The organism is Roseateles sp. P5_E8, from assembly GCF_054177665.1.
Genome location: NZ_JBGCUM010000044.1, coordinates 1 through 48,350 on the forward strand (window position 1 = coordinate 1; position 48,350 = coordinate 48,350).

General features: G+C 69.1%; 46 protein-coding genes. 24 read left to right on the forward strand and 22 right to left on the reverse strand.

The window, feature by feature from the left end; all coding sequences use genetic code 11:
• Positions 1-526 (forward strand): TonB family protein (locus ACXRVZ_RS20775; protein WP_458232781.1); only part of this gene is annotated, 526 nt, incomplete at its 5' end.
• Between the two features lie 78 nt (positions 527-604).
• Positions 605-922: a plasmid stabilization protein gene (locus ACXRVZ_RS20780; RefSeq protein WP_457424389.1), complete on the forward strand. Its 318-nt coding sequence runs from the start codon at positions 605-607 to the stop codon at positions 920-922.
• A 5-nt stretch (positions 923-927) separates the two neighbouring features.
• Here the strand turns inward: ACXRVZ_RS20780 and ACXRVZ_RS20785 are convergent, their stop codons facing one another.
• Complete coding sequence (locus ACXRVZ_RS20785; protein ID WP_457424391.1) at positions 928-1,839, reverse strand: LysR family transcriptional regulator; 912 nt, start codon at positions 1,837-1,839, stop codon at positions 928-930.
• Between the two features lie 63 nt (positions 1,840-1,902).
• Here ACXRVZ_RS20785 and ACXRVZ_RS20790 point away from each other — a divergent pair, with 63 nt between their 5' ends.
• The 3 genes from ACXRVZ_RS20790 to ACXRVZ_RS20800 are packed head-to-tail and all read left to right on the forward strand — an operon-like array spanning position 1,903 to position 4,828.
• The gene (locus tag ACXRVZ_RS20790) at positions 1,903-2,769 is read left to right on the forward strand and encodes a class I SAM-dependent methyltransferase (RefSeq protein ID WP_458232782.1); all 867 of its coding nucleotides are present in this window, start codon (positions 1,903-1,905) and stop codon (positions 2,767-2,769) included.
• Positions 2,766-3,740, forward strand: coding sequence for a tripartite tricarboxylate transporter substrate-binding protein (locus ACXRVZ_RS20795; RefSeq protein ID WP_457424395.1), 975 nt, complete (start codon positions 2,766-2,768; stop codon positions 3,738-3,740). Before ACXRVZ_RS20790 ends, ACXRVZ_RS20795 begins: the two co-directional genes overlap by 4 nt.
• Before the next feature lie 32 nt (positions 3,741-3,772).
• Positions 3,773-4,828 (forward strand): PEP-CTERM sorting domain-containing protein, encoded by a 1,056-nt coding sequence (locus tag ACXRVZ_RS20800; RefSeq protein WP_457424397.1) that lies wholly within the window; start codon positions 3,773-3,775, stop codon positions 4,826-4,828.
• Here ACXRVZ_RS20800 and tkt read toward each other — a convergent pair.
• The 7 genes from tkt to ACXRVZ_RS20835 all read right to left on the reverse strand — a co-directional run bounded on the left by tkt (position 4,825) and on the right by ACXRVZ_RS20835 (position 14,269).
• On the reverse strand, positions 4,825-6,831 hold the full coding sequence (gene tkt / locus ACXRVZ_RS20805) for a transketolase (protein ID WP_457424399.1): 2,007 nt from the start codon (positions 6,829-6,831) through the stop codon (positions 4,825-4,827). The two genes, ACXRVZ_RS20800 and tkt, sit on opposite strands and share 4 nt — an antisense overlap.
• Positions 6,832-6,834: 3 nt before the next feature.
• Positions 6,835-7,788, reverse strand: coding sequence for a transaldolase (gene tal / locus ACXRVZ_RS20810; RefSeq protein WP_458232783.1), 954 nt, complete (start codon positions 7,786-7,788; stop codon positions 6,835-6,837).
• A gap of 61 nt (positions 7,789-7,849) precedes the next feature.
• Positions 7,850-9,316 (reverse strand): xylulokinase, encoded by a 1,467-nt coding sequence (gene xylB / locus ACXRVZ_RS20815; protein ID WP_458232784.1) that lies wholly within the window; start codon positions 9,314-9,316, stop codon positions 7,850-7,852.
• A 172-nt stretch (positions 9,317-9,488) separates the two neighbouring features.
• Entirely contained in the window at positions 9,489-10,805 is a 1,317-nt protein-coding gene (gene xylA, locus ACXRVZ_RS20820; protein WP_457424405.1) for a xylose isomerase, read from the reverse strand.
• Positions 10,806-10,848: 43 nt separating this feature from the next.
• Positions 10,849-12,369 carry an MFS transporter gene (locus ACXRVZ_RS20825; RefSeq protein WP_457424407.1) on the reverse strand — a complete coding sequence of 507 codons (1,521 nt, stop codon included), beginning with the start codon at positions 12,367-12,369 and terminating at the stop codon, positions 10,849-10,851.
• Between the two features lie 56 nt (positions 12,370-12,425).
• A complete protein-coding gene (locus ACXRVZ_RS20830) occupies positions 12,426-14,081 on the reverse strand; it encodes a glycoside hydrolase family 43 protein (protein ID WP_457424409.1) in 1,656 nt (551 codons plus the stop codon).
• Between the two features lie 2 nt (positions 14,082-14,083).
• Positions 14,084-14,269, reverse strand: a complete 186-nt coding sequence (locus ACXRVZ_RS20835; RefSeq protein WP_457424411.1) for a hypothetical protein — start codon at positions 14,267-14,269, stop codon at positions 14,084-14,086.
• Between the two features lie 238 nt (positions 14,270-14,507).
• Between ACXRVZ_RS20835 and ACXRVZ_RS20840 the strand changes: the two genes are divergently transcribed.
• From ACXRVZ_RS20840 to ACXRVZ_RS20865, 6 genes are all read left to right on the forward strand, one after another.
• Complete coding sequence (locus ACXRVZ_RS20840) at positions 14,508-16,610, forward strand: alpha-glucuronidase family glycosyl hydrolase (protein ID WP_458232785.1); 2,103 nt, start codon at positions 14,508-14,510, stop codon at positions 16,608-16,610.
• Positions 16,611-16,715: 105 nt separating this feature from the next.
• Positions 16,716-17,792 carry a LacI family DNA-binding transcriptional regulator gene (locus ACXRVZ_RS20845; RefSeq protein WP_457424415.1) on the forward strand — a complete coding sequence of 359 codons (1,077 nt, stop codon included), beginning with the start codon at positions 16,716-16,718 and terminating at the stop codon, positions 17,790-17,792.
• A gap of 48 nt (positions 17,793-17,840) precedes the next feature.
• Positions 17,841-18,677 (forward strand): NAD-dependent epimerase/dehydratase family protein, encoded by an 837-nt coding sequence (locus ACXRVZ_RS20850; protein ID WP_457424417.1) that lies wholly within the window; start codon positions 17,841-17,843, stop codon positions 18,675-18,677.
• Positions 18,674-19,645: an SMP-30/gluconolactonase/LRE family protein gene (locus ACXRVZ_RS20855; protein ID WP_457424419.1), complete on the forward strand. Its 972-nt coding sequence runs from the start codon at positions 18,674-18,676 to the stop codon at positions 19,643-19,645. Before ACXRVZ_RS20850 ends, ACXRVZ_RS20855 begins: the two co-directional genes overlap by 4 nt.
• Positions 19,642-20,709, forward strand: coding sequence for an aldose epimerase family protein (locus ACXRVZ_RS20860; RefSeq protein ID WP_457424421.1), 1,068 nt, complete (start codon positions 19,642-19,644; stop codon positions 20,707-20,709). Before ACXRVZ_RS20855 ends, ACXRVZ_RS20860 begins: the two co-directional genes overlap by 4 nt.
• Positions 20,710-20,880: 171 nt before the next feature.
• The gene (locus ACXRVZ_RS20865; RefSeq protein WP_458232786.1) at positions 20,881-22,359 is read left to right on the forward strand and encodes an NCS1 family nucleobase:cation symporter-1; all 1,479 of its coding nucleotides are present in this window, start codon (positions 20,881-20,883) and stop codon (positions 22,357-22,359) included.
• A 17-nt stretch (positions 22,360-22,376) separates the two neighbouring features.
• Here the strand turns inward: ACXRVZ_RS20865 and ACXRVZ_RS20870 are convergent, their stop codons facing one another.
• A complete protein-coding gene (locus tag ACXRVZ_RS20870; RefSeq protein ID WP_457424425.1) occupies positions 22,377-23,057 on the reverse strand; it encodes a GntR family transcriptional regulator in 681 nt (226 codons plus the stop codon).
• 195 nt (positions 23,058-23,252) lie between these two features.
• A complete protein-coding gene (locus ACXRVZ_RS20875; protein WP_457424427.1) occupies positions 23,253-23,477 on the reverse strand; it encodes a hypothetical protein in 225 nt (74 codons plus the stop codon).
• A gap of 232 nt (positions 23,478-23,709) precedes the next feature.
• Here ACXRVZ_RS20875 and ACXRVZ_RS20880 point away from each other — a divergent pair, with 232 nt between their 5' ends.
• Positions 23,710-26,841, forward strand: coding sequence for a TonB-dependent receptor (locus ACXRVZ_RS20880; RefSeq protein ID WP_457424429.1), 3,132 nt, complete (start codon positions 23,710-23,712; stop codon positions 26,839-26,841).
• Between the two features lie 154 nt (positions 26,842-26,995).
• Here ACXRVZ_RS20880 and ACXRVZ_RS20885 read toward each other — a convergent pair whose 3' ends face one another.
• From ACXRVZ_RS20885 to ACXRVZ_RS20905, 5 genes are all read right to left on the reverse strand, one after another.
• Entirely contained in the window at positions 26,996-28,258 is a 1,263-nt protein-coding gene (locus tag ACXRVZ_RS20885; protein ID WP_458232787.1) for an SGNH/GDSL hydrolase family protein, read from the reverse strand.
• A gap of 304 nt (positions 28,259-28,562) precedes the next feature.
• The gene (locus ACXRVZ_RS20890) at positions 28,563-29,033 is read right to left on the reverse strand and encodes a hypothetical protein (RefSeq protein ID WP_457424433.1); all 471 of its coding nucleotides are present in this window, start codon (positions 29,031-29,033) and stop codon (positions 28,563-28,565) included.
• 72 nt (positions 29,034-29,105) lie between these two features.
• Positions 29,106-30,551: a phospholipase D-like domain-containing protein gene (locus tag ACXRVZ_RS20895; protein WP_458232788.1), complete on the reverse strand. Its 1,446-nt coding sequence runs from the start codon at positions 30,549-30,551 to the stop codon at positions 29,106-29,108.
• Between the two features lie 66 nt (positions 30,552-30,617).
• Entirely contained in the window at positions 30,618-30,743 is a 126-nt protein-coding gene (locus tag ACXRVZ_RS20900) for a hypothetical protein (protein WP_457424437.1), read from the reverse strand.
• 77 nt (positions 30,744-30,820) lie between these two features.
• Positions 30,821-31,063 carry a hypothetical protein gene (locus ACXRVZ_RS20905; protein ID WP_457424439.1) on the reverse strand — a complete coding sequence of 81 codons (243 nt, stop codon included), beginning with the start codon at positions 31,061-31,063 and terminating at the stop codon, positions 30,821-30,823.
• Positions 31,064-31,220: 157 nt separating this feature from the next.
• On the opposite strand from ACXRVZ_RS20905, the gene ACXRVZ_RS20910 reads away from it, so the two are divergent.
• Together ACXRVZ_RS20910 and ACXRVZ_RS20915 are read left to right on the forward strand one after the other, a co-directional pair.
• Positions 31,221-32,681, forward strand: a complete 1,461-nt coding sequence (locus ACXRVZ_RS20910; protein ID WP_457424441.1) for a sigma-54-dependent transcriptional regulator — start codon at positions 31,221-31,223, stop codon at positions 32,679-32,681.
• An 82-nt stretch (positions 32,682-32,763) separates the two neighbouring features.
• Entirely contained in the window at positions 32,764-33,015 is a 252-nt protein-coding gene (locus tag ACXRVZ_RS20915) for a hypothetical protein (protein WP_457424443.1), read from the forward strand.
• Positions 33,016-33,051: 36 nt separating this feature from the next.
• On the opposite strand, the gene ACXRVZ_RS20920 is transcribed toward ACXRVZ_RS20915, so the two are convergent.
• Positions 33,052-34,248, reverse strand: coding sequence for a glycosyltransferase (locus ACXRVZ_RS20920; RefSeq protein WP_457424445.1), 1,197 nt, complete (start codon positions 34,246-34,248; stop codon positions 33,052-33,054).
• Between the two features lie 68 nt (positions 34,249-34,316).
• Between ACXRVZ_RS20920 and ACXRVZ_RS20925 the strand changes: the two genes are divergently transcribed.
• On the forward strand, positions 34,317-35,375 hold the full coding sequence (locus tag ACXRVZ_RS20925; protein ID WP_457424447.1) for a DNA topoisomerase IB: 1,059 nt from the start codon (positions 34,317-34,319) through the stop codon (positions 35,373-35,375).
• Here the strand turns inward: ACXRVZ_RS20925 and ACXRVZ_RS20930 are convergent.
• Positions 35,362-35,997: a D-glycero-alpha-D-manno-heptose-1,7-bisphosphate 7-phosphatase gene (locus ACXRVZ_RS20930; RefSeq protein WP_457424449.1), complete on the reverse strand. Its 636-nt coding sequence runs from the start codon at positions 35,995-35,997 to the stop codon at positions 35,362-35,364. The genes ACXRVZ_RS20925 and ACXRVZ_RS20930 overlap by 14 nt on opposite strands.
• Before the next feature lie 119 nt (positions 35,998-36,116).
• Here ACXRVZ_RS20930 and ACXRVZ_RS20935 point away from each other — a divergent pair, with 119 nt between their 5' ends.
• Complete coding sequence (locus ACXRVZ_RS20935) at positions 36,117-37,286, forward strand: glycosyltransferase family 4 protein (RefSeq protein ID WP_457424451.1); 1,170 nt, start codon at positions 36,117-36,119, stop codon at positions 37,284-37,286.
• Positions 37,286-38,458 carry a zinc-binding metallopeptidase family protein gene (locus ACXRVZ_RS20940; RefSeq protein ID WP_458232789.1) on the forward strand — a complete coding sequence of 391 codons (1,173 nt, stop codon included), beginning with the start codon at positions 37,286-37,288 and terminating at the stop codon, positions 38,456-38,458. Before ACXRVZ_RS20935 ends, ACXRVZ_RS20940 begins: the two co-directional genes overlap by 1 nt.
• A 61-nt stretch (positions 38,459-38,519) precedes the next feature.
• On the opposite strand, the gene ACXRVZ_RS20945 is transcribed toward ACXRVZ_RS20940, so the two are convergent.
• Positions 38,520-38,987, reverse strand: a complete 468-nt coding sequence (locus tag ACXRVZ_RS20945; protein ID WP_457424455.1) for a hypothetical protein — start codon at positions 38,985-38,987, stop codon at positions 38,520-38,522.
• 165 nt (positions 38,988-39,152) lie between these two features.
• On the reverse strand, positions 39,153-39,590 hold the full coding sequence (locus tag ACXRVZ_RS20950) for a response regulator (RefSeq protein ID WP_457424457.1): 438 nt from the start codon (positions 39,588-39,590) through the stop codon (positions 39,153-39,155).
• A gap of 116 nt (positions 39,591-39,706) precedes the next feature.
• Here ACXRVZ_RS20950 and ACXRVZ_RS20955 point away from each other — a divergent pair, with 116 nt between their 5' ends.
• The 6 genes from ACXRVZ_RS20955 to ACXRVZ_RS20980 all read left to right on the forward strand — a co-directional run bounded on the left by ACXRVZ_RS20955 (position 39,707) and on the right by ACXRVZ_RS20980 (position 43,106).
• Positions 39,707-40,204 carry a hypothetical protein gene (locus ACXRVZ_RS20955; protein WP_457424459.1) on the forward strand — a complete coding sequence of 166 codons (498 nt, stop codon included), beginning with the start codon at positions 39,707-39,709 and terminating at the stop codon, positions 40,202-40,204.
• 44 nt (positions 40,205-40,248) lie between these two features.
• Complete coding sequence (locus ACXRVZ_RS20960) at positions 40,249-41,220, forward strand: SDR family oxidoreductase (protein WP_457424461.1); 972 nt, start codon at positions 40,249-40,251, stop codon at positions 41,218-41,220.
• A gap of 66 nt (positions 41,221-41,286) precedes the next feature.
• A complete protein-coding gene (locus ACXRVZ_RS20965) occupies positions 41,287-41,664 on the forward strand; it encodes a DUF883 family protein (protein WP_457424463.1) in 378 nt (125 codons plus the stop codon).
• Positions 41,665-41,673: 9 nt separating this feature from the next.
• Positions 41,674-42,150: a phage holin family protein gene (locus ACXRVZ_RS20970; RefSeq protein WP_457424465.1), complete on the forward strand. Its 477-nt coding sequence runs from the start codon at positions 41,674-41,676 to the stop codon at positions 42,148-42,150.
• Positions 42,125-42,595, forward strand: coding sequence for a hypothetical protein (locus ACXRVZ_RS20975; protein WP_457424467.1), 471 nt, complete (start codon positions 42,125-42,127; stop codon positions 42,593-42,595). The genes ACXRVZ_RS20970 and ACXRVZ_RS20975 overlap by 26 nt, the downstream gene beginning before the upstream one ends.
• On the forward strand, positions 42,573-43,106 hold the full coding sequence (locus tag ACXRVZ_RS20980; protein ID WP_458232790.1) for a DUF421 domain-containing protein: 534 nt from the start codon (positions 42,573-42,575) through the stop codon (positions 43,104-43,106). The genes ACXRVZ_RS20975 and ACXRVZ_RS20980 overlap by 23 nt, the downstream gene beginning before the upstream one ends.
• A 143-nt stretch (positions 43,107-43,249) precedes the next feature.
• Here the strand turns inward: ACXRVZ_RS20980 and ACXRVZ_RS20985 are convergent, their stop codons facing one another.
• The 3 genes from ACXRVZ_RS20985 to ACXRVZ_RS20995 all read right to left on the reverse strand — a co-directional run bounded on the left by ACXRVZ_RS20985 (position 43,250) and on the right by ACXRVZ_RS20995 (position 46,521).
• A complete protein-coding gene (locus ACXRVZ_RS20985) occupies positions 43,250-43,702 on the reverse strand; it encodes a PA2169 family four-helix-bundle protein (protein ID WP_457424471.1) in 453 nt (150 codons plus the stop codon).
• A 105-nt stretch (positions 43,703-43,807) separates the two neighbouring features.
• Positions 43,808-46,051 carry a response regulator gene (locus tag ACXRVZ_RS20990; protein ID WP_457424473.1) on the reverse strand — a complete coding sequence of 748 codons (2,244 nt, stop codon included), beginning with the start codon at positions 46,049-46,051 and terminating at the stop codon, positions 43,808-43,810.
• A 152-nt stretch (positions 46,052-46,203) separates the two neighbouring features.
• Complete coding sequence (locus ACXRVZ_RS20995) at positions 46,204-46,521, reverse strand: BON domain-containing protein (RefSeq protein ID WP_457424475.1); 318 nt, start codon at positions 46,519-46,521, stop codon at positions 46,204-46,206.
• A gap of 362 nt (positions 46,522-46,883) precedes the next feature.
• On the opposite strand from ACXRVZ_RS20995, the gene rpoN reads away from it, so the two are divergent.
• A partial coding sequence (gene rpoN, locus ACXRVZ_RS21000; RefSeq protein ID WP_458232791.1) for an RNA polymerase factor sigma-54 occupies positions 46,884-48,350 on the forward strand: 1,467 nt, incomplete at its 3' end.

Consider the following 48,350-nt stretch of genomic DNA (forward strand, 5'->3'; position numbering starts at 1 on the left):
GCTGGAGGCCGGCCGCATCGACGCGGCCCGGCTGGCGGCGGCACAGGCGCAGGCCAGGGCCGAGGAGGAGCAGCGCGAAGCCCGCAAGCGCGCCATCGGCCGCCAACTGGACGCCGAGGCGGCCCAACGTGATGCCCAACGTGAGGCAGACCGCAAGCGCCCCGACTGGGCGCCCGCCCGCCGCGGCCGGCTGTTCGGCCGCACGGATGCCAACGCCGACCTGGCGGCCTATGGCGAGACCTGGGCGCGCAAGATCGAGTCCAACCTCACGGTCGAGACGGTGCGCGAGGTGGCCAGGCAGCCGCACACCGATGCCATCGTCACGGTGGCGGTGCGCAGCAACGGTTCGGTGGAGACCATCACCTTCGTGCGCTCCAGCGGCGTGCCGGCCGTCGATGAGGCCATCGCGCGCATCGTGCGCAGCCAGGAGAACTACCCGGCCTTTCCGGCGGCGTTGCTGAAGGACTTCGACGTCGTCGAGATCCGCCGCAGCTGGCACTTCGACATGGCGGTGCGTCTGTACTGAACGTAAGCAAGGCGAAGTCCTACGCAGCTGCCAACGCGAGGGTTGCAAGGTTGCGCTTTTCAACTCCCGGAGAGCGCCATGCCTCGCGGTGACAAGTCGTCCTACACGGACAAGCAGAAACGCCAGGCCGAGCACATCGAAAAGGGCTACGAGGCCCGTGGCGTGCCCGAGAACGAGGCCGAGGCCCGCGCCTGGGCCACGGTGAACAAGGAGACCGGCGGCGGCAAGAAGTCGGGCTCAGGTCGTGGCCAGCCCGAGAACCACGAGCCGTCGCGCAAGGGCGGCCGGCTGGGCGGCCAGGCCGCAGCCAGCCGCACTGCGGCCGAGCGCTCGGCATCGGCCAGAAAGGGTGCTGAGACGCGCAAGCGCAACGCCGCCGCCCGCGCGCACCACTAGGCGCGTCAGCCGGTAAGGATCGGCCGCAACGCGTCGATCTCGTCGACGATGAAATCGAAGAACGCGGCGACGCGCGGTGTCTGCCGCAGCTCTGCCGTCGTCAGCAGCCGCCAGATGCGCGTCAGCTCGGGCACGGGCGCGATCACCTGCACGAGGTCGGGCTCGGCGTCGCCCAAAGCGGTGGGCAAGGGTGCCACGCCGACACCCGCCTTGGCCGAATAGACCAGGCCCAGCACGCTGTTGCTGCGCGCGACGAGCACCGCATCGGGCGCCACCTTGCGCAGCCAGCCGGCAATGCGGTGCTTGGCCATGGTCTCGTCGAAGCCGACGAGGGCATGCGCCTGCAGATCCTCCACGCGCTCGGGGCGGCCGTGGCGCTCGATGTAGGTGGTGCTGGCGTAGACGGCCCAGATGGAATCGGCGATCTTGCGGCCGACCAGATCGCCATCATCCGTGTCGCCCGAGCGCAGCGCCACATCGGCCTCGCCGGCCGCGAGATCCACGTATTTGTCGCTCATGACGAAGTGCACCTGCAGCGCGGGGTAGCGCTCGTTGAAGCGCTTGAGCAGCGTCGACTGCGTGATGCGGAAGACGATGGGCTCGGGGCAGGTCACGCGGACGACACCCGACACCTCAGTGGTGGAGGCGACGAGCTGCTGCTTGAACTGCGCCACCGCGTCCTCGACGCGCTCGGCATGGGGCAGCAGCGACTGGCCGAACTCGGTGAGCCGGTAGCCGCTCGGCAGGCGTTGCACCAGCGGCAGTCCGAAGCGCTTCTCCAACTGGGTCAGGCGCCGCTGCACGGTGGACTGGTCCAGGCCGAGCGCGCGCCCCGCCGCCAGCGTGCTGCCGTGGCGGGCCACGGCCAGCAGGTGCTTCAAGTCGTCCCAGTCGAAGTCCGGCGGGGTATGCGCCATTGCGGCTCCTGTTCTGCAGATTTGCGGCTGTCGGCAGCGCGGGCCGGGCTTTAGGCTGAAGGCATGAATCCCACCGGAACCGACTTCAAGGCCGCCGTGCGCCGCCACTGGGACGCTGCTGCGGCGGGCTGGGACCAGCATACGCCGGCCCTCCACGCATGGCTGCGTCAGACCACCGACGCGATGATTGCCATGGCCGGCGTGCAGCCAGGCGCGCGCGTGCTGGACGTGGCGGCCGGGGCGGGCGGGCAGACGCTGGCTATCGCCGAACGTGTCGGGCCATCCGGCGAGGTCATGGCGGTCGACTTGTCGCCGGCCCTCGTTGCGCTGGGCGAGCAACGGGCGCAGCGCGCCGGTCTTGCTCAGGTCCGCTGGCAGGTGGGCGACGGCGAGGACCTTGGCGTCGAACCAGCGTCCTTCGACGCGGTGGTCTGCCGGCTCGGGCTGATGCTCTTCCCCGACCCGCTGCAGGGCCTGCGCGAGATGCACCGTGCGCTGCGGCCGGGTGGGCGCGCCTGCACCGTCGTGTTCTCCGCGCCGCCGCGCAACCCCTGCGTCACGGCGCTGACGGCGACGGCGCTGCGCCACGCCGGGCTGCCAGCGCGTGACCCGGGCGTGCCTGGCGGCCTGTTCAGCCTGTCCCGCCCCGGCCAGTTGGACGCCCTGTTCCATGAAGCCGGCTTTCGCGACGTCGCGACGACGGCGATGGACGCTGTCTTCCACATGCCGACCGTCGATGACTACATCGCCTTCGTGCGCAGCTCCGCCAGCCCCGTGCTGCAGATCCTCGATGGGCTCGGTGAGGCGGCGGCGCAGGCTGCGTGGGACGACATCCGCCAACAGTTGCAGGTCTTCATGACGCCAACCGGCTGGGCCAGCCCGAGCGAGCTGCTGCTGACGGCGGCTCGCAAGCCCGAGGGCACCGCATGACCAGCGCCACGACACGGCGCGACGTGCTGGCTGCGCTCGCTTCGCTGGGCTGCGGGCGTGCACGGGCGGCGCCGGATGGCGTCATGCGCCTGCTGTGCAGCGGGCCCGCCGGCAGCATTCCCGACCTGGTGGCCCGCGCGCTGGGCGAGTCGCTGGCGCTGACGCTTGGGCGGCACGTCATCGTCGACAACCGCCCAGGCGCGGCCGGCCAGTTGAGCGTGAGCGCGCTGAAGGCGGCGCCGGCGGATGGCTCGACGCTGCTGGTCGCCCAGGGCGCCATCGCGACGGTCTACCCGGCGCTGTACGCCAGGCTGGCCTACGACGCCGACGTCGATCTGCTGTCGGTCAGCCTGGCCAGCGAGATGAGCCTCGCCCTGGCCATCGGCCCGGCGGTGCCTGCCAGCGTGGTGACATTGGCTGACTTCATCGTCTGGCTGCGCGCGCATCCCGCTGCCGCCAACATCGGCTCGCCCGGCACCGGCACGCTGCCGCATCTGCTCGAAGCCATGCTGCTGGGCGAGGCCGGCGTCGCCTGGCAGCACGTCGCCTATTCCGGCGGGCCGCCGGCGGTGAACGACCTGATCGGCGGGCAGATTGCAGCGCTGGTGCTGCCCGAGGGCTTGCTGCGCCAGCACCACGCCGTTGGCCGCGTGCGCGTGCTGGCCACATCGGGGCCCACGCGCAGCGCCTACCTGCCCGACGTGCCGACGCTCGCGGAGCAGGGGCATCCGGCCCTGGTCGTGAAGGAATGGTTCGCCGTCTTTGCGCCGGGCGGCATGCCTGCCAGCGCGGTCGCAGGCTTGTCCGCCGCGATTCAGACCGCTCTCGGCCGCGCCGGATTGGGCGCGGTGTTTGCCCAGGCCGGCATGGTGCCGGTGGGGTCGTCGCCTGGCGCGCTGGCCGCGCGCATCGCGGCGGAGCAGCGCTACTGGAAGCCCGTGCTCAAGGCCCACGGCATCCAGGCGGAGTAGCAGGTCCGATCAAGCTTTCACCAGGAGATTCCATGCAACACCTCAGGTCACTGGCCCGGTCGGCACTGTCGGCGCTCTGTGCTGCCACCTTGCTGCCTTCGGCGGCGTTCGCCGCGTCTCAGCTCGATGTCTATGCGCTCACGGTCGGTGGCAACTCGCAGTTCGGCGCCAACGGCAACCCCTTCGGCTGTTCCACCTTTGCGCCTGACAGCGGCGCGGCCCTCTTTGGCCGGACCTTCCAGCTGGCGCTGCCGACCGACGGCGCCATCTGTGGCGTCGGCGGCGTTCTGCGCAGCGCGACCGCGGCCGGCGGGTCGGTGCAGGTGGCCGCACCACTGGCGGTGAGCTGGGGCCTGCCGACCGACCCTCGCACCCTCACCGGCAACGCGCAGGCGCGCGCCGGCTATGGCAATCTGGGCGTGCAGGCGGTGGCCAACTACGGGGGCACGTCCGACAACGGCACCGTCGCCGGCGCCCAAGCCGGCGCCCGGCAGATCGAGTCCCTGACCGTCGGCGGCGGCAGCGGCAATGGCATCTACCGGCAGACCTTCACCATCGACGGGTCGCTGTTCAATGTCGGCCGTAGCGACAGCGAGATCGAGTTCGGCTACTCGTACGGCACCATCCCCATGCGGATGGCCTTTCGCATCACCAGTCAACGGGGCGGCGTCGTGGGGATGTATGCCGACGGCAGCTTCCAGCCCTCGCTGCCGGGCATGACCGTCACCGGTGACCTGGGGACCGGCTTCACGGTGGCGGGCAGCACCACGTTTTCCTTCGACATCCCCATCGTCTTCGGCGTCGCGCAGGACGTTGGCCTGAGCCTGTGGGCGGCGATCCTGCCGAGCTCCAGCGCCGGGCAACTGACGGCCAGCGCGGGCGATGCGAGCTTTTTCAGTACCGCCAAGCTGACCGGCATCCAGGTGTTCGACAGCGGCGGTCAGGCAGTGAACAACTTCACCGTCATATCAGGCTCGGGCACGCTGTACGGCCCGGGCGGCGTGGTGGCCGTGCCCGAGCCGAGCGTGGCGCTGCTGTTTTGCGCCGGGCTGCTTTGCCTCGGCGGCCTGCGCCGCCGTTGGCGTTAGTTCGACAGGCAGCGCAGGCCGGCATCCACAACGGCCTGCACGGTGATGCCGAAGTGCGCATACAGCGCGGCGGCCGGGGCGGATTCGCCGAAGGTGTCGATGCCGACGACGGCGCCCTCCAGGCCGACGTACTGGCGCCACGGCGCCGTGACACCCGCCTCGACGGCCACGCGCGGCACGCCGGCGGGCAGCACGGCGCGGCGCCAGGCGGCGTCCTGCTGCTCGAAGGTGAAGCAGGACGGCATGGACACGACACGGGCGTTGACGCCTTGGCCTGCGAGTTGGCGCTGCGCCTGCACGGCCAGGTCCAGCTCCGAGCCGGTGGCGATGAGCACGAGCTGCAGCGGCTTGTCGGCCGCCTCGCGCACCAGCACATAGCCCCCGCGACGGATGGCGTCCAGCGTGTCCGCATCGCGCGCCTGGTGGGTCAGGTTCTGGCGCGACAGCACCAGCGCGGTGGGCGTGTGCCGGTGGCGCACGGCCGTCTGCCAGGCCACCAGCGTCTCGACGGCATCGCCCGGCCGCCACAGGTCCAGGTTGGGCACCAGGCGCAGTGTCGCGATCTGCTCGACGGGCTGGTGCGTGGGGCCGTCCTCGCCCAGGCCGATGGAATCGTGCGTGAAGACGTAGATGGGGTTGGTGCGCATCAGCGCGGCCATGCGGATGCCGTTGCGCGCGTACTCCGAGAACATCAGGAAGGTGCCGCAAAACGGGCGATAACCGCCGTGCAGCGCGATGCCGGTCTGGATGGCGACCATGGCGAACTCGCGCACGCCGTAGTGCAGGTAGTTGCCACCGGCGGCGGCCTTCTCGACCGAGCGGCAGCCCTTCCACTGCGTCAGGTTGGACGGCGCCAGGTCGGCCGAGCCGCCCAGCAGTTCGGGCAGCAGCGGGGCCAGCGCGGTGATGCTGTTCTGCGAGGCCTTGCGCGAGGCGACGGTCTCGGCCTTGGCGACGGCGGCGGCGAGCAGGGCAGAGGCCTGCGCGTCGAAGTTGGCGGGCAGATCACCACGCACGCGGCGTTCGAACTCGGCGGCGCGGGCCGGGTCGGCGGCGCGGTAGTTGGCCAGCACGGCTTCCCATTCGCGCTGGCGCGAGGCGCCACTGTCGCGGGCATCCAGCGGTGCGCGGGCTTCCTCGGGTACGACGAATGGGGCGTGCGGCCAGTTCAGCGCCTCGCGCACGGCCGCCACCTCGGCGGCGCCCAGCGGCGCGCCGTGCACGTCGTGGCCGCCGGCCTTGTTGGGCGAGCCGTGGCCGATCTGCGTCTTCGCGCAGATCAGCGTGGGCTTGCCGACGTCTTCTGTCGCAGCGTTCAGCGCCGCGTCGATGGCAGCGAAGTCGTGGCCGTCGACGTTGCGGATGACACGCCAGCCGTAGGCCTCGAAGCGGGCCGGCGTGTCGTCGCCGAACCAGCCCTTGACGTCGCCGTCGATGGAGATGCCGTTGTCGTCGTAGATGACGACGAGCTTGCCCAAGCCCCAGGTGGCGGCCAGCGAGCAAGCCTCGTGCGAGATGCCTTCCATCAGGCAGCCGTCGCCGACGAAGACGAAGCTGCGGTGGTCCACCAGCGCGTGGTCGGCGGTGTTGAACTCGGCGGCCAGCAGCTGCTCGGCCAGCGCCATGCCGACGGCGTTGGCCAGGCCCTGGCCCAGCGGGCCGGTGGTCGTCTCGACGCCCGGCGTCAGGCCCACCTCGGGGTGTCCGGGCGTCTTGCTGTGCATCTGGCGGAAGGCCTTCAGCTCTTCGATGGGCAGGTCGTAGCCGCTCAGGTGCAGCAGGCCGTAGAGCAGCATGGAGCCGTGGCCGTTGGACAGCACGAAGCGGTCGCGGCCGGGCCAGGTCGGGTCGGCCGGGTTGTGGCGCAGGTGGCGGCTCCACAGCACGGCGGCGATGTCGGCCATGCCCATGGGCATGCCGGGGTGGCCGGAGTTGGCCTGCTGCACCGCGTCGACGGCGAGCATGCGCAGCGCGTTGGCGGCGAGGGTGAGGTTCTGTGTCATGACTTAACCCTGCTGGCGCGAGCGGATCAATTGCTCAAGCGTCTCGGTGTCGGCAATGAATTGCGCAATGCCTTCGGTGAGCTTGTCGCGGGCCATCGCGTCGGCGGCCAGCGCGGCGTGGAACTGGCTTTCAGTCAGCGCGGCGGGCGCTGCTTCGAGCTGGCCTTCGTGCGGCTTCAGCCGGCGCTCGACCGGCGTCGTGGCCTGGCTCAGTTCGGCCAGCAGCGCGGGGCTGATGGTCATCAGGTCGCAGCCTGCCAGCGCAATGATCTGGCCGCTGTTGCGAAAGCTCGCCGCCATCACCTCGGTGGCGATGCCGTGGCGCTTGTAGTGGCGGTAGATCTCCTCGACGGAGCGCACGCCGGGGTCGTTGGGGCCGGCCATCGCGGCCTCGTTCCAGCTGTGGCCGGCGGTCTTCTTGAACCAGTCGTAGATGCGGCCCACGAAGGGCGAGATCAGCTGCACGCCGGCGTCCGCGCAAGCCTTGGCCTGGGCGAGGCAGAACAGCAGCGTCAGGTTGGTGTGGATGCCTTGCTGCTCCAGCTCGCGTGCGGCCTGGATGCCTTCCCACGTCGAGGCCAGCTTGATGAGCACACGGGCGCGCGGCACGCCGGCGGCGGCATACAGCTCGATGAGGCGMTTGGCGGTCGTGACCGAGGCGGCCGTGTCATGCGACAGGCGCGGGTCGATCTCGGTGGACACGCGGCCGGGCACGAGCTTGAGGATCTCGACGCCGAAGGCGACGAGCAGATGCTCGGTCACCGTTGTTGCCGATGCGCCAGGATTGGCGGCGACGGCCTGCTCCAGCAGCGCGCGGTAGCGCGGCTGCTGCACGGCCTTCAGCACCAGGGACGGATTGGTCGTCGCGTCCTGCGGCTTGAATTGCGCGAGCTGGTCGAAGTCGCCGGTATCGGCGACGACGGTGGTGTGTTGGCGGAGTAGGTCGAGGCTGTTCATTGGGCAAAGCGCGGCCCTGCCATCCGAAGACGGCATGAGCCTGTGGTGGTGAAGAAAGGAGTTAGACGAACTCGCTGCGCAGCGCGTCGTAGAGGCGCTTGAAGCGGGCGTGGCGGGGCTGCAATGCGGCAGCCAGCGCGGGATCGGGTTCGGCGACACGAGCGATGTCGGGCGTGCGGCAGACGTCGTCGACCTTGCCGCCCGTGGCCAGCCAGGCCAGGCGCGCGGCGCCGAGGGCGCCACCGGCTTCGGCACCGACGCCGTTGACGAGGCGCACGTTCAGCAGCGATGCGAGCAGCTTGGCCCACCATTCGCTGCGGGCACCGCCGCCGACCAGCCAGAGCTGCTCGGCGCTGCCGCCGCCGGCCTGCAGCGCCTGCCAGCCGTCCAGCAGCGCGAAGCCGACGCCTTCGAGCACGGCGTAGCCCATCTCGGCGGCGCCGTGTTCATGCGTGAGGCCGAAGAAAACGCCTTGCGCGTTGGCGTTGTTGTGCGGCGTGCGTTCACCGCTGAGGTAGGGCAGGAAGATGGGCGCCTGCTGGCGCTGCGTGTCGGTCAGCGCGGCGGCCTTGGCGATGAGGTCGGCCTCGCCGCCGGGCATGCCCAGCATCAGCGTGACCCAGCGCAGCGAGCTGGCGGCGCTGAGCACGACGCTCATCTGGTGCCAGGTGTCGGGCAGCGCATGGCAGAAGGCATGCACCGCGCGGGACGGGTTGGGGCTGAAGGCGGGGTTGCACAGGAAGATGACGCCCGACGTGCCCAGCGACAGGAAGCCGTCGCCGGGCTTGACGACGCCCATGCCGACGGCGCTGGACGCGTTGTCGCCGCCACCGCCCGCAATAGGGATGCCTGCGGGCAAGCCCCAGCGCGCGGCCAGCTCGGGCTTGAGCGTCGCGCTGGCTTCGCTGCCTTCGACGAGGCGGGGCATGTGAGCTTCTGTGAGGCCCGTCAGCGCGAGCGCCTCGGGCGACCAGCGGCGCTTGGCCACGTCCAGCCACAGCGTGCCGGCGGCGTCGCTCATCTCGCTGACGTACTCACCGCTGAGTTGCAGACGCAGCCAGTCCTTGGGCAGCAGCACCTTGGCGACCTGGGCGAACAGCGCGGCTTCGTGCTGGCGCATCCACGCCAGCTTGGGCGCGGTGAAGCCGGGCATGGCGAGGTTGCCGGTGATGTTGGGCAGCTCGGGGCAGGCGGTCATCATCTCGGCGCACTGCGGGCCGCTGCGGCCGTCGTTCCACAAGATGGCCGGGCGCAGCACCTTGCCGGCGGCGTCCAGCGTGACGGCGCCGTGCATCTGGCCCGACAGGCCGATGGCGCGCACCTGCGCGAGAGCAGCGCTGTGCTCAGTCTTCAGCTTGGCCATGCCGGCATCGAGCGCGGCCCACCAGGCGGCAGGGTCTTGCTCGCTCCACAGCGGTTGCGGGCGCTGCACGGTGAGCGCCACGCCCGTGGTGGTCACGATGTGGTGCTGCTCGTCAAGGAGCAGCAGCTTCAGCTCGGAGGTGCCGAGGTCGATGCCGAGGAACATGTTTGGTTGTCAGTGGTGTATTGCATTCGGGCCGAGCGCCGGGCCGCTCCCAAGCCGGCCCACCTGGCGATGTGCTTGCGGCTCAATGCCGCAAGCATCGCCGTCCCCTCGGGGGACCGACCGGACTCGCCCCGCGTTCAGCGAGGCGAGCTGGGCGAGGGGTCAACAGTCTCTAGACGAAGTTGTTGACGATGTTTTCCAGGCGCTCCTGGCGGCCCGAGAGCGGCAGCGGGGAGATGCCTTGCTCGTGCACGATCTTGGCCAGGTCATCCAGGCTGGCGCCGCCCGAGATCTTCTTGCCCAGGTCGCCTTCCCAACCGGCATAACGGTCCTTCAGCGCGGTTTCCAGCTGGCCGCTCTCGTACAGCGCGGCTGCACTCAGGAAGGCGCGAGCCATCGTGTCCATGCCGCCGATGTGGCCTTCGAGCTGGTCGGTCGGGTCGATGGACTGGCGGCGCACCTTGGCGTCGAAGTTGGTGCCGCCGGTCGTGAAGCCACCCGAGCGAATGATCTCCAGCATGGCGGGCACCAGGGCCGCGTGGTTGTTGGGGAACTGGTCGGTGTCCCAGCCCAGCTGCTCGTCGCCGCGGTTGGCGTCGATCGAGCCGAGGATGCCCAGCGCCGCAGCGGTGGCGACTTCGTGCTCGAAGCTGTGGCCGGCCAGAGTGGCGTGGTTCACTTCCAGGTTGACCTTGACTTCGTTCTCCAGGCCGTAGGTCTTCAGGAAACCGTAGACGGTGGCGCTGTCGTAGTCGTACTGGTGCTTGGTGGGCTCCTGCGGCTTGGGCTCGATGAGGATGGTGCCCTTGAAGCCGATCTTGTGCTTGTGCTCGACGACGGCGCTCAGGAAGCGGCCGTGGTTCGCCAGCTCGCGCTTCATGTCGGTGTTCAGCAGGGTCTCGTAGCCTTCACGGCCGCCCCACAGCACGTAGTTGGCGCCGCCCAGGCGGTGCGTCCACTCCAGCACGTGCTTCACCTGCGCCGCGGCGAAGGCGAAGACCTCCGGATCGGGGTTGGTGCCTGCGCCGCTCATGAAGCGCGGGTTGGAGAACAGGTTCGCCGTGCCCCACAGCAGGTCCACGCCGGTGTCCTGCATCTTCTTGCCGGCGGCTTCGAGCAGGCCGTCGAGGATGCGGTTCGATTCAGCCAGCGTCGCGCCTTCGGGGGCCACGTCGCGGTCATGGAAGCACCAGTAGGGCAGGCCCAGCTTGCCGAAGAAGTCGAAGGCGGCGTCGAGCTTGCCGTAGGCGGCCTTGACCGAGTCGGCTTCAGCGAACCAGTTGCGCTGGTGGGCGGTGGCGCCCAGGCCGAAGATGTCCTCACCCTTCCAGCAGAAGTTGTGCCAGTAGCAGACGGCCGGGCGCAGGTGCTCGGCCAGGGTCTTGCCGAGGACGACGCGCTTGGCGTCATACCAGCGGTAGGCGAAAGGGTTGGTGGACTGGGGGCCTTCGTACTTGACGACGGGAAGATCGGAATATGCGGTGCTCATGGCAAGGTCCTTACTGCGGGAAAGTGGATGGTGATGGATAAGGTTAGGCGGCCGTCGGCGCAACGCCAGCCTGCTGGCGGCGCTGGGCGAGTTCGTCGGACATCGTCAAGGTCGTCTGCTTGTTGAGCTTGTTGGCGATCAGGCTCAGCGTGCAGCCGGCGAACAGCCCGGCGACGACGAAGCTGGACATGATGCGATAGCCTTCGATGGCCTCGGGCGTGCTCGGTTGCATCGTGTCGTAGCCGAAGAGGCCGGCCATCAGCCAGAGGAAGCAGGCGGAGCCGAGGGCCAGGCCGGCCTTCAGCGAGAAGCCGATGGTGGCGAACACCATGCCGGTGAAGCGGCGGCCGGTCTGCCACTCGGAGTAGTCGGCCGCGTCGGCGTACATGGCCCACATGATGGCGCAGGTGGGCGCATAGACGATGGCGCCCAGCACCTGCAGGCCAACCATGGCCCAGGTGGCGGTTGGCGGCAGCAGATACATCGCGGCAGCCGTCAAGGTCGACAGGCCGAAGCAGGTGATGGCCACGGTGCGTTTGCCGAAGCGCGCCGACAGACCCACCGACAGCATGATGACGATGATGGTCGTCAGGAAGCCGGCCATGTTGACGATGCTGTTGAACACGTCAGCGACGTTGGAATTCGCCAGACCGTCGCGGGTGCCGTGCACGATGTAGCCCAGCGTGTCGGCCAGGCTGCCGGTGCCGGCTGGGTCCGGCGTCGTCAGGCCCAGCGAGGCAACGAAGTCGAACATCGCGGCCTTGTCGGCGTAGTGGTGATAGAAGTTGTAGTGGGCACCGCCGCGCAGGGCCAGCATCGCGAAGTGGAAGACCGTGTAGGCCACGAGGGCGATCCACGGGCCGTTCTTCAGCAGGTCGACGAAGTCCTGCTTGGGCGAGGAGTGTGTCTCGACGATGGGCTTGATGCGCTCCTTGGTCGTGAAGAAGGTGACCATGAAGAGCACCAGGCAGGCCACGGCCCAGATCGTCATGGTCATCTGCCAGCCGTAGGCGCGGTCATGCCCCTGCGCGAACTTGGCCACCAGCGGCAGCGTAAAGCCGCCGACGATGAACTGCGCCGCGTTGACCGACACGAAGCGGTAGGAGTTGAGCTTGGTGCGCTCGTTCAGGTCCGCCGTCATGACGCCGCCCAGGGCGGAATACGGCATGTTGTTCATCGAGTAGAGCGTCATCAGCAGCGTGTTGGTGATGCCTGCGTAGGCGACCACCATGGCGGTGCTCCAGCCCCAGCTCTTGTCGGGCGTGGTGTAGGCCAGGATCATGACGACGCACCAGGGCACCGAGGTCCAGAGCACCCAGGGGCGGAACTTGCCCCAACGGGTGGTGGTGCGGTCGGCCAGCACGCCCATGATGGGGTCGAACACGGCGTCCCACAGGCGCGGCCACAGCAGGATGGCTGCGGCCGTGCTGGCGGACAGGCCGAACACGTCCGTGTAGAAGTTCAGCTGGAACAGGATCATGGACATGAAGACAAGGTTCGCAGCCGCGTCGCCGCAGCTGTAACCCGCCTTTTCCATGAAGGAAAGGGGCTGGTGGGTGGTCATGTGTCTCCTCTTGTGGTTTTTGAGGTCGTCGTCGCCCGTTGAGGGTCTCGTTGGGATCAGGGCTTGGCTTCGTACGAGAGGTAGTCGAAGTCAGCCACAGTGCGGGTGCCGGCCATGTCCTGGCAGGCGATGCCGATGAAGTTGCCGGTGAAGCCGAAGCTGTTGGCGAAGCCGTTGATGAAGCGGGTCGCGAACTCGTCGCTCAGCATGGCCGCGTCCAGCGCCGGGCCGATGGCCTGCCAGCCCTGGCCATCCTGCCTGAAGGAGAACTGGTAGGTGTCGTGGCTGAACTCGACGGCCAGGTCCACCGGGCCGGCGGCCAGCGCCACCGGCGTGGCCGGGCCGCTGATGGCGCCGTCGCGGTTGACGGTCAGGTAGACGACGCGCGCGTTGCTGTCCGGGTCACGCGTGACGTGCAGGTAGGCGTGGTTGCGGGTGTTGTAGTAGGCGGTGAGGCCGGCCATCTGGTGGAAGCTGTCGGGCTCGAACTCCACACGGGTCTCGACGCGGCAGTTGAAGTGCTGCTGGCGGCGTGCGACCAGGCTCTGGTCGAACAGGCTCATCAGCGACTCGCGGCCCGTCAGGCGCAGGTGGCCGGGGCGGGCGGTCAGCGACGCCCAGCTCTCGTCGAAGGGCTTGCGCAGCGAGTTCAGGTGGCCGTTGAAGACGGTCGAGTCGAAGTCGTCACGCGCGGCTTCGGCGGGGAAGGGGTGCGGGGGCAGGTCGGGCAGCGCGATGTTGGCGCTGGGCTGCTGGCCATTGCCACCGACCACTTCGGGCCAGTCGTCGTCGCGCCAGTGCAGGCGCTGCAGCGCGGTCTCGCGGCCCAGCGGGCAATGCAGGCCGGCGTAGCCGCCACTCGGGTTGTTCTGGTGCGCGTTGGGGCCGGTCCACTCCAGCGGGCGACCGCAGAGGTGGGCCATGAACCATTCGCCCTTGCCTGTCTCGACCCAGCTGGCATGGCCGCTGCGCTGCAGGCCATCGGTGGGCTTTTGCCAGGCCGTCAGCAGCGGGTTGCCGGGCAGGGTCTCGTAGGGGCCGTCGAGCTTGCGCGAGCGGGCCAACGTCACGGCGTGTTCGTAGAAGGTGCCGCCTTCGGCCGTCAGCAGGTAGTACCAGCCGTTGCGCATGTACAGATGCGGGCCTTCGACGACACCCAGCTCGGTGCCGGCGTAGATGTTCTTGATCGGGCCGACGAGCTTCTTGGCTTCGTGGTCGTATTCCTGCAGCAGGATGCCGTTGAAGTGGTGCTTGCCCGGCCAGTGGATCCACTGCTGGTTGATGAGCCAATGCTTGCCATCGACGTCGTGGAACAGGCTGGGGTCGAAGCCCGAGCTGTTCAGGTAGATGGGCTCGCTCCACGGGCCATCGATGCTGGGCGCCGTGATGAGGTAGTTGTGCGTGTCCTTGAACGCGCCGATGGTGCTGCGCACATCGGTGTAGATCATCCAGAACTGGCCGTGCGAATAGGTCAGGCAGGGCGCCCAGACGCCGGCCGAGTCCGGGTGGCCGTTCAGGTCCAGCTGGCTGGTGCGCGTGACGGCGTAGCTGTGGTGGCGCCAGTTCACCAGGTCTTTGGAATGGTGGATGCGCACGCCGGGCCACCACTCGAAGGTGGAGGTGGCGATGTAGTAGTCGTCACCGCCTTCACCAGGAACGCGGCAGATGGACGGGTCGGCGTGGAAGCCCGGCAGGATGGGATTGGCAATCATCGTCAGAGGAGGCGTTCAGGCGAGGGTTGAAGCAGCAGGCCCGGCCCGGCATGGGGCCGGCCGGCGTGGAGGAGCAGGGCGCCGACGACACCCAGGCCGCTGGCAGCGGTCAGGGCCTGGGCGGCGCCGGAGAACTTGGCGGCCAGCGGCGGGAAGCGGCCCACGGCCGCGCCCACTCCACCGGCCATCACTCGTTCCGCCCGAGGGGGTTGGTAGCGCTAGCGAGCAGGCTCCGGGTATACCCCTGCCGCCGCAGCGACATCTGGGTGATTCCGGATGCTGTTTGTTTCAAGACGTTGTCTCCGAAGGAATAGCTGGCTTGATGCGTGATTGTGCCGGCTTGCGGGAATGAAATGTAGCGCTACCATTTGCATTCGCGCAAGCCGGGATTGCGTGGAAGAAGCACGCTGAATGGCGGGAGACAAGATGACGACGAGTTTCAAAGGGCTGGCCATGGCCTTGTTGCTGGCGCTGCTGCCCGCCTGGGCGCTGGCCGAGGACGGCCATGAGCTGTGGCTGCGCTACCGGCCGCTGGCTGGCCAGGCCAAGGCACAGGCCGGTGCGAGCGCCATCGTGCTGGCGGCGCACGCCTCGTCAACGACCCAGGCCGCCATCGCCGAGCTGCAGCGCGGCGTGGTCGGGATGACGGGACGTGAGCCCCCGCTCACGCCGAACGTCAAGCCCGGCGCGCTGGTGCTGGTGACGCGCTCCCAGGCGCCGGCCGGCCTCAACCTGGCCTGGGATGAACTCGGCCGCGAGGGCTATGCGCTGCGCCGCCTCAAGCTGCAAGGCCGGGACGTGACGGTCATTGCCGCCAACAGCGACGTTGGCCTGCTCTACGGCAGCTTTGCCTGGCTGCGCGCCGCCCAGACCGGCGCCGATCTGGCGCGGCTCGATCATCGCTCCGCGCCCAAGGTGGGCCTGCGCCTGCTCAACCACTGGGACAACCTGGACGGCCACGTCGAGCGCGGCTATTCGGGCGCGTCGCTGTGGGACTGGTGGAAGCTGCCCGACATCCTCGATGCGCGCTATGTCGACTACGCGCGCGCCAATGCCTCGCTGGGCATCAACGGCACGGTGCTGAACAACGTCAACTCCAAGGCCGACTCGCTGACCGCGCCGTATCTCGCCAAGGCGGCAGCGCTGGCCGGGGTGTTCCGGCCCTATGGCATCAAGGTCTATTTGTCGGCCCGTTTCTCGGCGCCGGTGGACCTTGGCGGCCTGAAGACGGCCGACCCGCTGGACCCGGCCGTGCGCGCCTGGTGGAAGGCCAAGGCGGACGAGATCTACAAGACCATCCCCGATTTCGGCGGCTTCCTCGTCAAGGCCAATTCCGAAGGTCAGCCCGGCCCGCAGGACTACGGCCGCAACCATGCCGACGGCGCCAACATGCTGGCCGAGGCGCTGGCGCCGCATGGCGGTGTCGTCATGTGGCGGGCGTTTGTCTACGCCGCCGATGCCAGCGACCGCGCCAAGCAGGCGTATGCCGAGTTCCAGCCGTTGGACGGCAAGTTCGCCGCCAACGTCATCGTGCAGGTCAAGAACGGCGCCATCGACTTTCAGCCGCGAGAGCCCTTCCATCCGTTGTTCGGCGCCATGCCCAAGACGCAGCTGGCGCTGGAGCTGCAGATCACCAAGGAATACCTCGGCTTCGCGACGCATCTGGTCCACCTCGGTCCGCTGTTCCAGGAGGTGCTGCAGACGGATGCCGGCCATGGTGCCAAGGTGGCCTCCGTCGTGAAGGCCATCGCCGGCGTGGCCAACGTCGGCCGGGACCGCAACTGGAGCGGCTCGCAGTTCGACCAGGCCAACTGGTACGCCTTCGGCCGCATGGCCTGGGACCCGGATCTGGCCTCTGCTGACGTTGCCCGCGACTGGGTGGCCCAGACCTTCACGACCCGCCCCGCCGCACGCGACGCCATCGTCGAGCTGATGCTGGCCTCGCGCGAAGCCGTCGTCGACTACATGACGCCGCTGGGCCTGCACCACCTGATGGACACCGGCCACCACTACGGGCCCGGCCCCTGGGTCAACAACCTGGAGCGCGCCGACTGGAACCCGACCTACTTCCACAAGGCCGGCCGCGACGGCATCGGTTTCGACCGCTCGCCCAGTGGCAGCAACGCCGTGGCCCAGTACGCGCCTTCGGTCGCCCGCCGCTTTGCCGACCCGCGCACGACGCCCCCCGAACTGTTGCTGTGGTTCCACCATCTACCGTGGGACTACGCCATGCCGTCCGGCCGCAGCCTGTGGGCCGAACTGATCGCCCGCTACGACCGCGGTGTGGCGACCGTGGACGACATGGGCCGCCGCTGGGCCGCGCTGAAGCCCGACATCGACCCCGAGCGCCATGCCGAGGTCACCGCCTATCTCGCCGTGCAGGCCCGCGAGGCGCGCTGGTGGCGCGATGCTTGCATTGCTTATTTCCAGTCGGTCTCGGCCCTGCCCTTGCCGGCGGGCACGCGGCCGCCGGAGAAGGACCTGGCGGCCTACAAGGCCTTGCGCTTCGGTTTCGCGCCGGGCCGTTGAAAAGGGTACCCCCATGGGCATGGTAGAGAATCACGACTTCGGCCGCACAGCGCTCGCCGGCCGCCAAAGAACAATGAAGACTCGAGGTGCAGATTGAAGCCAAACATGCGTCATGGGCGCAGCACCAAGGTGGCGACCATCGCCGACGTGGCGAGCCTTGCCGAGGTGTCGCCGATGACGGTGTCACGGGTCGTCAACGGGGAGCTGAACGTGCGCCCGGCCACCCGCGAGAAGGTGCAGGCGGCCATCGCCGCGCTGAACTACGTGCCCAACCAGGCGGCGCGCCGCCTGGCCGGCTCGGAGCCCATCCGCATCGGCATGCTCTACATCGACCCGACGGCGGGTTACCTCAATGAGTTCCTGATCGGCCTGTTGAACAAGGCCAGCCTGCGCCATGTGCAGCTGATCGTGCAGCGCTGCGATGCGGCGCGTGACGGCGAAGAGGCACCGGTGGCCGAGATGATCGCCAACGGCATCGACGGCCTGATCCTGCCCCCGCCCTTCTGCGACTCGCAGCCGCTGCTCAAGCTGGTCGCCGAGACCGACACGCCCGCCGTCGTCGTCTCCAGTGGCGTGCCGCCTGAAGCTGTCTGCGCGGTCGGCATCGACGACTACCAGGCCGCCTACGAGATGACGCGCCACCTGCTGAACCTGGGCCATCACCGCCTGGGCTTCATCATCGGCGACCCTTACCAGAGCAGCAGCTCGCGGCGCCTGGCGGGCTTCCATGGTGCGATGGCCGATGCCGGCCTCAACATCGCCGAGGAGGAGGTCGTCGCCCAGGGCATGTTCACCTACCGGTCGGGCCTGGACGCGGCTGAGTTCCTGCTGTCGCAGGAGCAGCGGCCCACGGCCATCTTCGCCAGCAACGACGACATGGCCGCGGCCACCGTCGCCATCGCCCATCGCATGGGCCTGGACGTGCCCAGCGACCTGACCGTCGTCGGCTTCGACGATGCGCCGCTGGCCACGACGATCTGGCCCGAACTCACCACCGTGCGCCAGCCCATCATGGAGATGGCCGGCGCGGCGGTGGACCTGCTGGTGCGCCACATCCGCGCGCGCCGCAATGGCGAGCCTCTGCCCTGCGAGCATGAGCTCCAAGATTTCGAGCTGGTCCGACGCCAGTCCGACGCCGCTCCCCGCCTGCGCCCGCCGATACGCCTGGGCGCCGGCAGCTGACCCGCGACGACACCTCCTTCGAGGCCCAATGCCGGGCCTGAAAAACCCATGCAAGAACTGACTGGACTGCGCTTCAAGCGCCTGCTGTTGACCGGTGCCGCCGGTGCCCTGGGGCGCATGCTGCGCCCGCGCATGAAGCGCTATTGCGAGACGCTGCGCGTGTCGGACCTGGCCACCATGGACCCGGCCGGCGAGGGCGAGGAAGTCGTCATCGCGCCGCTGGAAGACGAGGCGGCGATGTACGACCTGCTGGACGGTGTGGACGCCGTGCTGCATTTCGGCGGCGTCTCCATCGAGAAGCCCTTTGGCACCGTGCTGCCGGCCAACATCGTCGGCGCCTACAACCTCTACGAGGCCGCGCGCCGGCGGGGCACCAAGCGCATCGTCTTCGCCAGCTCCAACCACGTCACCGGCTTCTACGGTCAGGGCGAGACCATCCCGGCCCATGTCGTGCCGCGGCCGGACAGCTTCTACGGCCTGTCCAAGGCCTTCGGCGAGAACCTGGCGCAGTTCTACTTCGACCGCCATGGGCTGGAGACGGTTAGCATCCGCATCGGCTCCTGCCTGCCCGAGCCGCTGGACCGCCGCCATCTGTCGAGCTGGCTCAGCCACGACGACATGGAGCGCCTGCTCGTCGCCGCGCTGAGTGCGCCGGTCGTCGGCCACAGCATCGTCTACGGCGCCAGCGACAACCGCACGACCTGGTGGGACAACTCGCAGGGCAAACACGTGGGCTACCGCCCGCAGGACAGTTCCGAACCCTGGCGCGCAGCGGTTGAAGCCAAGCAGCCGCACATCGACCCGAGCCGCCCTGAGGCGCGCTACCAGGGCGGCGCCTTCGTCGTTCTTGGCCCCTTCGCGTTTGCCGGGCAAGACGGCGCATGAGCGGTCCGCGCATCCCCTTCCAGCCGGCGTCGCGCCTGCCCGACGCGGCGGTCGAGATCCTCGCCCCCGAGGGCCGTGAGCTGCGCCTGTTCTCGGCCTGCGTCGAGCAGCTCGCCACCGGTCTGCAGTGGGCCGAAGGCCCGGTGTGGTTCGGCGACGGCCGCTATCTGCTGATGTCGGACATCCCCAACGACCGCATCCTGCGCTGGGACGATTGCAGCGGCGCGGTCAGCGTGTTCCGCCAGCCCAGCGGCAATGCCAATGGCCATGCGCGCGACCTGCAAGGCCGGTTGATCTCGTGTGAGCACCTGGGCCGACGCATCACGCGCACGGAGCTTGACGGCCGCATCACCGTGCTGGCCGACCGCTTCGACGGCAAGCCGCTGAACTCGCCCAACGACATCGCCTGCGCGCCGGACGGCGCCGTCTGGTTCACCGACCCCGACTTCGGCATCCATGGCGACTGGGAAGGCGCGCCCGCCACGCCCGAGCAGCCGCATGGCGTCTACCGGATCGCCCCTGACACCGGTGACTTGCAGCGCGTGCTGGACGACCTGGCCGGTCCCAACGGCCTGGCATTCACGCCCGACGGCAGCCGCCTGCTGGTGGTCGAGAGTCGCGCCCAGCCCAACCGGCTGATCTGGAGCTACGCCGTCAATGGCGCGATCCTGAGCGACAAGCACCTGCTCATCGACGCCGACGGTTTTGGCGCCTTCGACGGCATCGCCGTCGACACCAAAGGCCGCGTCTGGTGCGGCTTTGGCAGCGGTGGCCAGCCGGGTGCGGACGCAGCGGCGCTGGACGGCGTGCGTGTCTACAGCGCAGAAGGCAAGCCGCTGGCCCACATCCACCTGCCCGAGCGCTGCGCCAACCTGTGCTTCGGCGGCGCCAAGGGCAACCGCCTCTTCATGGCCAGCAGCCATTCGCTGTATGCCCTTTACGTCAACGCACGCGGGGTGATCCGTTGAGCAACAGTGAACCCCGCGTCTCCGTGCGCGACTACGGCCGCCTGCCCGACGGCCGCGCCGTCCACGAATACCGCCTCGACAACGGCCGCGGCCTGGTGCTGACGGCGCTGGACTTGGGCGGCATCGTCACCGGCCTGTGGGTGCCGGATTTTTCGGGTCGGGCTGACAACGTTGTCTTGAGCCTGGCCAGCCTGGAGGCCTACCTGGCCGGCGCCGGCTCGCACCTGGGCGTCATCGCCGGGCGCTATGCCAACCGCATCGCCGGGGCGAGTTTTGAGCTCGACGGCCAGCGTCATCGGCTGGTCGCCAACGATGGCCCCAACTGCCTGCACGGAGGCCCGGCCGGCTTCGGCGCATCGTTGTGGCGCGGCCTGCCGCAGAAGCCCGGCGCGGACGGCAGCGTCAGTCTGCGGTTGGAACGCGCCAGCCCGGACGGCGAGATGGGCTTCCCCGGCACGCTGCAGGTCGCCGTGACCTACACGCTGCGTGCCGACATGAGCTGGCGTGTCGACTACGAGGCCACGAGCGACCGGGCCACCGTCGTCAACCTGACTTCGCATGCCTACTTCAACCTCGGCGGCGCCGAATCGGGGTCCGCGCTGGGCCACCGCCTCGCGCTGAACGCCAGCCGCTACACCGTGCCCGATGCGACCGGCGTCCCGCTGCGCCATGTGCCCGTCGAGGGCACGCCCTTCGACTTCCGCCGCGAGCGCACCATCGGCGCGGACGTGGGCTATGACCACAACTGGTTGCTCGACCACCCGCTGGACGGCGCGCTGCACGCCGCCGCCGGCCTGCGCGATCCGGCTTCGGGCCGCAGCATGCAGATCCTGACGACCGAGCCGGCCATCCAGTTCTACGCCGGCACCTGGCTGGGCGGCTCGCTCGCCGGCCCCGGTGGCACCCGCTACACGCGCGGCGCGGGCGTCTGCCTGGAGACCCAACACAACCCCGACTCGCCCAACCGCCCCGTCGGCCCCGACTGGCCCAGCACGGTGCTGCGGCCGGGCGAGGTGTTCCGCTCGACGACGCTTCATCGGTTTGGCAGCCTGCCCCCTGGCTGACGGGCGTCCTCGCTGCACGGTGGTGCATCTTTGCGATTGGGCCGCGCACTGATCGCGAGCAATCTCGCTGACTAGCCGGGCCTCAAGCCGTCTGGTCTCATGCGAGCGACGCGGCCTGCTTCTTGCGTAGCCCTGCGCGTCGGGCCACCGGCCCTCGCATTGGGAGCAGTCATGGCAGCCAGCAGCGATCAAGTGCCCGTTGTCGTCATCACGGGTGCGCACCCGCAGCTCTACAACCACGACCTGGCGCCCGTCGCTCCCGAAGGCCGAACCTGGGGCACGTTCAGCCTGTTCGCGATGTGGATGTCCGACGTCCACTCGGTCGGCGGCTACACCTTCGCCGCAAGCCTGTTCTTTMTCGGCTTGGCCGGGTGGCAGGTGTTGCTGTCGATGGTGGTCGGCATCACCATCGTCTATTTCCTGATGAATCTGGTGGGGCGGCCGTCGCAGAAGTACGGCATCCCGTTCCCGGTGTTCGCGCGCGTGTCCTTCGGCGTGATGGGCGCCAATCTCGCGGCTATCGTGCGGGGCATCGTTGGCATCGTCTGGTACGGCGTGCAGACCTATTTCGCCTCCAAGGCGGTGGAGGTGCTGGTCATCACGCTGGTGCCCGCAGCCGCTGACTTCACCCACAACAACGTCTTCGGCCTGTCGACGCTCGGGTGGGCGAGCTTCCTCTTCATGTGGTTCTTCCAGCTCGTGATCTTCTTGTCGGGCATGGAGACCATCCGCAAGTTCATCGACTTCTGCGGCCCCATCGTCTACCTGGTGATGTTCGTGCTGGCCGGCTGGATGATCTCCCAGACCGGCATGGACAGCTTCTCGATGAAGCTGTCGGACAAGACATACACCGGTCTCGAATCCATCGGCCTGATGGCCAATGCAGCGATGTTGATCGTGGCCTACTTCGCCGCGCTGCTGCTCAACTTCGGCGACTTCTCTCGCTTCGCCAAGAGCGAGTCGGCCATGAAGCGAGGCAACTTCTGGGGCCTGCCGGTGAACTTCATCCTGTTCGCCATCATCACCGTCATCGTCACCGGCGGATCGATGAAGGTGTTCGGCTCGGCCATCATGGACCCGGTGCTCATCGTCGAGAAGATCAACAACCCGATTGCGACCATCGTCGGCTCCATCACCTTCATCGTCGCGACGATGGGCATCAACATCGTCGCCAACTTCGTCTCACCGGCCTACGACATCGCCAACCTCGCACCGCAGAAGATCAACTTCAAGATGGGCGGCCTGATCACGTCCATCCTGTCGGTGCTGGTGTGCCCCTGGCTGTTCGTGTCGAGCCCGCATGCGATCACGGTCTTCGTCAGCATCTTCGGGGCGGTTCTGGGGCCGATGTTCGGCATCATGGTGGCTGACTACTACCTCGTGAAGCGCGAGACCATCGTCCTCAAGGACCTCTACACGATGGCGCCGGAAGGCTCGCTGCACTTCGATGGCGGCTGGAACCGCAAGGCGCTCTTCGCCCTGGCGGTGTCGGGCGCCCTGTCCATCGGCCTGTCGCTTGCCGGGGCGTTCGGGCTGATGTTCAACGTGGGTGACTGGGGTTGGCTGATCGGCTCGACCTCGGGTGCCGTCGTCTATTTCCTGATCAGCCGGATGGTGGCTCCGACGGTTCGGGTGCCCGCCCGCGCATAGCCAGAAACGCAGCCCGGTCAGGAAAGGATGAGGTACTCGGGATAGCGTTGCTGGATCTCGTCCACCGAAGCCAGCGTGCCGGACAGGTGCTCCCGCACGGCCTGTGTTGCTGCTTCGGCATCGCCCGAGTCGATGGCGTTCAGGATGGCCTCGTGCTCGTCCAGGATGGACTCCGTCTTGCCTGTAAATGGGGAGTGCAACAGCCGCAGGCGGTCCACATGGCCCGACATGCGCACGACCACCGACCACAGCCGCGGCAGGCCCGCGGCGACGTACATGAGTCGGTGGAACTCCTTGTCGGCGGCGATGAAGCCGAGGAAGTCCTTCTTTTCAGCGAGATCGGCCTGGCGTGACAACTGTGTGCGCAGCTCGGTGATGACCGCCGCGTCGTGCGCGACGGCCAGTTGGCGCGCAATCTCGATCTCGATGGAGCGGCGCAGGAAATGCGCCTCGCGGGCCGCCGGCACGTCGATCCGGCTGACCTGGGTCGTGTACTGGGCGCGGATGATGACCAGGCCTTCTTCACTGAGCCGGATGAGCGCGTCGCGCACGGGCGTCTGGCTGACGCCGAAGCGCTGCGCCAGCTCGCCGCGGTCGAGGGCGATGCCGGGCGCCAACTCCATTGAAATGATGGCGGCTCTGAGCGCTTCGACGACCTGGGGTGCTGCGTGGCGGGTGGGGTCTAGGGTGAAATTCATCTCGGGCATGAAGTCGATTTTTGTCACTGATGCGCTAATGCACTAGAGCGTTAATGCCTACGCGCGCAGCTTGCTCCCTGCTTTCCTGCCTGGGATTCGCGGCGGGCGAGCCCTGTCAAAAAAACGGCGGCTCCGCACAGGGCGGGCCGCCGTAAGAGACAGGACGCCCACCAGCCCGGGCGTCCGACCAGAGATTCAGATCTGTAGGCGCTGCAGGCGCAAGTGCTTGAGCAGAGCCTGCACGGGCCCGAGCGTCAGGCCCGGCGCGTTGCGCGTGACCTCCAGGTCAACGAGTTCGCCGCCACGCACCGCCGCCAGGGCGGGGCCGGCGACGTCCTGGCGCCATACGCGGCCCAACAGAACAACGCTGGCGGTGTCGGCCGGCAGGCCCGTCGGCGGGAAGGCGTTGCTGTTCTGCATCTTTGGAAGCCACGGCTGATGCGCATCATTGTGAGCGCTACCGAGTGTTCTGCCAAGGCGTGATAACCACTTGTGAGACCGTCGGATGTTGCACTAATACATTAGTACACACCCTGGTTGACTGCGTGGGTGCGTGGCCGTAAATTGGAAATGAGCGCGCTACCATTTTGGCGCGCCTATAGATCATCTGGCTCGCATCCGCAGGCTCAGAACAACAGAGGAGACAACAGACATGAACACGACTTTTTCGTCGCCGAACCGTCGCACTCGCGCCGGCCAGCTGGTCCTGGGGACCACGCTGCTGGCCGGCCTGATCGCGCAGGCCTATGCGCAGACGGCGCCGGCAGCACCGGCAGCACCGGCAGCATCGGCACAGCAACTGGATACGGTCGTTGTGACCGGCATCCGCAGCTCCTTGGCTGCCTCGGCGCTGTCGAAGCGCGAGAACATCGGCCTGTCGGATTCGATCCATGCCGAAGACATCGGCAAGTTCCCGGACAACAACCTCGCCGAGTCGATCTCGCGCATTCCAGGCGTCCAGGTGAACCGCGACGTGACCGGTGAGGGCCTGAACATCCAGGTCCGTGGCCTCGGTTCCAACTTCACGCGCATCCTGATGAACGGTAACCCCGTCGCATCGGCCTCCACGAGCTTCAGCAGTGCCGGTAGCGCCAACCGCGAAGTCGACCTGGACTTCATGCCGGGCGACCTGTTCTCGCGCATCACCGTGTCCAAGAGTCCCACGGCAGCGATGCTGGAAGGCGGTGTGGCAGGCGTCGTGAACATGCGCAACGCCCGCCCGTTCGATAAGGCCGGCACGCGCGGCACCGTCAAGCTGCAACTGGCCAAGAACGATCCCGCGCCCGATCCCAGCACGCGCGGCACGGCGCTCTACAGCACGACCTTCGGCGGCACCTTTGGCGTGCTGGCCGGCGTGTCCTTCGCCCGCAACAAGATCACCACGCGCGGCTTCGAAGACGGTACCGACTGGGTCACACCCCGTCTGACCAACCCTTTGCAGACCGGCGCCGGTACATCAACCACCAACGGTGCCTGGGGCATCCCGACGACTGTGCCCGCCGCGGCCGCCGGCACCTATGGTTCGACGACATTGGCAGCCGGCCAGTCCGTCGATATGGCGCTGCTGAAACAGCTGAACCCCAACGCCACGATCCAGCAACTGGACAACGGCTACATGCCGCGCCTGCCGCGCCCGGTGAACTTCTCGGGTGAGCGCAACCGTAACAACGGCTTGCTGAGCTTCGAGTTCCGCCCGACCGACGATTTCGATGCCTACCTTGACTTGCTGACTGGCAGCAAGACCAGCAAGCAGGAGCGGGTCGACTTCGACATCAACGTCCGCAACAGCGCCGTCATCCCTTCGGCGATGACCTACAACCGCAGCGACTGCGCGGTCTACTGCTTCGTGACGGGTGGCACCCTCCTCAACGGCACCGGCTTCCTCGAATACCGCAGGATGGACGAGAAGAGCAGCTTCACGTCGGTGAACCCGGGCTTCGAATGGCGTATCTCGGACAAGTGGACGTTGGACGCTCAGGCCAATCAGGCCAGCAGCCGTTTCAGCCGCCTCGCACCCACGCTCCTGGTCCCAACAGACGCGGCCAAGCCGTTCACGGTGAGCATCGGCTCCAACGCCAACTTCCCGGTCTACACGCCCAACGGGTTCGACCCGAACAGCCCGGCCGGCTACACCTGGGACCACCACGGCAACGCGACGGGCGCCCAGATCAGCATCAATCGCGAAGACCGCCTGATCAAGACGAGGGGTGCACGCTGGAATCTGGCCTGGGGTGACGAGAGCCTGACCATCAAGGGCGGCATGGCCTATGACACCTACCACCGCACGATCAAGCCAGTCACCGATGATGGCCGTCTGCAGAACGTCGTCTGCGGCGGCAACCTGAACGTCCGCATGTTCTCGCCCAACACCACCAACCCGAATGGCTGCGCGATCATTCCGATCACGGCCAACCCGGCGACGCAGTACCCTGGCTACGGCCAGGGCGCGACGGCTGGCGGCCCCGCGCTGGCCTATCAGGGCTCGGCCGTGCCGGACATTTCCAAGTACCTGGTGCCCGGCCCCAACGGCTTCGTGGTCATTGACTGGAATCGCTTCGCTGGAGCTACCGGCTACGACAACATCACTGCCAACATGGCGCAGAGCGCGGGCAGCAACGCCCTCAGCGGTGCGGCTCCGCAGGACTTCGGTGAAAACGTCTTCGGCAGTTACATCGAGGTGGCCGGCCAGACGCGCATCTTCGACCGCCTGCTGCGCTATGACGTGGGCCTGCGTCGCGCGCACACGATGCAGACTGTCGGCGCGTTCACCGGCAACGTCGTCGATCCGCGCAGTGCAGGCCAGACCAACGGTGGCCTGTACCCCTTTCTCGTCACGGAGACGACAGGCCGGACGTCATACAGCAACAACCTGCCCAGCGGCACGCTGGCCTATAACCTGGCCGACGACATGATCATCCGCGCGGCGGCTTCGAAGGCCATCACCCGGGCTGACCCCAAGGCGCTGCAGCCGCTGAGGGCTTCGTCGAATGACGTGGCACTGTCGAATGCCAACGCCACCAACCCGGGGCTGAAGCCCTTCGAGTCCAAGAACATGGACCTGGGCTGGGAGTGGTACACGGACAAGAAGGGCAGCTATGTCGCTGCGGCCTATTTCGAGAAGAAGATCAAGAACTTCCCGCGCACTGTCGTGCGCCAGATGACGCTGTCGCAGATCCGCCAAGAGTTCGGTGCCGACTCGCTGCAGTACGCGGCGGGCAGCGCGATCGACCTGGCAGTGATTGCGGCCGGTGGCCCCGACAAGTTCAACATTCCGCTGTCGCAGCCGGTCAACACGGCTGACATCATGAAGTTGAAGGGCTGGGAATTGAGCTGGGCGCAGTCGTTGGACCGCTTCCTGCCAATTAACGGCTTTGGCTTCTATGCCAATTACACCCGCAGCAAGCAGGACGCAGGTACCAGTGGCCAGGTGCCGGTTGGCGCTGCGCCCTATACGGCCAACCTGACCGTGTACTTCGAAAACAGCCGCGGCTCCATCCGCCTGAGCAACAGCTACCAGGCCCGGACGCCGTTTGAGTCGAAGAACACGGATTCCATCCCGGCAGGCACCATGTTCAAGTACAACAAGGCCTACTACCAGGCGGACCTCTCGACCCGTCTCGAAATTGGCGACTGGGTGGGCTGGAAGAAGGGCGTGTCGCTCAACTTCGACGTTGCCAACCTGAACAAGGCCACGCAGAAGTCCTACATCCAGGAAGAGCTTGCCGTGCGTGGTTACTTTGACCCGGGCCGTACCTACCAGCTGACCGGTCAGATGAAGTTCTGAGCAAAGGCAGTCAGCCACCGGTGCAGCGCGCCGGTGAGCTGCTGCTGGCCCTTTTTTCGGGCCGCCCAAAACAAGAAGGGAGCGCATTGCGCTCCCTTCTTTCATTGTGCGCCCAGCATGGGCGCACTCGCCCGACTCGATTGCGACGCCGGGTTCAGCGCGCTGCGCTGCAGCGCTTGTCCAGCCACTCCACCGGGAAGGCATCGGCCATGGCCTGATAGCCGGCCATCGATGGGTGCAGGCCGTCGTTGTCGACCTCGCGTTTCAGGTGCGAGGGGCGGGCCGGGTCGCGCGTGAGGGCGTCGAAGTCCACCACGCCGTCGAAGCGGCCGGGCTGGCGAATCCAGGTGTTCAGCGACTGGCGGTCGACCTCGTTCTCCGCTTGGGGCTGGTAGTAGCCGCTGCCGCCATAGGGCATGACGGTGGCCACGAACAGGCAGACGCCTCGTTCGCGCGCCTGCGCTGCCAGCGTGCTCAGGCCCTTTTGCRGATCGGCCAGCAAGGTGGCGCGGGACTCGGGCGTCGTCGCGCGCTGGCGGTGGCTGGTGCCCAGGTCGTTCACGCCCTCCAGCAGCACGACATGCGTGACGCCACTGCGCGCCAGCGCGTCGCGGTCAAAACGGTCCATCACGCGCGGCCCCAGGCCGTCATTCAGGATGCGGTTGCCGCCGATGCCGGTGTTGACCACGGCGGCCGTGCGTCCCTGGGCGACCAGGCGGCGGGTGAGGGCGTCGGTCCAGCGCTGGTAGCTGCCGGCCGTCACGCCGTAGCCGTCGGTGATGGAGTCGCCGATGGCAACAAGCACCGGCTGCGACGCGCTGCCTGCGACGTCCACGGCAGCCAGATGCCACCAGCCATCCTTGGCCGTCGCGTCGGCCCAGTCGGTGCTGTCCGCGCGGTTGCCCGGCAGCGTCCAACTGCTGATGCGCGAGCCGGGGTGAGCCGTGGCCAGCGCCGGTGCCGAGACGACGTGCATCTGCACCGCCACGTCAGCCACCCTGGGCAGCGCCAGCGCGACCGGATCGCTCCAGACCTCGGCGCCGGGCGCCACGCTCAGCTCGCGCCGGCCCTGAAAGCTCAGCGGCTTGAGGCTGCCGGCCAGCAACTGCGGCCGCCCGCCCTCGGTGCCGGGCTGCAGCAGCGCCACGCTGGCGGCATCCAGCACCAGCGGCTCACGCCCGAACAGGTTGCTGACGCGCACCCGCAGCGTCGCTCCGGCCGCCGTGGTGCGCACGACCTGGCGCAGGCTCACGTCGCGCAGCGGCGCCGTGCCTGCCGCGGGTGCCTGCGCCAACTGGGCGCTGCCCCAGGTGGCCAGCCAGTCGGTGCTGGCCGGCGCGCGTGGCACCTGGCCGCAGCCGGCCAGCAGCAGGGTGGCGAACAGGCTCAAAGGCCAGCGGGGGAGGGGCTTCTTCATGGCGCGTCCGTGCAGATGAGGGCGCAAATGATATCGCTACCAATTGACACACCACCCCGGGAAGACGCTTGTCAGGCTGGATCGAAGTACTGTATAAATAAACAGCCATCAAACCAAGGCCACCGACATGCCCAGCCAGTATCGCCAGAACTACATCCCCAACCGCCCGCTGCCGCGCTGGCTGCAGCGCCTCATCAACTGGCTGTGATCGCGCCGCGCGCCTCAGCACTTTTTGGGGTGCATCAGTCGTGCGATGACGCTGCCGCCCGGGCCGGTGTGGGCCCGTGATGCCAGCCCGGCTTCGTCAGGCGGCGCGGTCCTCTGCGACTGCAACGGCGGAAGCGGCGGCCTGCTCGGTGTTGTGGGGCGAGGTTGCAAATTCTTGCTGCAGGCGTTGCAGCAGATCTTCGCGGTCCGGCAGCGGCGCGCCGCAGGAGATGCGAGAGGCGATGGCGCGGTCCAGCGCCCCCTCCAGGCCATTGCACTGCACCGAGTAAGAGGTGTGGTGCGGCTGACCCTGGCGGTCGGTCCAGGTGGCGACGACGCGCAGCACCGGCCCGCAGCTGCGCATGGCCCATTCAAATCGGATGCCTGCCGTGCGCGTGCGGCTGCGGCGCATCAGGCGGCCCATGGTGCTGCCGCCGGGGCGGCGCTGGCGCTCGGGCTCGCTGCTGAAAGCGTCGTTCAGCCTGGGGGCGATGCCCGCCGGGCGCGACGGTTCGTAACGATGGGTCGTTGCGGCGGTTGCGCCGGTGGAGAGACCTTCAAAAGCCATGGCATGACTCCTTGACTGCAATGAATGGAAGTAGACCCAGCGTCATGGCAAGTGGCGTTCCAGCCCCCGGCCTCAGAGCAGCGGCTCGATGAGGCGCGCCAGGCTTTCCAGCAGCCGCGGGCCCAGACCGCGCCGCGCCCAGCTGGCGGCCTCGATGCGTTGGGACGCAGCCAGGTCACGGCTGAACAGCGCCTGCATCTGGTCACCAAAGTCGTCGCCCAGCACGATGACGTCGATCTCGTTGTTGCCGACGATGCTGCGCCAGTCCAGGTTGCTGGAACCGACGCTGGAGAGCACCCCGTCGATGACGGCCGTCTTGGCGTGCATGACGACCTGCGACATCTCGTGGATCTGAACGCCTGCCTCCAGCAACTGCGCATAGCGCGCGCGGGCGGCGTGCAGCACCATCTTCACGTCGCTGCGCCCCGGCAGCACGAGGGAAACGGCGACACCGCGGCGAGCCGCGTCGCACAGGGCATCGATGAGCTCGGGCCCGGGTGCGAAATAGGCCATCGTCAGCTGCACGCTGCGCTGGGAGGCGGTGATGCCCTTCAGCAGCGCGGTGTAGGTCGGGTTGATGCCGTTCTCGGGGTCGCCCGCCACCAGCTTGACGACGCGCTGGCCCGGCGTGGCCACGCGCGGTGCGGGCGCCGGCGGCAGCTCGCCTGCGCAGCCCTGGCGCGCCCAGGATTCGCGGAACACCACCGCCAGCGCCGACACCACTGGCCCGCGCAATTCGACTTGCGTGTCGCGCCAGCCCTGGCGGTCGGCGTCGTCGGCTGGGCGCTGCTTGCGGCGCGCGTTGCTGAAGGAGCCTGAGCCCTCGGCGTAGACGTTGCTGAGATTGATGCCGCCAGTGAAGGCGACGTCGCTGTCCACCGCCAGCATCTTGCGGTGGTTGCGCTGCAGCAGGCCCCAGTGGCCGGGCCGCTCCAGCGGGTTGACCGGGTTGAAGGCGCAGACCGCCACGCCACCGCTGCGCAGCTTGTCGAAGAAGGCGCGCTCGGTGCCCATCGAGCCGACGCTGTCGTACAGCATCGCCACGTTGACGCCCTCGGCGGCCTTGCGGATCAGCAGCTCGGCCACCTCGGCCGCCACGCCCTCGTCCTCGACGATGTAGAACTCCACCAGGATGCGATGGCGCGCCGCGGCAATGGCGGTCTTCATCGCGGCGAAGGTGGCGGGCCCGTCGACCAGCAAGCGGGCCGCGTTGCCGCGCAGCAGCCGGTTGTCCCCTTGGGCCGCCAGCACGCCGAGGTGCCGCTCGAACAACACGGCATTGCCTTCGGCGCCTACACGGGCCAGGTCGCTCGCCTCGGTGGCCACGCTGACGGCTCCGTCGCGGCCCACCAGCGTGACACGGTCGGCCACCGGCTGGGACGGCGTTGGCAGGGGTTGAGCCTGGGCCGGGCGGTCGCGCGACTGCAGGCTGCCGCATGCCGCCATGCCGGCCAGCACGCAGAGCCCGGCCAACATCCCTACCCAGCTGGCATGGCGCCGGCTCCGAGCTTGCTTCATGAGGTCCTGAAAGTTGTCAGCGCAAGTCGCTGCAAGTCTCAAACCGCAAGAGACGTGCCGCTGGCGTCAGGACGAGGGTTTGTCGCGTGGTTCGGGTGTGGGCGGCACCGTGGGCTCGGGCGGCTCGCCGAGGCTGGCGCCGGGGTCTTCCTCGCCGGCAGCGGAGTCGTCGTCGGGGTGGACATCCGGCAAATGAGGCGCCTGTGGCCTGCTGCCTGCAGGCGGCTGCGAAAAAGCTGCGGCAAATCCTGCCGACTTGTGTGGCGATGTCATGGCATGCGCGCCGAGGGGCTCACCGTGCTGGCCGCATGCTCGGCGGGCAGAGGCCGCCCGCCTTCGCCTTCCCAGGTTTGCACCTCCTCCGGTGCGCGGGCGCTGCGTGCCAAGCGGCGCCGGTGGTGCCGGGCGCCGCAGGCGCGCCAGGCCAGCGCCAGCAGGGCGCCGAGTGCGAGCAATTCAACGAGCCGCGAAGGCGCGTGATCACCCGCGCGATGAGCGTCGAAAGGGTTCATGATGTGTTCACAGCCTGACGTGTCATGTCAAGGCGGGCAGCAAGGGGCATGCCTGTTACACGCTCAGCTGCGCGCAGATGGCATTTGCGGCGCGCAGATGTGATGACAATGGCGGTCCGCTGCAACGCGGATGCCAACCGGAAAGGAACCGACGCCGATGCCCCATGCCCTGGTGGTGGATGACGATCACGATTCAGCCGCTTCCCTGCGTGCGCTGATCGCTGGAGAGCAGTTCACGGTCGCCGTTGCACATAACCTTCGGGATGCACGGCGTCAGATCTCGCTGCAGCAGCCCGACATCATCTTGCTGGATCTGCGCCTGCCTGATGGCAATGGCATGGACCTGCTGGCCGACCCCAAGCTGGTGGCCAACTCCGAAGTCGTGCTTTGCACGGGCCACGCCAACCTCGAGACCTCCATCCAGGCGCTGCGTCTGGGGGCCGCCGACTACCTCGTCAAGCCCGTCAACCTCAAGCAGTTGCAGGGCGTGCTGTCGCGCATCATGAAGCCGGCGGCGCTGCAGGCCGAGGTCGAGGACCTGACGGCCAACCTGGCGGACTCCGGCCACTTCGGCCTGCTGTGGGGCCGCAGCGCGCCCATGCAGCGCATCTACCAGCAGATCTCGCGCGTGGCCGGCACCAGCGTGTCGGTGTTCATCACGGGCGAGTCGGGCACCGGCAAGGAGGTCGTCGCGCAGACCGTGCACGACCTCAGCCGCCGCCGCAGGCAACCCTTCCTGGCGGTGAACTGCGGCGCCATCAGCCCCAACCTGATCGAGAGCGAAATCTTCGGCCACGAGAAGGGCAGCTTCACCGGCGCGGAGCGCCAGCACCAGGGCTTCTTCGAGCGCGCCAGCGGCGGCACGCTGTTCCTGGACGAAATCACCGAGATGCCGCTGGAGCTGCAGGTCAAGCTGCTGCGGGTGCTGGAGACCGGGCGTTTCATGCGCGTGGGCAGCACCACCAGCCAGGAGACCGACGTGCGCATCATCGCGGCCACCAACCGCTCGCCCTACCAGGCGGTGGCTTCGGCCAAGCTGCGCGAGGACCTGTTCTACCGCCTCAACATCTTCCCCATCGAGCTGCCGCCGCTGCGCGACCGCGCGGCCGACATTCCGCTGCTGGCCAACCATTTCCTGGCCGCCATCTGCGAGCAGGAGGGTGCCGTGCGCCGCTTCGCGCCGGCGGCACTGGCGGCGCTGGCCGAGTACCCCTGGCCCGGCAATGTGCGTGAACTGCGCAACGCCGTGCAGCGCGCCTACGTGATGGCCCAGGACGAGTTCATCGACGAGACCTGGCTGCCCACCGGCACAGGCGGCGCAGGGCTGGCCTCGGGCTGGAGCTCGCCAGAGGGCGCCAGTCCTTCCGCCGCCCTCGCGTCGCCCGTCGCGCGCGCGCCTGTGGCCGACCCGGTGCCCAGCATCACCCTGCCCATTGGCTCCAGCGTGGCCGAGGCCGAGCGCATGCTGATGCTGGCCACCTTGCGTCATTTCAACCACCACAAGGAGCGCACGGCGGCAGCGCTGGGCATCAGCCTCAAGACGCTCTACAACCGGTTGAAGGAATACGCCGCCGAAGGCGCCGGGGTCGAGCGGCCCGAGCGGCCCGTGCAGGAGTAGGGCCTGCCGCCGTAGCGTTAACAGGCCCTGGGCCCGCCAATTGCCTTGAGCTGACGTCCTCAACTTTTCTGGAGTCAGCACCATGGGTCATTCCGATATCTACGCCACCGCGACCGAAGCATCCCGTCAAGGCTTGCAGAAGGTCGAAGGCGCCGCGCGCCGCGGATTCGATCAACTGGCGGACGGCGTCGACCGTGTGCGCACGCAGGTCGCGCGCGCATCGGACCGTACAGTCGGCTACGTGCACGACGCGCCTGTGCGCTCGGCACTCGTGGTGCTGGCAGCCGGCACGCTGGTGTACGCGCTGGTGCGCGCGTTGAGCCGCAACCGCTGAGTGCCTTGAGCTGCAGTGCGGCTGGAACTGGGCGGTTCAGCCCGGCCGCACCGCCGCCACGGCGCCGGGCGGCGACGGCTGCCTGACTGGCGTGGCCCGCCGCCCGAGCAGGGCGGTGTATCGCTGCGTCAGCGCCCGCATGACGTGGGGCCAGTCCTGCGCCTGAGCGCGGGCCAGGGCAGTGCGGCGCAGCGTGGCGTTGTTACCGGCCAGGCTGGCATCGACTGCCTCGGCCCAGAGCCGGGGCAGTGGCTGCGGCACCAGCAGGCCGGCGTCCTTTGCCAGCTCGGCCAGGGCGCCTGAGTCGGCCGCGACCACCGGCGTGCCGCAGGCCATGGCCTGCAGCGCACCCAGGCCGAAGGCTTCCTGGTCGCCGGCGTCCACGTAGGCATCGGCGCTGGCCACCATGCGTGCCAGTGCGCGGCCGTCGTGCTCAGGCGGCAGTACCAGCACCTGCTTGCCTGTGGGCGGGCATGGCCCGCTGCCCACAGCCACGAGCAGGTGGCCGGGGCCCAGCAGACGCACGGCGTCCGCCAGCAATGGCAGATTCTTCCCGGCGGCAAAACGGCTGGTGCAGATGATCAGCCGGGTCTCGGCGCCGAGGCCATGCGTGCGGCACAGCTCGGCCGCCCAAGCGTCGTCGCGCGCCTGCGGCGTGAACACCGAGCAATCCACCCCCAGCGGCTGCACGGCCACGCGCGGCACCCCCCAGGCCTGCAGGCGTTCGGCCATGCTGCGGCTGGGCGCCAGCACGGCGTCGAAACGACGGTAGAGGCCGACAAGGTAGCTCCGCGCCAGACGCTCCGCGGCCAGGCCCACGCGGCCCTGGCGAGGGCCGCCAGCCAAGCGTGCGGCCAGCGTCGGCAGGTCGCTGTGGCAGAAGGCCACGGCCGGCACCTGCAGCCGCTGCGCGGTAGCCAGCGCCGCCCAGGCGAGCGTGCAGGGGTCGGAAGCCTCGATGACGTCGGGCGCCAGGAAATACATCTGCCGTTCGGCGCGCGAGCGGCCCAGCGCGACGCGGCCGCCGCCGTGCGGCACGGCCAAGCCGCCGCAGTCGATCAAGCCGCTGGCCTGGGCGCCCGGCGCGACGATGGAGTGCCGCCAACCCAGCGCGCGCAGCCGGTCGTGCTTGGCCATCAGCACGCGCCGCACACCGCTGGTAGGCCCCCAGAACGTTGACACATCCAGCAGATGCGGCGCCCGAGGTCCGAGCGATGGCGTGGTGTGTTCCATCCGGGCGCCTGGGCAATCGACGTGCCTGATTGCCCGGTTTTCCGGCATGCGTCCTGCTTCGGCGCGGCATGCTCTCCACAACCATCTCCGCGCGCCAGGCCGGCCTGCGCTGGACCAGCGACACGCAGCCCGGCCTGACACGCCGGGCAGGCCGCAACGGTTTCCAGTACGTCGACGCGCGCGGTCGCCGTGTGAAGGACGAGGCCACGCTGGCGCGTGTCCGCCTGCTTGCCATCCCGCCGGCCTGGGTCGACGTGTGGATCAGCCCGCTGGCCGACAGCCATCTGCAGGCCACCGGCCGCGATGCGCGCGGGCGCAAGCAGTACCGCTATCACGCCGACTGGCAGGCCGGCCGGGGCCAGACCAAGTTCGACAGCCTGCGCCGCTTTGGCGCCGTGCTGCCGCGCTTGCGTCGGCGCGTGCAGCAGGCGCTCGCCGGCCCCGATGAGCCCACACGCGAGCGTGTGCTGGCGGCGCTGGTGCGACTGCTGGACACGACCTGGCTGCGCATCGGCAACGCCAGCTACGCACGCGAGAACGGCTCCTACGGCCTGTCCACGCTGCGCAACCGGCATGCCGGCGTGAAAGGCGATCAGATCGAGCTGTCCTTCGTCGGCAAGAGCGGCGTGCGCCAGAGCGTGCGCCTGACGGATCGGCGCGTGGCTCGCATCGTGCGGCGCTGCCGGGAGCTCCCTGGCCAGGAGTTGTTCCGGTATGTCGACGAGGACGGCGCCAGCCACGCGGTCGACTCGGCGGACGTGAACGCCTGGCTGGCGGCCGCCGCCGGCGAGCGCGTGACGGCCAAGAACTTCCGCACCTGGCATGGCAGCGTGCTGGCGCTGGAGCTGACGCTGCAGGCCTGCGCCGAGGGCGCCGAGCCCTGCCGGCCCGCCGAGATGGTGGCCGCCGTGGCGCAGCGGCTGGGCAACACCGCCGCGGTTTGCCGCAAGGCTTACATCCACCCGCGCGTGTTGACGGCCGCCGAGGCCCTGGGCGACGAAGCCGCCCGCTGCGCGCTGCGCAGCCTGCCCTGGGCCGGCGCGCCGGCCACCCGGGCCGGTCTCAGCGTGGCCGAGCGGCGCTTGATGGGCCTGCTGCGCTCGCGCGCCGTCATCAAGCAGGAATGAGCAGGTGCTCCGGCACGTCGCCCCAGGCCGCGCATTCCACATCCGGCTGGCGCAGTGGCGTGCGGCTGCCGTGCTCTTCGCCGCCGGCCAGCAGCACGGTGCGGCAGCCGGCGCGGTGGCCTGCCTCGACGTCGTCCAGCCAGTCACCCACCATCCAGGAGCGCGTCAGGTCGATGCCGTGGCGTCGCGCGGCGCGCAACAACAGGCCCGGCGCCGGCTTGCGGCACAGGCAGGAGGGGCCGCCGTCCGGCCCCGGCGCATGCGGGCAGACGAGAAAGTCCAGCAGTTGCACGCCCGCCGCCTCGTGCAGCAGTTTTTCCAGCGCCGCCTGCAGCCAGGCGAACTCGGTGCGCGTGTAGTAGCCGCTCGCCAGGCCGCTCTGGTTGGTGGCCACCAGCAAGGCAAAACCGCGCTCGGCCAGCGTCACCAGCGCTTCTGCGGCGCCAGGCCTGAGTTTGAGCAGGGCCGGGTCGACGTTGCCCGGCAGGTTCTCCACCAGCGTGCCGTCCTTGTCGATGAACACCGCCGGCCGTCCCGGCGGCTTGGCGCGCTCGGGTGCCGACGTGTCGGCCTGCACCGGCGTGCGGCGCCAGCGCAGCGGGCCAGCGGTAAACAGCATCATGACGGGGTGCAGCGCAGGCGGCGTCGTGGCATGACCTTGACCCTCGCAAGCTGCGTGCCGGCGCCTGCGGGCACCGCGCTTGCCAATGGGTTTGGTACCCATGACCAAGAGCCCTGACCGTGCGTGTTGCCTACGTTACCGAAACGTTTCCCCCTGACATCAACGGTGTGGCGCTGACCGCCGAGCGCGCCGTGGGCCATCTGCGCGCCAGCGGGCACGCCGTGCAACTCATCCGCCCGCGGCACGCCGACGAGCCCGCCCGCATGGACGCCGAGGAATGGCGCTGCGCCGGCGCGCCCATCCCGATGTATCCCGAGCTGCGCTATGGCTGGGCCCGTTCCGGCGCGCTGCGGGCACTGTGGCGCCGCAACGGTGCGCCGCCCGACCTCGTGCACGTGGGCACCCCGGGCCCGCTCGGCTGGGCCGCGCTGCGGGCCGCGCGTGACGAAGGTATCCCGACCAGCGCCGACTTCCGCCTCAACATCCACGCCTACTGCAGCCACTACGGCCTGGGCTGGCTGGCGCCGGTCGTGCTGGGCTATCTGAAGCGGCTGCACGCCATGGCCGACATCAACTTCGTGCCGACGCCCGAACTGGCAGGCCAGCTCGCCGGGCAGGGCTTTGAGCGGCTGGAAGTGCTGGGCCGCGGCGTCGATTCGCGGCAGTTCTCGCCGGCCCGGCGCGACCTCGCGCTGCGCGACGAGTGGCGCGCCGGCCCCGAGCACCGCGTGCTGCTGCATGTGGGGCGCCTGGCGCCCGAGAAGAACGCAGGCCTGGCCTTGCAGACCTTCGAGCGCCTCAGCGCGCGCCGCCCGGGCCTGCGCATGGTGGTGGTGGGCGACGGACCGCTGCGCGCCCAACTGGAGCGCGCCCACCCGCGCGCCCGCTTCGTCGGCTTGCAGACGGGCGCGGCACTGGCGCGGCATTACGCCAGCGCCGACGTCTTCCTCTTCCCCAGCCTCACCGAGACTTTTGGGAACGTGACGCTCGAGGCCCTGGCCAGCGGCTTGGCCGTGGCCGCCTTCGACACCGGCGCCGCCGCCCAGCATGTGCGTGACGGCGTCAGCGGCTGCCTGGTGCCGCCCGGCGAAGGCCTGATGGCGGCCGATACCTTTCTGGCAGCGGCCACGCGCGCGCTTGAGGCGTCCGCGCCCGATAGCCCCTTGCGGCTGCAGGCCCGGCTGGCCGCCTCGCGGGCCGACTGGGGCGATGTGATGCGCCGCTTCGAGCAGCGCCTGTGCGAGGTTGCGGCCGGTCAACGGGCACCGCACTACGCTGCGGCGGCCTGATGGTTCCGCTCGCGGCCACGCCGCGGCAGATGCCGCAGCCGATGACGCCGCGCGCTTTCAGCTGCGCCTGCGGGCGGCCGGTATTCTTCCGCAACAGCCAATGCCTGGCCTGCCAGCGACCGCTGGGTTATGACGCGGCGCTCGGCATGCTGCTGGCGCTGGAGCGCGTGCGCTCAGGGGGCTGGCGGCAGGCCGGCCTGCCACCGCGCCGCGCACCGCGCTATGCGCGCTGCGCCAACCTCGACACGCCGGCGGCCTGCAACTGGCTGCTGGACGGCGCCGAGGTGCAGGCCGGCTTCACGCTGTGCCGCTGCTGCCGCCTCACGCGCACCGTGCCCGACCTGTCGCAGCCCGGCGCTGGCCTTTGGTGGTGCCGCATCGAGCAGGCCAAGCGCCGCCTGGTGTCGTCGCTGATCGGCCTGAAGCTGCCGGTGCGCGCCAAGGCCGAAGTGCCCGACGGGCTGGGCCTGGCGTTCGACCTGTTGCTGGCGCCACCCGAGGGGCCGGCCGTCATCACCGGCCACGCCGACGGCGTCATCACGCTGGACGCCTCCGAGGCCGACGACGCGCGCCGCGAGGCTCTTCGCGGCTGCCTGGGCGAGCCCTACCGCACGCTGCTGGGTCATCTGCGCCACGAGACCGGTCACTACTACTGGCAACTGCTCGTCGAGCCGAGTGGGTGGATCGAGCCCTTTCGGGCGCTGTTCGGCGATGAGCGCGAGGACTACGGTGCGGCGCTGCAACGTCACTACGTCAGCGGCCCGCAGCCCGACTGGGGCCAGCGCTTCGTCAGCGCCTATGCCAGTGCCCACCCGTGGGAGGACTGGGCCGAGACCTGGGCGCATTACCTGCACCTGGTCGACACGCTGGACACGGCGCGCAGCTTTGGCGTGGACGGCGAGCGCGTGGAGCTGAGCTACGAGCGCTTCGGGCCCGAGTTGCTGGCCGACTCCGGCGATGCGGATGCGGAGAGCTTCCTGCGCCTCATCAACAGCTGGATGGAGCTGACCGGCGTGCTCAACGAGATGTCGCGCAGCATGGGCGTGCCGGACTTCTATCCCTTCGTGCTCTCACTGCCTGCAGTGCGCAAGCTGCACCTCGTGCACCGTGTCATCCGCGCCCCGGCTCAGATGCCGGTCRCAGCGGCCGAGCCGCTGCTCCAGGCGGCCTGAGACTGCGCCTCAGACGCAAAAAAGGCCACCTTGCGGTGGCCCTTGTCTGGTAGCGGCACGCTCAGTTGCGGTCAGCGCGCGCGGGGCGGACGTAGGTGTCGGTCGTGGTGACGGCCGGCGCAGGCATCGGCTCGGGAGCGACCGCGACGGCCGGTGCGGGTTCAACAGCGGGCGCCGGTTCCGGCATGGCCGTCACGACGGGCGCCGGTGCGACTGCAGCGGGCGTCACGACCGTGGTCTTGGTGGCGATCGGGTCGTCGATGCTGCTGACGTTGCCGGCCTTGAGTTCCGTTGAGCGGATGGCGGGGTTGTAGGTGCTGCCATTGTTGGCGCCGGGGCCGAAGCGGCTACCGGTTTCGCTGTTCTTCAGGTCAGTGCCGTTGGCAGTGGCGTTGGAGATGTTGGACGTGCGCGGCTGTGCCGCACGGTTCTCTCCGGCGACGTTCTGGTCGTTGGTCTGCGCGAAGGCAAAGGTGGCTACCGAGACCACGGCAACGGCACCGGCAATTTGGGAAACGATCTTTCTCATGTCTGACTCCAGAAGTTGGTTGCAAGGCCGCCCGCCTCGGCCATACCCGGCGGCACGGCGGACATCTGCACAGTAGCGCCGGCGGGGGGGTCTAAGGTGTCAGACAAGGTGTGGTTGCCATGCAGGCCGTCAGGCGCCGCGCGCCCTGCCTGAGCCATGGTGCGCTCAGGCCAGTGCGCCGAATTGCGACTGCAGCACCTGTGGTTCGCGCAGCGGCCGCAGGGGCGTGGGCGGCATGCCCGTCAGCGCGCTCAGGCGGGCCAGCACATGCACCAGGTTCAGCGGCTTGGGCCACAGCTCGCAGAAGCTCGTGCCGGCGATCTCGAACAGCGCATCCGCCGTCACGGCAACGGCCGGCACCGTCTCCAGCCCGGGCTGCACGCGCAGCCGGCCCAGCAGCTGGCTGCCGTGGCAGTCAGGCAGGCCCAGGTCCAGCAGCAGCAGCACGGGGCGCAGGTCGGCCGCCATGCTCAGGGCTTCCGCGCCGGTCGTGGCGATCACCAGTTCAAGCTGCGGACAGCGCTCAAAGAGAGCAGCCATCAGCAGCGCGTTGACAGGGTGGTCTTCCACGTAGAGAACGGTGCGGCGATGGGGGTCAGACATGGCGGGCTCCAGGGGGAACTGGCCGTAATTGGCAAGCCGTGTGCCTGGCCCCCGATGTCCCCTGGCACCGCGTTTGCCGTGAGGGGGTTCCAGCAACTCAGAACAAGGGGACCGCCATGTCCGATGAAGCGCAACACAGCTTCGGTGTCTTCAAGCCGGTGGGCCATGTGGTCATCTCGTTGCCAGACGCCGCTGCGGCCGACCGCGCCGCCGCGGCCCTCGCCGGGCTCGGCCTGGCACCGGCCGCCGTGCGCCGCTATACCGACCGCGAGATGCTGCGCCAGATCGACGCCGACATCGCCAAGGCCAGCCCCATCGCGGCCATCGGCCAGGAGATGAACCTCATCCTGGCCCACCGCGTGCTGGCCGAGCGGGGCTTCCACTGGCTGGTGGTCTATGCCAGTGGCGACGAGCAGGCCGTGCAGATCGCGCGCGTGGCCGAAGCGCAAGGCGCCGAGCGCGCGCAGCACTACGGGCACTTCATCATCGAGGAGCTCATCGAGCGACCGGGCCACACGCCCCAGGTGGCGGAATCGCCCGACCGTGGGCTGGACGCGCAGACGCCGTCCGGCAAGGAGAGCGAAGCCGCCGAGGCGCGCCGGGCGGTTGGGTGACGCAGCGGCGTTTCTTGCCGCAACCCTGACACGAAAGGACCGCCATGAGCGCCGATGACGACACCTTGAAGACCCAGCGCCGCATTCAGCAACGCCAGGATGCGGCCGACGCGCGGCAGCCGCCCACGGAGAAGGACGGCGGCGCCGTGCAGGCCGGCGCGCGCGAGCAGCCCGAAACGTTGCCCGCCCAACATGTGGAGAAGCCCGGCCGCGAGGCGGAGCTGGAACTGGCGCCGCGCTTCATGGCGCCCGGCTACCGCGGCAGCGCCAAGCTGCAGGACTTCGTCGCCCTCATCACCGGCGCCGACTCCGGCATCGGCCGCGCCGTGGCCGTGCTGTTCGCCCGTGAGGGCGCCGACGTGGCCGTGGCCTTCCATTCGTCCACCGAGGACGCCGAGGAAACCCGCCGCTGCATCGAGGCCGAAGGCCGGCAATGCCTGCTGCTGCAGGGCGACGTGAAGAGCAGCGCCTGGTGCGACAGCGCCGTGGCGCAGGTGATCGCGCGCTTCGGCAAGCTGGATGTGCTCGTCAACAACGCCGCCTTCCAGGAACATGCCGCCTCGCTGGAAGACATCGACGACGAACGCCTGCGCGAGACGCTGGACACCAACATCGGCGGCTACCTGCGCATGGCACGCGCTGCCCTGCCGCATCTGAAAAACGGTGCCTCCATCATCAACACCGGCTCGGTGACGGGGCTGCGCGGCAGTGCCCGGCTGGTGGACTACTCCGCCACCAAGGGCGCCATCCATGCGCTGACCAAGGCGCTGGCCAGCCAGCTCATCGACCGCGGCATCCGCGTCAACGCGGTGGCGCCCGGGCCGGTGTGGACGCCGCTGAACCCGGCCGACGCGCCCGCCGAAAAGGTCGCCAAATTCGGGCAGGACACCGACATGAAGCGGGCCGCCCAGCCCGAGGAACTCTCGCCGGCCTATGTCTTCCTGGCCTCGCCGGTCTGCGCGGGCTACATCACCGGCATCGTGCTGCCGGTGACGGGCAGCGTCGGCGCCATCTGAGGGCCGGCACACCGTTTGCCTTGCCTCTTTGGTCGTCTCTTCCGTCAACCCTTTCCAAGGATCACCATGGCCACCACCACGCCTTTCCCGACTTCCTCCGCATCGCCCGCCACGCCGGCCACGGCGACCGTCAATGACATCGCGACCAAGGCCGACGACGCCGTCGACAAGGGTGCCGCCGCCGGTCACGATGCGCTGAACCGCGTCGTGCAGAGCGCCCACCAGGCCATCGACCGCCTGGCCGGCACCGCCGGCCCCGCCGTGCAGCGTGTGCAGGACGGCGTGCACGCCGCCAGCGAGGCAATCACCCAGAAGGCCCAGGACGCGCGCGAGCTGGGCGACGAGTGGACCGAGACGCTGCGCTCCACCGTGCGCGACAACCCGCTGACCGCGATTGCCACCGCGCTCGCCGTCGGCGTCGTGATCGCCCGCCTCACGCGTTGAGGCACCGCCTTGTCCGACGCCGCCTCCGTGCCCGATACGCCCGCGTCACCGGGCATGCCCAGCCCAGGCGGCGCTGGCGCAAGCACGCCCCCGGACTCACTGCTTCAACAGCTGAAGGGCCTGGCGCGCGAGCTGCCAGGCCTGGTCAGCGACCGGGTCGAGCTGCTGTCGCTGGAACTGCAGCGCGCGGCGCAGTCGCTGGTGCAGATCGTTGTGCTGACGGTGGCCATCGGCATCCTCGGCGTGACGGTCTGGTTTGCGCTGTGGGCTGCGCTGATCTCGCTGCTGGTGCACGGTGGCATGCCGCTGCTGGCGGCCCTGCTGTTGACGGTCGGCATCAACGGGCTCGTCATCGCGGTCGCGGTCGGCCGTGTGCGCAAGCTGCTGCCGCGCCTGCAACTGCCCGCCACGCGACGCCATCTGATGGTGCCGCCCAACCCTCGTCCGGAAGACCCAACCGATGAACGCTCCGCTGTCCCGCACTGAGATCGAGGCCGACATCGACGCCCGTATCTGGCTGGCTGAGGAACAGCTCGTCGCGCGCGAAGCGAGGCTGCGTCGCGGCATGACGGCCCTGGGCCGCCAGGTCCACGAGGCCACGCGGCCGGCCCGGCTGCTCCAGCCCGCCTTGCTGACCGCCGCCGTCGCGGTGATCGTGCTGGCGTGGCCATCGCGCAAGGCCTCGCCGGTGCGTGCGACACAGCAGCAGCCGGGCACGGCCGCCGCGGCCGTGGCGCGGCCGGCGCTGTTCGTGCTGCTGGCCGGCATCCCCTGGACGCGCTTGCTCAGCCACGCCTGGCCCTTGCTGCCTGGGCGCTGGCGCGAGCGACTCAATCCCGCCACGGCGGCAAGCATGCTGACGTTCGGCCTGCCGTTGCTGGAGGGTTGGCTCACCCGGCGGCGCCATGATGAGCCTGCCGGACCTCGCTGAGCTGCTGCGCTTTGACGTCTCGCCGCTGGAATTGCTGCTGCGCGGCAGCGCGATGTACTGGTTCCTGTTCCTGCTGTTCCGCTTCGTGCTGCGGCGCGACACGGGTTCCATTGCCATTGCCGACATCCTGCTGCTGGTATTGATTGCCGACGCCTCGCAGAACGCGATGGCGGGCGGCTACACCACGCTGGCCGAAGGCGCCGTGCTGGTGGCCACGCTGGCAGGCTGGAACTGGCTGCTGGACTGGGCCAGCTACCGCTTCAAGGCCGTGCGCCGCTTCGTCGAGCCGCCACCCGTCGTGCTGGTGCGCCATGGCCACCTGATGCGGCGCGCCATGCGCAGCGAGCTGGTGACGGTGCCGGAGCTGATGGCCAGCCTGCGGGCACATGGCGTCGACAAGCTCGCCGAGGTCAAGATCGCCCGCATGGAGCCGGATGGCGGCATCAGCGTGATCCGGGAGTCGAATGCGGACGACGAAAGCGGTGGCAACCGCCGCTCTCCCTTGGGTTGAGCCTTCGGGGCCGAGCGCCGGGCCGCTCCCAAGCCGGCCCGTCTGGCGATGTGCATGCGGCTCAATGCCGCATGCATCGCCGTCCCCTCGGGGGACCGGCTAGGTACGCGCCGCGTTCAGCGACGCGTGACTGGACGAGGTGCTCAAACAGCTTCTCGGGCAGCGTCCCGCAACGTCCGGATCTGCAGGTGGTTGCGCTTCACACCCTCGTACTGCCGCTCGACGGCCACACGCACGTCCGGCGGCAGGGCTTCGTCCAGCGCTTCGCGGTAGGACTTCAGCGCGCTGTCTTCGCCGCGCTCGGTCTCTTCCAGAATGGCCTTGTCCGTGTAGCCGGCCAGCGTGCCCTTCACGGCCACCCAGCCGCGGTGCAGTGCGCCGGCAGCCGTGCCGCCGTCCTCGGCGTCGCCGCCCAGGCTCACCACCAGTTGCTGCAGCTCGGAAGCCGCCTGGCGGCATTCTTCGGCGCGGCTCGTGAAGCTCTGCTTCAGCGTGGGGTCCTTCAGGTATTCGGCCGACGTGCGGAAGCCGTACTCGCCGTCCTTGCTGGTTTCGATGAGGTCGTTCAGTGTGTCGATGATGTCGTCGTTGCTCATGGCAAGGTCCTTTCAGGGGGGTGGAGAAGGCGCTGTGCCGCAATAAACCGGCTCAGCACGCAGACCACTCTTCGGCAGGTGGCGTGCCTGCCCCTGACCTTGGCGCTAAGGCTTTGCCGAGCGGGCAACGGCCAGCGCGGCCTGCAACGCCGCCAGCAGTTCGGCCGGTGCGCAGGGCTTGCGCAGCACGGTGAACTCGCCCTCGGCCATCGGCCGGTTGGTGAAGCCGCTGATCAGCACCACGGGCAGACCGGGCCGCTGCTCGCGCAGGTGCCGCGCCAGGGCCACGCCGTCCAGCGTGCCGGGCATGACGATGTCGCTCAGCACGACGTCGATGCTGGCGCCGGCAGCCAGCAGGCGCAGCGCGGCGTCGGCCTGGGTGGCCCGCATGACGCGTGCGCCATGGGCCTTCAGCAGCGCGGCGGTGACGTCGCCCAGGGCTTCGTCATCCTCGACGAGCAGCACCGCGGCGCCATCCATGCTTTGCGGGGCTGCCTGTGCCTGGGCTGGCTGCGGGCGTGCCTCTTCGTTGCCGGCCACGGGCAGCAGCAGCGATACCGTCGTGCCCAGGCCCGGCGTGCTGGCCAGGCGCGCAGCGCCGCCAGACTGCGTCGCAAAGCCGTAGACCTGGCTCAGCCCCAGGCCGCTGCCCTGGCCCACTGGCTTGGTCGTGAAGAAGGGCTCAAAGGCGTGCGCGGCGAGGTCGTTGTCCATGCCGATGCCGTCGTCACTGACGGTCAGCAGCACGTAGTCGGCGGGCAGGAGTTGCGGCAAACCTTCCAGGTCCTCCTTCGTCGCCATGCAGGCGCGCAGGCGCAGCTCGCCGCCGGAGGGCATGGCGTCGTGAGCATTGAGCGCGAGGTTGACCAGGGCCAGGTCCAGCTCGCTGGTGTCCACGCGCACGGGCTGGACGTCCGGCGCCACGTTCACCTGGATGGCGATGCGCCGGCTCAGCACGCTGCGCAGCAGCTCCTGTACGTCGGGCAGGTAGCGGGCGAGCGACAGCGTCTGCAGGCGCACGCCGGGGCGCCGGCCCGAGACGCGCAGCAGATGCTGGGTGAGCTGGCTGCCCTTGTCCACGGCCCGCTGCGTCGCGCCCAGCGGCCCCTGCAGCTCGCCGGCGGCGGCGTGGCGCAGTATCAGGTGCATGCTGTTGCTGATGATGCCCAGCAGGTTGTTGAACTCATGTGCCACGCCGCCCGTCAGTCGGCCCAGCGCCTCCACGCGCTGGCTCTGCGCGGCGCGTTGCTCCACCAGCCGCGTGCGCTCCTCGGCATGGGTCACGCTGTGCTCCAGTTCGTGCTGCGCGCCGGCCATGCTGCGGCCGGCGACGGCCAGTGCATCCGCGACTTCGTCGCATTCCACCATGCCGGTCGCACCGGCCTGCACAGGCCGGCCGGCCTGCAGGGCCTGGGCCGCTTCCTTCAAGGTGCGGATGGGATGCTCGATGCGCCGCGCCACCCACATTGCGCCGGCCACGGCCAGGGCCAGCAGGGCCAGCGCGCCGACGACGAGGCGCACCACCTCGGCGGGCAGGCTCCCGGCAAAGGCCTCGCGCGGCATGGCGCTGACATAGCTCCAGCCCAGCGGCGACGTGCTGAAGTAGCCCGTCGTGGGCACACCGTCCAGCGAGACCGAACGGAAGCTGCCCTCCCGCGCTGCGGCCATGTTGGCGCGAATGTCGGCGCCCACGATGCGGCCGGTATAGGCGCTGCCGCCCGGCTGGCGCGTGACGACGCGACCTCCGTTGTCCACCACCGTGCCTATCCAGCCCGGGTTGGCCTGGGCCTGCACGATGCGCTGCAGCTCCGACGGCCGCACCGTGACCACCAGGTTGTAGAGGAGCTGGCCGTTGCGTCGCACCGGCTCCACCCAGGCGCCGTAGGGTTCGGTCGCCTCCGGGCTGGCGAGGCCGACCGCCGCCTTCTGCAGCGGCTGCATCAGTGCCGTCGGGCTGAGCGCGGCCGGGCCGGGAGCCTCGCCGCTGTTGCCCTGCGGCAACCGGGTGCTCAGCAGCACGCGGCCGGGCGCACGCAACTCCACCCAGCCGTCCAGCCCCTGCATGGCGCGCCGCGCCTGCTGCTCGAAGGCCAGCAGCCGCGCCGGCTCCAGCGGCACCGGCTCGTCCAGCGCGGGCGACTGCGACAGCACGTGGGCGATGGTCGCGCGGCGCGACAGTTCGCCGTCCACCAGCATGGACAGCGCCCGCGCCGTGTCGCGCAGATAGCGCTCGTGCGCCTCGCGCTCCGCCTCGTAGGTGCTGACGATCAACCAGCCGAAGCCCAGCATGCCAGGCAGCAGCACGGCCAGCACGAGCAACAGCAGACGGGAGCGGATGGTGACGGGCATCGAAAGGCGCGGCGATCGCCAACCCGGCACGGGCAGGCGCAACGTCAGGGGCGCGAGCGTATCGCTATGTGGCAAGGGCAGCATCCCCGCGCGTCCGGCAAGCCGCACGCCTGCCGCCGATGCAAACGTTTCTGGGCCGCCGGCCGAAGGCGTCAGTTCGTGGCGGGTCGCACGATGATGTTGTTGCGCACTTCCTTCACGTCAGGCACGGCCCGCGCGAGCTGGCCGGCGCGGTCCTTCTCGGCCTGCGACGTGGCGAAGCCGGCGAGTTGCACCGTGCCCTTGAGTGCCTCCACCTGGATGCGCATGGCGCTGACGCCCGGGTCCTCGGCAAAGCGGGCCTTGACGCGCGTGGCGACGGTGGCGTCGTCGACGTACTGGCCCACGGTGCTCTGGCCGCTGGTGACGGCGCAGCCGGTGGTGGCCAGTGCGCTCAGGGCGACCAGGGTGGCAATGAGGATGTTCTTCATGGGGTGTCTCCTAGAGGCGAGCGGGGTGCGCGCCAAGCGGGAAACGCAAGGTGCGTGCCCAGCTTGCTCTGCAGGCGCCAGCGACGCAGATTCAACGGCGACGCCCTGTAACTCGATGTGCCGGGGCTCTCGCCGGGGGGTGCAGGCTTTACCGACTTTCACGCGCCCGATCGGGGGTGATCGGTAAATCCTTCGCGCCGTCCTTTGCAAACGCTGCCGCCCCGCCGGAACAGCCCCGCAAATACAGGGGGCCGAGCCACTTGCTAGCTAGGGATCCCGAGCGGCACGGAGGTTGCGTAAACCTGAGCTGAACCGCGTGGCACGGCCGCGCGGTGCCTCAGCCAAGTTGTAGAGGAACGCCCGTGAATTCTCTGGACATCCGTGCCGAGCACCGACAGACACAGACCTTGTCGCCCCGCCTGCAGCACGCCGTGCGCCTGCTGCAGATGTCGTCGCTGGACTTCGCCGCCACGCTGCGCGACACCCTGGGCAAGAACCCTTTCCTGGAGGTGGAGGACGGCGACGGTGCCGACGGTGCGCCGCCGCCCGTCGGCGCACCGGACGGCGAGGCCTTGCACGCCGGACTGTCGGACGGCGCGGCCCACGCCGTGGCCGAAGCGCCGGATTTGGGCGCAGATGCCGACTTGCCGGGCCCCGCCGACGCCGACCGCGATCTGCCCATGGATATCGACATGGACATGGACATGAACAGCGACCGCGAGCTGTGGGCCGCCGACGGCGGGTCGGGCCAGAAGCGCGCCGAGGACGGCGAGCTCAGCGCGCTGGACCTGATGGCCGTGGAAACCTCGCTCAACGACCACCTGCGGGGTCAACTCAATGTGCTGCCGCTGTCCGAGCGCGACCTGCTGCTGGCGCATGCCATCGTCGAATCGCTGGACGACGACGGCTATCTGCGCACGCCGCTGCAGGAGCTGATCGGCGTGGCCGGGGTGGACCCTTTGCCCGACCTGCAGGAGATGCAGATCGCGCTGAAGCGCGTGCAGGCACTGGACCCGGCCGGCGTCGGCGCGCGTGACGTGGGCGAATGCCTGCTGCTGCAACTGCCGGCCATCACCTGCGACGAGACCCGCGCGCTGGCCCGGACCATCATCAGCGACCACCTGCCCGCGCTGGCGGCGCGTGACGTGGCGGGGCTGTCGCGTCATCTGGGCCAGCCGGCGGCGCAGGTCGAGGCCGTCTGCGACCGCATCCGCCGGCTGGACCCGCGGCCGGGCTGGCGTGTGGGCACCTCCCATGTGCCCTACGTCGTCCCCGACGTGATCGTGAAGAAGGTGCGCGGCCAGTGGACGGTGCAGCTCAACCCGGCGGTGGTGCCCAGGGTCAGGCTCAACCAGGTCTACGCCAAGCTCTTCCAGCGCCACCGCACGCCGGCCAATTCGGAGCTGGGCGCCCATCTGCAGGAGGCGCGCTGGACGCTGCGCAACGTCGAGCAGCGCTTCTCGACCATCCTGGACGTGGCCGAGGCCATCGTGAAGCGGCAGCAGAACTTCCTGGACTACGGCGCCATGGCCATGAAGCCGCTGGGGCTCAAGGAGATTGCCGACGAGGTGGGCATCCACGAGAGCACGGTCTCGCGCGTGACCAACAACAAATACATGGCCACACCGGTGGGCGTGCTGGAGCTGAAGTACTTTTTCAGCCGCGCCATGATCAGCGCGAACGGCAGCGCCTGCTCGGGCACGGCCATACGCGGGCTGATCAAGGACATCATCGAGGCCGAGACCCACGAGGCGCCGCTGTCCGACGCCGAGATCACGCGCCAGCTCGCCGAGCAGGGCCTGATGGTGGCACGACGCACCGTCACCAAG

Excerpts from the sequence above, each read along its gene's own strand:
- ACXRVZ_RS20780 (WP_457424389.1), top strand. The coding sequence starts at position 605 with ATGCCTCGCGGTGACAAGTCGTCCTACACGGACAAGCAGAAACGCCAG.
- ACXRVZ_RS20795 (WP_457424395.1), top strand. The coding sequence starts at position 2,766 with ATGACCAGCGCCACGACACGGCGCGACGTGCTGGCTGCGCTCGCTTCG.
- ACXRVZ_RS20995 (WP_457424475.1), bottom strand. The coding sequence starts at position 46,521 with ATGAAGAACATCCTCATTGCCACCCTGGTCGCCCTGAGCGCACTGGCC.
- ACXRVZ_RS20910 (WP_457424441.1), top strand. The coding sequence starts at position 31,221 with ATGCCCCATGCCCTGGTGGTGGATGACGATCACGATTCAGCCGCTTCC.
- ACXRVZ_RS20950 (WP_457424457.1), bottom strand. The coding sequence starts at position 39,590 with ATGTCTGACCCCCATCGCCGCACCGTTCTCTACGTGGAAGACCACCCT.
- ACXRVZ_RS20855 (WP_457424419.1), top strand. The coding sequence starts at position 18,674 with ATGAGCGGTCCGCGCATCCCCTTCCAGCCGGCGTCGCGCCTGCCCGAC.
- ACXRVZ_RS20975 (WP_457424467.1), top strand. The coding sequence starts at position 42,125 with ATGAACGCTCCGCTGTCCCGCACTGAGATCGAGGCCGACATCGACGCC.
- ACXRVZ_RS20905 (WP_457424439.1), bottom strand. The coding sequence starts at position 31,063 with ATGAACCCTTTCGACGCTCATCGCGCGGGTGATCACGCGCCTTCGCGG.
- ACXRVZ_RS20960 (WP_457424461.1), top strand. The coding sequence starts at position 40,249 with ATGAGCGCCGATGACGACACCTTGAAGACCCAGCGCCGCATTCAGCAA.
- ACXRVZ_RS20830 (WP_457424409.1), bottom strand. The coding sequence starts at position 14,081 with ATGATTGCCAATCCCATCCTGCCGGGCTTCCACGCCGACCCGTCCATC.
- ACXRVZ_RS20915 (WP_457424443.1), top strand. The coding sequence starts at position 32,764 with ATGGGTCATTCCGATATCTACGCCACCGCGACCGAAGCATCCCGTCAA.
- ACXRVZ_RS20850 (WP_457424417.1), top strand. The coding sequence starts at position 17,841 with ATGCAAGAACTGACTGGACTGCGCTTCAAGCGCCTGCTGTTGACCGGT.
- ACXRVZ_RS20985 (WP_457424471.1), bottom strand. The coding sequence starts at position 43,702 with ATGAGCAACGACGACATCATCGACACACTGAACGACCTCATCGAAACC.
- ACXRVZ_RS20895 (WP_458232788.1), bottom strand. The coding sequence starts at position 30,551 with ATGAAGCAAGCTCGGAGCCGGCGCCATGCCAGCTGGGTAGGGATGTTG.
- ACXRVZ_RS20965 (WP_457424463.1), top strand. The coding sequence starts at position 41,287 with ATGGCCACCACCACGCCTTTCCCGACTTCCTCCGCATCGCCCGCCACG.
- ACXRVZ_RS20925 (WP_457424447.1), top strand. The coding sequence starts at position 34,317 with ATGCTCTCCACAACCATCTCCGCGCGCCAGGCCGGCCTGCGCTGGACC.
- ACXRVZ_RS20840 (WP_458232785.1), top strand. The coding sequence starts at position 14,508 with ATGACGACGAGTTTCAAAGGGCTGGCCATGGCCTTGTTGCTGGCGCTG.
- ACXRVZ_RS20800 (WP_457424397.1), top strand. The coding sequence starts at position 3,773 with ATGCAACACCTCAGGTCACTGGCCCGGTCGGCACTGTCGGCGCTCTGT.
- ACXRVZ_RS20930 (WP_457424449.1), bottom strand. The coding sequence starts at position 35,997 with ATGATGCTGTTTACCGCTGGCCCGCTGCGCTGGCGCCGCACGCCGGTG.
- ACXRVZ_RS20835 (WP_457424411.1), bottom strand. The coding sequence starts at position 14,269 with ATGGCCGGTGGAGTGGGCGCGGCCGTGGGCCGCTTCCCGCCGCTGGCC.
- ACXRVZ_RS20825 (WP_457424407.1), bottom strand. The coding sequence starts at position 12,369 with ATGACCACCCACCAGCCCCTTTCCTTCATGGAAAAGGCGGGTTACAGC.
- ACXRVZ_RS20790 (WP_458232782.1), top strand. The coding sequence starts at position 1,903 with ATGAATCCCACCGGAACCGACTTCAAGGCCGCCGTGCGCCGCCACTGG.
- ACXRVZ_RS20785 (WP_457424391.1), bottom strand. The coding sequence starts at position 1,839 with ATGGCGCATACCCCGCCGGACTTCGACTGGGACGACTTGAAGCACCTG.
- ACXRVZ_RS20990 (WP_457424473.1), bottom strand. The coding sequence starts at position 46,051 with ATGCCCGTCACCATCCGCTCCCGTCTGCTGTTGCTCGTGCTGGCCGTG.
- ACXRVZ_RS20845 (WP_457424415.1), top strand. The coding sequence starts at position 16,716 with ATGCGTCATGGGCGCAGCACCAAGGTGGCGACCATCGCCGACGTGGCG.
- ACXRVZ_RS20920 (WP_457424445.1), bottom strand. The coding sequence starts at position 34,248 with ATGGAACACACCACGCCATCGCTCGGACCTCGGGCGCCGCATCTGCTG.
- ACXRVZ_RS20870 (WP_457424425.1), bottom strand. The coding sequence starts at position 23,057 with ATGAATTTCACCCTAGACCCCACCCGCCACGCAGCACCCCAGGTCGTC.
- ACXRVZ_RS20875 (WP_457424427.1), bottom strand. The coding sequence starts at position 23,477 with ATGCAGAACAGCAACGCCTTCCCGCCGACGGGCCTGCCGGCCGACACC.
- tkt (WP_457424399.1), bottom strand. The coding sequence starts at position 6,831 with ATGACACAGAACCTCACCCTCGCCGCCAACGCGCTGCGCATGCTCGCC.
- xylB (WP_458232784.1), bottom strand. The coding sequence starts at position 9,316 with ATGTTCCTCGGCATCGACCTCGGCACCTCCGAGCTGAAGCTGCTGCTC.
- xylA (WP_457424405.1), bottom strand. The coding sequence starts at position 10,805 with ATGAGCACCGCATATTCCGATCTTCCCGTCGTCAAGTACGAAGGCCCC.
- ACXRVZ_RS20890 (WP_457424433.1), bottom strand. The coding sequence starts at position 29,033 with ATGGCTTTTGAAGGTCTCTCCACCGGCGCAACCGCCGCAACGACCCAT.
- ACXRVZ_RS20980 (WP_458232790.1), top strand. The coding sequence starts at position 42,573 with ATGAGCCTGCCGGACCTCGCTGAGCTGCTGCGCTTTGACGTCTCGCCG.
- ACXRVZ_RS20955 (WP_457424459.1), top strand. The coding sequence starts at position 39,707 with ATGTCCGATGAAGCGCAACACAGCTTCGGTGTCTTCAAGCCGGTGGGC.
- ACXRVZ_RS20880 (WP_457424429.1), top strand. The coding sequence starts at position 23,710 with ATGAACACGACTTTTTCGTCGCCGAACCGTCGCACTCGCGCCGGCCAG.
- ACXRVZ_RS20945 (WP_457424455.1), bottom strand. The coding sequence starts at position 38,987 with ATGAGAAAGATCGTTTCCCAAATTGCCGGTGCCGTTGCCGTGGTCTCG.